This window comes from uncultured Roseovarius sp., assembly GCF_913057115.1.
In the GTDB taxonomy this organism is placed as follows: domain Bacteria; phylum Pseudomonadota; class Alphaproteobacteria; order Rhodobacterales; family Rhodobacteraceae; genus Roseovarius.
The window spans coordinates 55,544-110,328 of sequence record NZ_CAJXNN010000005.1 but is presented as its reverse complement, the minus strand read 5'-3'; the positions used below and the strand labels follow the sequence as shown (position 1 = coordinate 110,328).

At 61.4% G+C, this 54,785-nt stretch carries 55 protein-coding genes and 1 tRNA gene (2 of these 56 running past the window's edge); 37 read left to right on the top strand and 19 right to left on the bottom strand.

The genetic code is table 11. The features are described from left to right. The 3 genes in view from QZ498_RS03955 to QZ498_RS03945 are tightly spaced (at most 45 nt apart) and all read right to left on the bottom strand, a layout consistent with a single transcriptional unit that may run on beyond the window. Positions 1-841, bottom strand: the 5' portion of a protein-coding gene (locus QZ498_RS03955; RefSeq protein ID WP_294620458.1) for an iron ABC transporter permease. It extends 185 nt beyond the left edge of the window; only the first 841 of its 1,026 coding nucleotides appear in the window; its start codon is at positions 839-841; its stop codon lies beyond the left edge, outside the window. Between the two features lie 45 nt (positions 842-886). Beyond that, positions 887-1,783 (bottom strand): hemin ABC transporter substrate-binding protein, encoded by an 897-nt coding sequence (locus QZ498_RS03950; protein ID WP_294620433.1) that lies wholly within the window; start codon positions 1,781-1,783, stop codon positions 887-889. Further along, positions 1,780-2,832, bottom strand: coding sequence for a ChuX/HutX family heme-like substrate-binding protein (locus tag QZ498_RS03945; protein WP_294620432.1), 1,053 nt, complete (start codon positions 2,830-2,832; stop codon positions 1,780-1,782). The genes QZ498_RS03950 and QZ498_RS03945 overlap by 4 nt, the downstream gene beginning before the upstream one ends. Positions 2,833-3,008: 176 nt before the next feature. Between QZ498_RS03945 and QZ498_RS03940 the strand changes: the two genes are divergently transcribed. Continuing rightward, entirely contained in the window at positions 3,009-5,069 is a 2,061-nt protein-coding gene (locus QZ498_RS03940; protein WP_367117622.1) for a TonB-dependent receptor, read from the top strand. A gap of 449 nt (positions 5,070-5,518) precedes the next feature. Here the strand turns inward: QZ498_RS03940 and QZ498_RS03935 are convergent, their stop codons facing one another. From QZ498_RS03935 to QZ498_RS17055, 3 genes are read right to left on the bottom strand one after another with little or no spacing between them, the layout of a single operon-like run. Further along, on the bottom strand, positions 5,519-6,013 hold the full coding sequence (locus QZ498_RS03935) for a hypothetical protein (RefSeq protein WP_294620431.1): 495 nt from the start codon (positions 6,011-6,013) through the stop codon (positions 5,519-5,521). Continuing rightward, positions 6,006-6,569 (bottom strand): hypothetical protein, encoded by a 564-nt coding sequence (locus QZ498_RS03930; protein WP_294620430.1) that lies wholly within the window; start codon positions 6,567-6,569, stop codon positions 6,006-6,008. Before QZ498_RS03930 ends, QZ498_RS03935 begins: the two co-directional genes overlap by 8 nt. Continuing rightward, positions 6,550-6,786, bottom strand: coding sequence for a phage minor head protein (locus tag QZ498_RS17055; RefSeq protein ID WP_367117621.1), 237 nt, complete (start codon positions 6,784-6,786; stop codon positions 6,550-6,552). Before QZ498_RS17055 ends, QZ498_RS03930 begins: the two co-directional genes overlap by 20 nt. A 390-nt stretch (positions 6,787-7,176) precedes the next feature. Between QZ498_RS17055 and dusA the strand changes: the two genes are divergently transcribed. After that, the gene (dusA, locus tag QZ498_RS03925) at positions 7,177-8,181 is read left to right on the top strand and encodes a tRNA dihydrouridine(20/20a) synthase DusA (RefSeq protein WP_294620429.1); all 1,005 of its coding nucleotides are present in this window, start codon (positions 7,177-7,179) and stop codon (positions 8,179-8,181) included. 43 nt (positions 8,182-8,224) lie between these two features. Here dusA and QZ498_RS03920 read toward each other — a convergent pair whose 3' ends face one another. The 4 genes from QZ498_RS03920 to ribB form a co-directional block, all read right to left on the bottom strand. Next, positions 8,225-8,443, bottom strand: a complete 219-nt coding sequence (locus tag QZ498_RS03920; protein WP_367117620.1) for a hypothetical protein — start codon at positions 8,441-8,443, stop codon at positions 8,225-8,227. Positions 8,444-8,615: 172 nt separating this feature from the next. After that, positions 8,616-9,098 (bottom strand): transcription antitermination factor NusB, encoded by a 483-nt coding sequence (gene nusB / locus QZ498_RS03915; protein ID WP_294620427.1) that lies wholly within the window; start codon positions 9,096-9,098, stop codon positions 8,616-8,618. Then, entirely contained in the window at positions 9,095-9,640 is a 546-nt protein-coding gene (locus QZ498_RS03910) for a 6,7-dimethyl-8-ribityllumazine synthase (RefSeq protein WP_294620426.1), read from the bottom strand. The genes nusB and QZ498_RS03910 overlap by 4 nt, the downstream gene beginning before the upstream one ends. A gap of 4 nt (positions 9,641-9,644) precedes the next feature. Continuing rightward, entirely contained in the window at positions 9,645-10,796 is a 1,152-nt protein-coding gene (gene ribB / locus QZ498_RS03905; RefSeq protein ID WP_294620425.1) for a 3,4-dihydroxy-2-butanone-4-phosphate synthase, read from the bottom strand. Positions 10,797-10,957: 161 nt separating this feature from the next. On the opposite strand from ribB, the gene QZ498_RS03900 reads away from it, so the two are divergent. Both QZ498_RS03900 and QZ498_RS03895 read left to right on the top strand, forming a co-directional pair. Beyond that, positions 10,958-11,290 carry a hypothetical protein gene (locus QZ498_RS03900; protein ID WP_294620424.1) on the top strand — a complete coding sequence of 111 codons (333 nt, stop codon included), beginning with the start codon at positions 10,958-10,960 and terminating at the stop codon, positions 11,288-11,290. A 370-nt stretch (positions 11,291-11,660) separates the two neighbouring features. Beyond that, positions 11,661-12,113: an MmcB family DNA repair protein gene (locus QZ498_RS03895; protein ID WP_294620423.1), complete on the top strand. Its 453-nt coding sequence runs from the start codon at positions 11,661-11,663 to the stop codon at positions 12,111-12,113. On the opposite strand, the gene QZ498_RS03890 is transcribed toward QZ498_RS03895, so the two are convergent. Further along, on the bottom strand, positions 12,100-12,288 hold the full coding sequence (locus QZ498_RS03890; RefSeq protein ID WP_294620422.1) for a DUF6324 family protein: 189 nt from the start codon (positions 12,286-12,288) through the stop codon (positions 12,100-12,102). The two genes, QZ498_RS03895 and QZ498_RS03890, sit on opposite strands and share 14 nt — an antisense overlap. 172 nt (positions 12,289-12,460) lie before the next feature. Here QZ498_RS03890 and QZ498_RS03885 point away from each other — a divergent pair. Beyond that, a tRNA-His gene (locus QZ498_RS03885) sits at positions 12,461-12,537 on the top strand. Between the two features lie 16 nt (positions 12,538-12,553). Here QZ498_RS03885 and QZ498_RS03880 read toward each other — a convergent pair. After that, positions 12,554-12,853, bottom strand: a complete 300-nt coding sequence (locus tag QZ498_RS03880; protein WP_294620421.1) for a DUF6476 family protein — start codon at positions 12,851-12,853, stop codon at positions 12,554-12,556. Here QZ498_RS03880 and QZ498_RS03875 point away from each other — a divergent pair. The 14 genes from QZ498_RS03875 (at position 12,852) to QZ498_RS03810 (ending at position 26,450) form a co-directional block, all read left to right on the top strand. Beyond that, positions 12,852-13,877: an RluA family pseudouridine synthase gene (locus QZ498_RS03875; protein ID WP_294620420.1), complete on the top strand. Its 1,026-nt coding sequence runs from the start codon at positions 12,852-12,854 to the stop codon at positions 13,875-13,877. The two genes, QZ498_RS03880 and QZ498_RS03875, sit on opposite strands and share 2 nt — an antisense overlap. 156 nt (positions 13,878-14,033) lie before the next feature. Then, positions 14,034-14,930, top strand: a complete 897-nt coding sequence (rpoH, locus tag QZ498_RS03870; RefSeq protein WP_294620419.1) for an RNA polymerase sigma factor RpoH — start codon at positions 14,034-14,036, stop codon at positions 14,928-14,930. A 78-nt stretch (positions 14,931-15,008) separates the two neighbouring features. Next, positions 15,009-16,073 (top strand): alpha/beta fold hydrolase, encoded by a 1,065-nt coding sequence (locus QZ498_RS03865; RefSeq protein WP_294620418.1) that lies wholly within the window; start codon positions 15,009-15,011, stop codon positions 16,071-16,073. 72 nt (positions 16,074-16,145) lie between these two features. Further along, a complete protein-coding gene (locus QZ498_RS03860) occupies positions 16,146-16,457 on the top strand; it encodes an ETC complex I subunit (protein ID WP_294620417.1) in 312 nt (103 codons plus the stop codon). Positions 16,458-16,839: 382 nt separating this feature from the next. Next, a complete protein-coding gene (gene ppk2 / locus QZ498_RS03855) occupies positions 16,840-17,730 on the top strand; it encodes a polyphosphate kinase 2 (RefSeq protein WP_294620456.1) in 891 nt (296 codons plus the stop codon). Between the two features lie 70 nt (positions 17,731-17,800). Then, positions 17,801-18,433 carry a DUF1007 family protein gene (locus QZ498_RS03850; RefSeq protein WP_294620415.1) on the top strand — a complete coding sequence of 211 codons (633 nt, stop codon included), beginning with the start codon at positions 17,801-17,803 and terminating at the stop codon, positions 18,431-18,433. After that, the gene (locus tag QZ498_RS03845; RefSeq protein ID WP_294620413.1) at positions 18,415-19,320 is read left to right on the top strand and encodes a hypothetical protein; all 906 of its coding nucleotides are present in this window, start codon (positions 18,415-18,417) and stop codon (positions 19,318-19,320) included. The genes QZ498_RS03850 and QZ498_RS03845 overlap by 19 nt, the downstream gene beginning before the upstream one ends. 46 nt (positions 19,321-19,366) lie before the next feature. Beyond that, positions 19,367-20,719: an MATE family efflux transporter gene (locus QZ498_RS03840; RefSeq protein WP_294620411.1), complete on the top strand. Its 1,353-nt coding sequence runs from the start codon at positions 19,367-19,369 to the stop codon at positions 20,717-20,719. Positions 20,720-20,822: 103 nt separating this feature from the next. Then, positions 20,823-21,923, top strand: a complete 1,101-nt coding sequence (gene folE2 / locus QZ498_RS03835) for a GTP cyclohydrolase FolE2 (RefSeq protein ID WP_294620409.1) — start codon at positions 20,823-20,825, stop codon at positions 21,921-21,923. Between the two features lie 242 nt (positions 21,924-22,165). Next, positions 22,166-22,624: a hypothetical protein gene (locus QZ498_RS03830; RefSeq protein WP_294620407.1), complete on the top strand. Its 459-nt coding sequence runs from the start codon at positions 22,166-22,168 to the stop codon at positions 22,622-22,624. Positions 22,625-22,764: 140 nt separating this feature from the next. Continuing rightward, entirely contained in the window at positions 22,765-22,992 is a 228-nt protein-coding gene (locus QZ498_RS03825; RefSeq protein ID WP_294620405.1) for a hypothetical protein, read from the top strand. Between the two features lie 131 nt (positions 22,993-23,123). Continuing rightward, positions 23,124-23,348: a DUF1127 domain-containing protein gene (locus tag QZ498_RS03820; RefSeq protein WP_294620403.1), complete on the top strand. Its 225-nt coding sequence runs from the start codon at positions 23,124-23,126 to the stop codon at positions 23,346-23,348. A 79-nt stretch (positions 23,349-23,427) separates the two neighbouring features. Then, entirely contained in the window at positions 23,428-24,876 is a 1,449-nt protein-coding gene (locus tag QZ498_RS03815) for a TrkH family potassium uptake protein (protein ID WP_294620401.1), read from the top strand. Further along, on the top strand, positions 24,876-26,450 hold the full coding sequence (locus QZ498_RS03810; protein WP_294620400.1) for a thiamine pyrophosphate-binding protein: 1,575 nt from the start codon (positions 24,876-24,878) through the stop codon (positions 26,448-26,450). Before QZ498_RS03815 ends, QZ498_RS03810 begins: the two co-directional genes overlap by 1 nt. Here QZ498_RS03810 and QZ498_RS03805 read toward each other — a convergent pair. Further along, positions 26,447-26,716: a hypothetical protein gene (locus QZ498_RS03805; RefSeq protein ID WP_294620398.1), complete on the bottom strand. Its 270-nt coding sequence runs from the start codon at positions 26,714-26,716 to the stop codon at positions 26,447-26,449. The genes QZ498_RS03810 and QZ498_RS03805 overlap by 4 nt on opposite strands. Before the next feature lie 304 nt (positions 26,717-27,020). Then, the gene (locus QZ498_RS03800) at positions 27,021-28,748 is read right to left on the bottom strand and encodes a serine protease (protein WP_294620396.1); all 1,728 of its coding nucleotides are present in this window, start codon (positions 28,746-28,748) and stop codon (positions 27,021-27,023) included. Positions 28,749-28,956: 208 nt separating this feature from the next. On the opposite strand from QZ498_RS03800, the gene QZ498_RS03795 reads away from it, so the two are divergent. The 9 genes from QZ498_RS03795 (at position 28,957) to QZ498_RS03755 (ending at position 40,419) form a co-directional block, all read left to right on the top strand. Then, positions 28,957-29,886, top strand: coding sequence for a glycine--tRNA ligase subunit alpha (locus QZ498_RS03795; RefSeq protein ID WP_294620394.1), 930 nt, complete (start codon positions 28,957-28,959; stop codon positions 29,884-29,886). After that, complete coding sequence (locus tag QZ498_RS03790) at positions 29,886-30,410, top strand: DUF6446 family protein (RefSeq protein WP_294620392.1); 525 nt, start codon at positions 29,886-29,888, stop codon at positions 30,408-30,410. The genes QZ498_RS03795 and QZ498_RS03790 overlap by 1 nt, the downstream gene beginning before the upstream one ends. Positions 30,411-30,413: 3 nt before the next feature. Further along, positions 30,414-32,669 carry a glycine--tRNA ligase subunit beta gene (gene glyS / locus QZ498_RS03785; RefSeq protein ID WP_294620390.1) on the top strand — a complete coding sequence of 752 codons (2,256 nt, stop codon included), beginning with the start codon at positions 30,414-30,416 and terminating at the stop codon, positions 32,667-32,669. Between the two features lie 156 nt (positions 32,670-32,825). Beyond that, positions 32,826-35,396, top strand: coding sequence for a putative PEP-binding protein (locus QZ498_RS03780; protein ID WP_294620388.1), 2,571 nt, complete (start codon positions 32,826-32,828; stop codon positions 35,394-35,396). Positions 35,397-35,568: 172 nt separating this feature from the next. Beyond that, entirely contained in the window at positions 35,569-36,177 is a 609-nt protein-coding gene (locus QZ498_RS03775; RefSeq protein ID WP_294620386.1) for a cell wall hydrolase, read from the top strand. A 114-nt stretch (positions 36,178-36,291) separates the two neighbouring features. Further along, the gene (gene rpmG, locus QZ498_RS03770; RefSeq protein WP_039682682.1) at positions 36,292-36,459 is read left to right on the top strand and encodes a 50S ribosomal protein L33; all 168 of its coding nucleotides are present in this window, start codon (positions 36,292-36,294) and stop codon (positions 36,457-36,459) included. 11 nt (positions 36,460-36,470) lie between these two features. Further along, the gene (locus QZ498_RS03765) at positions 36,471-37,067 is read left to right on the top strand and encodes a GNAT family N-acetyltransferase (protein ID WP_294620381.1); all 597 of its coding nucleotides are present in this window, start codon (positions 36,471-36,473) and stop codon (positions 37,065-37,067) included. 407 nt (positions 37,068-37,474) lie between these two features. Continuing rightward, on the top strand, positions 37,475-38,647 hold the full coding sequence (locus tag QZ498_RS03760; RefSeq protein ID WP_294620380.1) for a pyridoxal phosphate-dependent aminotransferase: 1,173 nt from the start codon (positions 37,475-37,477) through the stop codon (positions 38,645-38,647). 233 nt (positions 38,648-38,880) lie between these two features. Continuing rightward, positions 38,881-40,419, top strand: a complete 1,539-nt coding sequence (locus QZ498_RS03755) for a trimethylamine methyltransferase family protein (protein WP_294620378.1) — start codon at positions 38,881-38,883, stop codon at positions 40,417-40,419. An 85-nt stretch (positions 40,420-40,504) separates the two neighbouring features. Here QZ498_RS03755 and QZ498_RS03750 read toward each other — a convergent pair whose 3' ends face one another. After that, the gene (locus QZ498_RS03750) at positions 40,505-42,133 is read right to left on the bottom strand and encodes an acyl-CoA dehydrogenase family protein (protein WP_294620376.1); all 1,629 of its coding nucleotides are present in this window, start codon (positions 42,131-42,133) and stop codon (positions 40,505-40,507) included. A gap of 139 nt (positions 42,134-42,272) precedes the next feature. Between QZ498_RS03750 and QZ498_RS03745 the strand changes: the two genes are divergently transcribed. Then, positions 42,273-42,572, top strand: a complete 300-nt coding sequence (locus QZ498_RS03745) for a septum formation initiator family protein (RefSeq protein ID WP_294620374.1) — start codon at positions 42,273-42,275, stop codon at positions 42,570-42,572. 28 nt (positions 42,573-42,600) lie between these two features. Here QZ498_RS03745 and QZ498_RS03740 read toward each other — a convergent pair whose 3' ends face one another. Continuing rightward, positions 42,601-43,278 carry an alpha/beta hydrolase gene (locus QZ498_RS03740; RefSeq protein WP_294620372.1) on the bottom strand — a complete coding sequence of 226 codons (678 nt, stop codon included), beginning with the start codon at positions 43,276-43,278 and terminating at the stop codon, positions 42,601-42,603. Between the two features lie 222 nt (positions 43,279-43,500). On the opposite strand from QZ498_RS03740, the gene cysS reads away from it, so the two are divergent. The 4 genes from cysS to QZ498_RS03720 all read left to right on the top strand — a co-directional run bounded on the left by cysS (position 43,501) and on the right by QZ498_RS03720 (position 48,119). Then, the gene (gene cysS, locus QZ498_RS03735; RefSeq protein ID WP_294620370.1) at positions 43,501-44,892 is read left to right on the top strand and encodes a cysteine--tRNA ligase; all 1,392 of its coding nucleotides are present in this window, start codon (positions 43,501-43,503) and stop codon (positions 44,890-44,892) included. A 100-nt stretch (positions 44,893-44,992) separates the two neighbouring features. Then, entirely contained in the window at positions 44,993-46,612 is a 1,620-nt protein-coding gene (cimA, locus tag QZ498_RS03730) for a citramalate synthase (RefSeq protein ID WP_294620368.1), read from the top strand. Next, entirely contained in the window at positions 46,609-47,334 is a 726-nt protein-coding gene (locus QZ498_RS03725; RefSeq protein ID WP_294620366.1) for a trans-aconitate 2-methyltransferase, read from the top strand. The genes cimA and QZ498_RS03725 overlap by 4 nt, the downstream gene beginning before the upstream one ends. Positions 47,335-47,339: 5 nt before the next feature. Continuing rightward, complete coding sequence (locus QZ498_RS03720) at positions 47,340-48,119, top strand: squalene/phytoene synthase family protein (RefSeq protein ID WP_294620364.1); 780 nt, start codon at positions 47,340-47,342, stop codon at positions 48,117-48,119. Positions 48,120-48,243: 124 nt separating this feature from the next. On the opposite strand, the gene QZ498_RS03715 is transcribed toward QZ498_RS03720, so the two are convergent. The 3 genes from QZ498_RS03715 to cobA are packed head-to-tail and all read right to left on the bottom strand — an operon-like array spanning position 48,244 to position 51,630. Continuing rightward, the gene (locus tag QZ498_RS03715) at positions 48,244-49,461 is read right to left on the bottom strand and encodes an MFS transporter (protein ID WP_294620362.1); all 1,218 of its coding nucleotides are present in this window, start codon (positions 49,459-49,461) and stop codon (positions 48,244-48,246) included. A gap of 42 nt (positions 49,462-49,503) precedes the next feature. Next, a complete protein-coding gene (locus QZ498_RS03710; RefSeq protein WP_294620361.1) occupies positions 49,504-50,775 on the bottom strand; it encodes a cobyrinate a,c-diamide synthase in 1,272 nt (423 codons plus the stop codon). 3 nt (positions 50,776-50,778) lie between these two features. After that, entirely contained in the window at positions 50,779-51,630 is an 852-nt protein-coding gene (gene cobA, locus QZ498_RS03705) for a uroporphyrinogen-III C-methyltransferase (RefSeq protein ID WP_294620360.1), read from the bottom strand. Positions 51,631-51,781: 151 nt separating this feature from the next. On the opposite strand from cobA, the gene QZ498_RS03700 reads away from it, so the two are divergent. The 4 genes in view from QZ498_RS03700 to QZ498_RS03685 are tightly spaced (each overlapping or abutting the next) and all read left to right on the top strand, a layout consistent with a single transcriptional unit that may run on beyond the window. Beyond that, a complete protein-coding gene (locus QZ498_RS03700; protein ID WP_294620359.1) occupies positions 51,782-52,828 on the top strand; it encodes a cobalt-precorrin-5B (C(1))-methyltransferase in 1,047 nt (348 codons plus the stop codon). After that, complete coding sequence (locus QZ498_RS03695) at positions 52,825-53,553, top strand: cobalt-precorrin-6A reductase (RefSeq protein ID WP_294620357.1); 729 nt, start codon at positions 52,825-52,827, stop codon at positions 53,551-53,553. The genes QZ498_RS03700 and QZ498_RS03695 overlap by 4 nt, the downstream gene beginning before the upstream one ends. Continuing rightward, positions 53,550-54,179, top strand: a complete 630-nt coding sequence (locus QZ498_RS03690) for a DNA-3-methyladenine glycosylase 2 family protein (RefSeq protein WP_294620355.1) — start codon at positions 53,550-53,552, stop codon at positions 54,177-54,179. The genes QZ498_RS03695 and QZ498_RS03690 overlap by 4 nt, the downstream gene beginning before the upstream one ends. After that, on the top strand, positions 54,176-54,785 hold the 5' portion of the coding sequence (locus tag QZ498_RS03685) for an alpha/beta fold hydrolase (protein WP_294620354.1). Its footprint extends 56 nt past the window's final position; 610 of the gene's 666 nt are visible here — the first part of the coding sequence; the start codon lies at positions 54,176-54,178; its stop codon lies off the right edge, out of view. The genes QZ498_RS03690 and QZ498_RS03685 overlap by 4 nt, the downstream gene beginning before the upstream one ends.

The following is a 54,785-nucleotide window of genomic DNA, read 5'->3' as shown; positions in this document are numbered from 1 at the left end:
GGCCGGAGGCCAGTCGCAACAGGTGCGGCACGACAATGCCAATGAAGCCGATTCCTCCGGAAACGGCCACCGCCGCTCCGGTGGCACCCGCGACGGCCAAAATCGCGATGGACTTCATGCGCTGCACGTCGATGCCGATATGGGCCGCCGTCGCTTCGCCAAGCGCCAGCCCGTTCAGGCCACGGCCCAGCATCAGGGCTGTACCTATGGAGAGCAGGATCAGCGGCCCGGCGGACAACACCTTGGCCCAGCTTGCCCCGGCGAGCGACCCCAGCCCCCAGAAGGTCAGGTCTCGCAATTGCCGGTCGTCGGCAATGTAGACGAGGATGCCCGAAAGGGCACCCGCAAGCGCCCCGAGCGCGATCCCCGCCAAGAGCATGGTGGCCACCGATGTGCGTCCGTGGCGGGTGGAAACGCGGTAAAGCAGGATCGTCGATCCCCAGCCCCCCAGAAACGCCGCGAAAGGCGTGAGTTGATTGCCTGTCAGGTCGATCACCCAGGCAGGCAGCAGTGCGCCCAGCACGATGGCGAGGATCGCCCCCAGCCCGGCCCCCGCGCCGACGCCGACGATGCCGGGGTCGGCCAGCGGGTTGCGGAACAGCCCCTGCATCGCCGCACCCGATACCGCCAGCGCCGCGCCGACAAGCACGCCCATCGCCAGCCGGGGCAGGCGGATATCCAATAGCACGACGCGCTCCATCTGGCTCAAGGCTTCGCCCTGCGCCAGCTTGGCCAGCACCGCCGAGAGGGTCACGTTTGTCGCGCCGACCTCAAGGCTCGCGATGCAGGCCAGCGCCAGTGCACCCGCCAGCCCCCAGTGCAGGGCGCGGGCGCGGGACAGCCGGTCGTTCGGGGTACTCTCGATATCTGTCGCGGCGGCCAAGGCTCAGCTTCCCTGCCCGTAAAGGGCATCGTTCAGTTCGCGGATGGCCTGCGCCGTGCGCGGGCCGAAGCCAAGCATCAGCAAGCCGTCCATGCGCACCACGGAGCGGCTCTGCGCGGCAGGCGTCAGCTTGATCGCGGGCATGGCGAACAGTTCGTCATCGGCAACGCCATGGTCACCGCCCCGATCCATCATCAGGATCACATCAGGGGCGGCCATGCCAACGGCCTCATCGGTGACTTGCTTGTAGCCCTCGTAGTCAGTGATCGCGTTCACGCCCCCCGCCATTCGGATCAATGCGTCGGCGGCCGTACCCGCACCCGAGGCGTTGATCTTGCCCCCTTGCGTGGACAGCACGAAAAGCACGCGTTTCTTCTTGGCCTCTGGCCGCTTGGCATCGGTCAGCGCCGCCGCCATGGCGGCTTCGACCTCGGTTGCCAGCCCGTCGGCCTGCTTTGGCACGCCAAGCGCTGTGCCAATGATTTCGATCTTGCGAAGGATGCCTTCGGTGCTGAGCGCGTCGGGCACTTCGACAAAACCGACATCCGCCGCGCGGATCACCTCAAGCGCCTCGGGCGGGCCTGCCCCTTCCTCGGACAGGATCAACGACGGGCCGACCGATAGCACGCCTTCGGGCGAGAGCGAGCGCATATAGCCCACATCCGGCAAGTGGGTCACGTCCGGTGGATAGCTGGAGGTGGTGTCGCGGGCCCTGAGCCGGTGCTGCTGTCCAAGGGCGGCGACGATTTCCGTCACGGAGCCGCCGATCGACAGGACATCGGCATGCGGATTCGGCACCTCTGCGCTTTGCTGCGCGCTGACGGTCAGGGCAACGAAGGCCCCGAACATCGCCGCCCATATGCCCGCATAGGTTCCGGTTTTGCTGATCCGAGAATTCATGCCGGAACCTCCGCAAGCGAGGGCAGTGCTTTGACGACCCGGCCCCATTCAGGGCGCGAATCCCGGCCTTCCTTGCCAAGGCCGAAGACTTGGAAGATCAACCCGCCCTCGGCGTCGAAAGCCTCCACCGACACGGCGGGGCCGCGCTGCGTGGGCTTCTCCACGGCCCAAATCTCGGCGACCTTGTCGAGCCGCAGATGCAGGTTGAACCCGGGGTCCATCACGTTCTGCCATGGCCCCATGGGGCGCAACTGGTGAACAGGGCCGGTATGGATTTGAATACAGCCGCGGTTCCCGACGAAGATCATCACCTCGATCCCGGCATCGCGCACCGCGTGCAGCATCGCATCGGCGGCTTTTGGGGCAAGCTGGCGCACCCATGGGGCGCCGGCGATTCGATAGGCACCAAGCCGGTTCATCTTGAGCTTCGAGCACAGCCGCAGGAACTGGTGCGTATCGGTCAGCTTGGCCCATTCCTCGCGCAGGATGTCCAGTTTGTCAGGCCGCGATTTCGGGGCTTCCACGGGTTTGCGCGGGTCAACGGCCTGAGTGTCCGCCTGATCCGCAACCGCCAGATCGGCGACAGTTTCGGCCCATGTCGCGTGGTTCGATGCCTCGCGCAGGTGAATTTTATGCACCGCGTCGCCCGCCGCATCGAAAATCTGCAACGAACGACGCGGGCCCTGCTCGGACTCGGTCTCGACTGCGAAGGCATGCACCCAATGCGAGGGGAAGATGCGCAGGTCGATATTCTCGGTCAGGGTCATCGCGGCATGTTCGCCGGGATGATAGTTGCCGTATTCCCCGACCTTTTCATGCACGCAAGCATCGACGCGGGTCAGCGCCATGACCTCGCCCAGCTTCTCAGCCGCGGGAATGATCCGGTCCGGATGGGCGGCGATCCGCGTGGTGCCGCCCCCAACACCGGCAGCAACCAGTTGCGCCTCGGATATGCCGAGGGCATCCGACGCATCGCGCGCACGCGTTTTGGGGTTTTCGGCCTGAAAGGCACGGATGTCGAAAGGGCTGACAGCGGGGTGCTGTGTCATGGGCGTCCTCGGAGTTTGGCATGTGGTCCGATGGCTGCGCCCGGCGAGAAGCGGTGCGTGGCTGTCTCAAATTACTTGACTGTTTTAGTCTGATACGTTTATCGCTGCAACCCGTCGCGATTGGGTAAATCGCAATTTCACCAAAAACAGCCGCGCCAGCCTTCGCAAGCTACGGCATGACACTCAAGAAGGATGGCGCCATGCTCACTTCCCTGTTGCGCGGCACGACCGCGCTTGCCTGCCTGTCGCTGGCTTTGCCAACGGCTGCGCAGGACACTGACCCCGGCTTTCTTGGAACGCTGGTTCTAACCCCCGGCAAACGCGACCTCAGCTTTGGCACGGCTCTGTCCCGTACGGTTGTGGAGGAGGACGAGATACAGGATCGCCAAGCCAGTACCGTCGCACAACTGGTCGACTCCGTGCCCGGTGTCACGCTGGTCAACGGCACGACACCGCAAGGCTCGGGCATCAACATTCGCGGGTTCGGCGCGAACACCACCTTCGGTTCGGACCAGAAGATTGCCGTGCAGATCGACGGTGCCTCGGTCGGTTCGGAAGAGATCTACCGCATCGGAACGCAGCTTTTCACCGATCCAATGCTCTACAAGGAGGTCGAGGTTCTGCGCGGCACGATTGGCAGTTTTGCCTATGGCTCCGGCATCGTGGGCGGGGTGGTCAAGCTGGAAACCAAGGATGCCTCGGATTTCACGGGCGGTGTGCCAGGCTTCGGCGGGTCGCAGACGCTGGAGTTCAGTTCCAACGGCGACGGGTTTGTCAGTTCAACGAACCTGGCATGGATGCCCGCTGACGGGGCCGAGTTCCTGTTGAACTATACATGGCGCGATCAGGGGACACTCGATGCCGGTGACGGCACAAGGATCGGCAACAGTTCCTTTGAAACACCCTCCTATCTTGCCAAGGGCAAGTTCACCTTCGGCGAGGATGATGCGCATTCGCTGATGTTCAGCCATTCGCGCACCGTGGCCGACGATAACGATGTGCCTTATGACCAGTTCATCACCACGGCGGACATCTTTGGCCGGGTCGACCGGGAGACAGACACCCGGCAGACGGTTCTGGAATACCGCTTCAATCCGGGCAGCGACATGGTCGATCTGCGTGCCAACCTGTCCTACGCCGATCAGGATATCGAGTCGAACTACGTGCCCGGGTCTTCGCCGTTGGAGGGCACACCGGGGTTCGGCGGCATCCGCGCGCTGGCCGATGCGGACCACCGCTACGAGACAACGAAATTGACGCTCAAGAACCGTGCGCTGTTCCAGACCGGGGCCCTGTCGCATGACATGCTCGCCGGGATGGAGCTTCAGCGCCGCAAACGTGCCGACCAACCAAGCGCACCGGGGGGAACGAATGACCGCCTTGCCATGTTCGTGGTGGATGAAATGCGCATCGGGCAAGTCACCGTGACCCCTGCGCTGCGCTACGAATCATCGCGGATCGAAAGCGCCGTACCGCTTGCCGGGGTGCCCCGGAGCTATGAGAAGGACGCATTGATGGGCGGGCTGGCATTGGCCTATGATTTCGGCAACGGGGTGTCGGTGTTCGGAAGCGCGGCCTATACCGAAGGCCTGCCAATCATCGACGATCTGGGGACGACCGCAACGGCGCAACGCCGCATCGCGCAGTCGGAGAAGTCGCATACCGTCGAGATCGGCGCGGAGTATACCGGCGAAGGCGTTTTCGTGGCGGGCGACAGCTTCTCCATTCGTGGCAATGCCTACCTCACCGAGCTTTACGATATAACCAGCTATACGGTGGCCGGGTCGATGACCACAGAGCTGGACAGTGTCGAGACCCGAGGCATCGAACTTGAGGCCTCATATGGCTTGGCAAGCGGGTTCTACGTGGATTTCGCAGGGCACCTCGGAGAAGGGACCGAATTCAACCCCGACGGCAGCAATACGACGTGGCGCAACACCGCGTCGGACCGTGCGCAGCTGACGTTGGGCAAGAAATGGGATGATACGCTCGACCTGAGTTGGGAAGTCGTCCACGCCACCGACCGCCGTGACGCGCTCGGCGCCGATTTGTCCGACAGCACCGTGCATAACCTCCGTGCGACGTGGCGGCCACAGGCGCAGGGTTGGCTGGATGAGGCCGAAGTGAGGTTCGGCGTCGAAAACCTGCTGGATGCCGATTACGTCGGACACCTGTCATCGCCAAGTCGAAAAGCGCCGGGACGGACCTTCAAGGTCTCGCTCACTAAATCGTTCTGAGAAAAAGTGCCGGGGCGCCAAGCCCCGGCCATTGTGGCCGTGCAGGGTCAAACCCGGAGCTATGGATCGCTAGCGGGCTGTTGCAGTTCAGGTCACCCAACGCTCCGCGGTTCGCAGAAACGGACCGTCGCGGCAAAGCCTGGTGCCGCGACCCGGGTCCTGCATCACGCAAAAACCGCCGGAGGCCTGTCTCTTTGCGTGGCAATGTTCCGCCAAGTGCTGAAAATAGGTCAGGGCCTGGCCCAAGATACTCGTCCCGCCGGGCCTGCCGCGCTTTGTAGTCGTAGCGATAGCCGTAGTGCTGCTCGCGCCGCTTCAGGTCGGTGCGCCAGGAGACCGCATCGACCTCCTGGGCGAGCTTACGCGCAACCTCCGGGATGTGATTTTCCAGATAGGTCAACCCGTCCGGCCATGCATCCTGACGAAATGAGAGTTGGGCTGACCGCAAACTAAAGATCCCCTGTACCAACGACTATCCACCGCGTCCGACAGGTTTGATTGGAATATTCAGGTCGTCTTTGCAGCTCCATCATGACAATATGAGAACCTACGACATTGATACCCTTGTTTCCCAAAGGCGTGCCCGCTTCGGAAATCAGTTCTTCGTAAAGTGCAGGATCTTCAGCTTTGAGAACCAAACCTGTGTCTTCGCGCCATGCGAACCAGAAATCATCTTCAGGATCGGCTTCTAGCGCGAGTCCATGAACTGTTGTTTCTGTGGCGTAGAACGGCCATGCGTCTCCGGGTAGCAGCGATTGACCGTTGTCAAACTTGGGAACGATATCTGGCCTGAAATATGGTCTGTTCAGATCAATCAGAGCTTGTTTGCCGATGTTCAAACCATTGGGAAGTTGCACGCAGTGCGTCGGAACTCCCCAGAAGAACCCTAGTGCAAGAACTGCAGAGAGCGTTGCGATTGCCAAAAGGGGGCGGAAGCTATCCATAGGCGCTTCGCGCAGGATCCAAGTAGATTTGCCCGCTCAGCGTCCCTGACCAATCGTCAGTTATCGAATACGGCTCACCGGTTTGAACCCCAAGCCGTTGGGGGCCACGCGGTGGAAGGCCGGTACGGCCCCTGAGATAATTATCGAGGGGCCTGTGGATGCTCTCAAAGATTGTCTCGCCTGGATCAATGATCTCAACACCTATATCGGCAGGGTCAGCAAATTCGTCTCTCAAGTAGAAATCAAACGAGCCTTCCATGCTCAGGACACCATGCTGTTCTTCTACGTTCCCTGAAAATTCGCCGCCGATCACCGTATCACCGATACTGAAAACGACACCGGTCATGCCATAGGTGTTGTAAAACGTGTCAGTGAAACTGCCATCGCACTTCTCGCGACCTTCTCTGGCAACTGGGTCCTTCAGCGTGCTCTCCACCTGAGCCATGTACTCCTCAAGGATTGCGGAAAGATGGCCGGTCTCGCGTACGGTGACGCCTCTACCGTTTCCACGGTAGTCGTGGTTCACAAAATGCCTGCTACTCCAAGCGGCACCCATGGTCTTCCCCGGGGTGGCCACCTTCTGGTGGATCTTCCCATGAGAAAATCTGGCCGTCGCGCTCAGCATAAGATGAGCGCACTTTTGCATCGCGTCGTGTCCGCCAGAGGTAATGCGTGGTTGGCTGAGTGTTTTTCGTCTCAAACCGGATCGGTGTTCCCTTGCGCAAATATTGCACAAAGGCTTCCCGATACTCTTGCGGAGGGATCAGAGTCATTTCACGCACGAGGCTGCTTGTTCAGGACACCTTTGTGCCGATGAGCGCTTTAGAAAACGTTAACCATGAGTTGGGTGGCGTCGCTCGTCGATGTAGCCAACCCTGAGAGGCTCCGAGGGGCCCTCAGAGTTCCTCTGTCGCGGCAAGGAAATCTGACAACATGGCATGGCGTAGTTTGAATCCGGCGCGCTTGCATTCTTCGCGGCGAATCTCCTCACAGGCTTTCTTGGAATCCTCGGTTCGGTCGTGACCTTTCTTCAAGCCAGCCCCACCCAAACACCGCCGTATTCCTGTCTATGTACGGGGTGGGGTGGCGGGACAGTCGCCCTGTGCATATGGTGTGCAAAGCGGGTCCGTTCTGGTATGGGGCGGCTCCAAGGAGAACGCTGAATGCCCCTGAACGCCGCCACCCAAGCCGCGCGCCTGTCCGTTGCCCCTATGATGGATTGGACAGATCGGCATTGCCGCTATCTGCATCGGCTGATGTCGCGGCATGCGCTGCTTTACACCGAAATGGTAACTGCCCCCGCGCTGGTGCGTGGCGGCGCGATGCATCTTCTGGAGTATCATCCCGCCGAACACCCCGTCGCCCTGCAACTGGGCGGTTCGGACCCTGACGAACTGGCACAGGCTGCGCGTTTGGGGTTCGAGGCGGGCTATGACGAGATCAACCTCAACTGCGGCTGCCCCTCGGACCGGGTGCAATCCGGCACCTTCGGGGCCGTACTGATGAAGGACCCGGGGCTTGTGGCGGAGTGTTGCGCGGCCATGATCGAGGCGCAGCCACGCGAGGTGACGGTCAAATGCCGGATCGGCGTGGATGACCAAAACCCCGAGGAGGTCTTGCCCGAATTCTTGTCGCGCGTGGCCGCCGCCGGGGTGGGGCGGATCACCATTCACGCCCGAAAGGCATGGCTTCAGGGCCTCAGCCCCAAGGAAAACCGCGATATCCCGCCGCTGGATTATGACCTTGCCCTGCGCATGAAAGGCCTGTTTCCGGCGCTTCACCTGAGCCTCAATGGCGGGCTGGCAACGCTGGACCAATGCGCCGAATGGCTGGAGGCTGGGTTCGACGGGGTCATGGTTGGCCGCGCCGCCTATCACCAGCCTTGGGATGTGCTGGGCCAAGCCGACCGCGTGATCTTTGGCGAAACGCCCCCGCGCGACAGCCCCGAGTCGGTGGTGCACGCCATGCTGCCCTATATCGAGACCCACCTTGCCCAAGGCGGCAAGCTGCACCAAATCACCCGCCACATGCTGGGCCTCTTCGCAGGCCGCCCCGGCGCACGCGGCTGGCGGCGGGTGCTGTCCGAAGGGGCGACACGTGATGGCGCGGGGACGGATTTGGTTTTGCAGGCGTTAGGTCAGGTGACACAGCAAAGCCTGCGGGCGTAAGGGCGGCTTGGCGGGACGAAGCGTCGTTGACCACACCCCGGATTTACTTTGGAATGATTGTCACCACGCACTTGTCATTGGTGTCCACGCCGGCTTTGGCACATTGCGCCGCGGTCAGGTTGAAGAAGTAGACGTCCGAACCCTTGCCCCATGGACGTATGTTGCGCTCGAAAGGGCCGACGTCATTGAGCATGACATGCGCAGCAAAGGAGCCTGTAAAGTCCGAAACATATTCTGGATTTACGACGATATAGCGAGGCAAATCCTCCTGCTTTCGCAGAACGCGTGTCGAGAACCTTATGTCTGAGCGCGTCGACTTCATGATCCTAGACTAGCGAGCCGTTGGCGGCTTTTGAATGTCTTTCTTGGGCTCAAACCCGCCACCCAGCTCATTCAGTTGACCCAGATTTCTTACGGGGCGACACCCTAACCGCTCAGAACGCCTCGGGCCTCGCCTCGCGCGCCATGTGGTCCAGCACGGCGTTGACGAACTTGGGCTCGCGGCCCTCGGGGTAGAAGCTTTTGGCGATGTCCACGAATTCCATGATCACCACTTTGGGCGGCGTGTCCGATTGCGTCAGTTCCGCACCGGCGGCCCGGAACAGCGCCCGCAGGGTCGGATCAATCCGGTCGATCGGCCATTTGGCGACCAAGGCCCGGTCTGTCATCTGGTCGATGCTGGATTGCCAGTTCACCGCGTCGCGCATCAGCCGCTCAAACAGCGGCATATCGCCTTCGGCCATGTCACCTTCATCATAATGCGCGCCAAAACGGTGATCCTCGAACTCGTGAATCACCTTTTCGACCGTCTGGCCGGAATGCTCCATCTGGAACAGCGCCTGCACCGCATAAAGCCGCGAGGTCGAGCGCATCTTGCGTTTCATGTTACCAGACAGGGGTTGGGGCGCGTCGCTCATGCCGTTGGGGTATCCTTCAAATCACCGGCCAGCCGGTATTCGTCACGGGCGGGTTTGAACCCCACGCCGGACCGCTGGCCGCCCCACTTACGGGCGAGCGCAATGAGATGCAAGGCTGCCGCGGCCGCCCCGCCGCCCTTGTTCATCCGGGCGCTGTCGGCACGGGCCAAGGCCTGTTCGCGGTTCTCGACGGTGAGGATGCCATTGCCGATGCACAGGCCCTGCAACCCTAACAGGGTAATCCCCCGCGAACTGTCATTGCAGACGGTCTCGTAATGGGTGGTCTCGCCCCGGATGACACAGCCCAAGCCGACGTAACCGTCATAATTGCTCAACCGTTCGGCCATGCCGATGGCGGTGGGAATCTCCAATGCTCCCGGCACTTCGATCACCTCGGATGTGCCGCCTGCGGCCTCGATCTCGGCCTGTGCGCCTTCGATCAGCATATCGGCGATATCGCGATAAAACGGCGCCACCACAATGAGCAGCTTCACGGGGCGGTCGAACTCGGGGCGGGGCAGGCTGTATTCACTATCGGCCATGGGCTCATCCTTCGGAAATGGGGCGGGTACCGGTGATCGAAATGCCATAGGCATCAAGGCCAAGATAACGCGTATCGGGGCTGTCGGTCAGCAAGATCAACTCGTGCAACCCCATGGTCGACATGATCTGCGCGCCAAGCCCGGTGTGCTTGACGGTGCGCGGCCCGTCATCTTCTTCCATCTCGCTGGCAAGGCTGGGCCGGGGTTGGCGAAACAGGAAGACCGCGCCGCGGCCTTCGGCGGCGATGATCTCCATCGCGCGGGCCAGTTTGCCGGTGGGCTGGCCCGCATCGCCGGTCAGGCCCACGCCCAGAACATCCTCCAGCACATTAAGGGCATGGGTGCGCGCCAGAACCGGCGCGCCGTCGGTGATGTCACCCTTGGTCAGAACCACATGCTCTGTGCCGCTGATTTGATCGGCAAAGAGGCGCATTTCCCAATCGCCGCCGTGGCTGGAATGGATGGCCTCGCGGCGCACCTCGTTCACAAGATTGTCATGCTTGTGGCGATAGGCGATGAGGTCGGAAATCGTGCCGATCTTCATGTTGTGTGTCTTGGCGAACTCCACCAGATCCGGAAGGCGGGCCATGCTGCCGTCTTCCTTCATGATCTCGCAGATCACACCGGCGGGCTTGCACCCGGCCAGCCGGGCAATATCAACCGCCGCCTCGGTATGGCCTGCACGGACCAGAACCCCGCCATTGCGCGCGCGCAGCGGGAAGACATGCCCCGGCGTGGCAATCTCGGCCGCCGTGTTCTGTTCGTTGATCGCCACTTCGATGGTGCGCGCCCGGTCGCCTGCGGAAATGCCGGTGGTCACGCCTTCGCGCGCCTCAATGGACACGGTAAAGGCCGTCTCCATCCGGGACGAGTTGTTGACCGCCATCATCGGCAGGCCCAGTTGCCCGATCCGCTCGGCGGTCATGGGCAGGCAAATCAACCCCCGGCCATGGGTGGCCATGAAATTGATTGCCTCGGGCGTGGCAAATTCCGCCGCGATCACCAGATCACCTTCGTTCTCGCGGTCCTCGTGATCCACCAGAATGAACATCTCGCCGGCCCTCGCGGCGGCGATGATATCATCGGTGGGCGAAATCGCGGCGCGCAGCCCCTCTTCCACGGGGCCGGGCTTTTCGAATGGCTGGCTGTCGGACATCGGGCGTTCCCTTCATCGTTCAGGCGGCGGGATAGCGCAGCCCGCCTGCCTTGACCAGAGGCGATATCGGGCTCAGTCGTCGGCCAATCCTCGCCCATACCCTTGAGGGGCGTTCCAAATGTGTTACACTTTGAAGTCTACAAAGCAGAAGGGAGTCCCCCATGCCCAAACTGATCCGCCTTTACATCGTGAACGTCGCTATCGGCTTCGGAATCGCCGCGGTATTTGTTGGGCTGCTGCTTTGGTTCGACATCGCGAATCTCTGGCATCTGATTTCCACCTCTGACAAAGGCTGGCTTGCCTTGCTGATCCTGTGGGTTTCCAATGGTATCATTTTCGCCGGTGTTCAGTTTGGAATCGCGGTCATGCGTCTCAAAGATGACGACGATGATGACCATCATGGTGGCTTGGGGCAACATGCCTTCCGGCCCGATCACGCCACTGTTCCGGTTCGGGCAGATGAGGGCGCGCGCGACTTCTGGTCGAAATCCTGAGGGGCTGATCCGGTCATTTTTCGGACATTTCGTACGACTCGTACGCTCGCATCCCGTGAGCAGCCGATTTTCGTACGAAACTCGCGTACAAAACGTACGACTCGTACGTTTTTTCAGAGAGTGTGACGGGCCCGCGCGCGACCGTTTGGTTATCTCATTCCCGAGGACCTGTTTGTACAGGTGGGCGCCAGGTAATCAGACCACGGCCTGAACAGAGCCAGCTCCCTCGGAATTGCTTAAGGCCACCGGAATGCAACCGTTCACGGGAAGGGCAGCACCCGCCACACCCCGCACCTAGGCCTTTTGTGCCGATCCGGCAAGGGGTTCGCCGAGGCTTGCATTGGTTCACCTTTTGTTCATAATCCGCATTATGGAACCCAAGCCCCTTGATAGCCTTCAACCCGGTCAGCGTCTGGCACGTGGCGTTTGCCGCCACCTCATTAGCCATGACTTTGTTTCAGTTGAAGAATTTACGCCTGAACGCGGCAAGCGCGTGGACGTCATGGCGCTTGGCCCCAAGGGCGAGATCTGGGTGATCGAATGCAAGTCCGGGTTGGCTGATTTCCGCGCGGACGCGAAATGGGAAGGTTACCTTGAATGGTGTGACCGCTATTTCTGGGCCGTGGATGAGGCGTTCCCACTCGATTATTTGCCTGAAGATACCGGTTTGATCCTCGCCGATGCCTATGATGCCGAAATCCTGCGTATGGGGGCGGCAACGAAGCTTCCCGCGGCGCGCCGCGCCGCGCTTACCCGCCGCTTCGCCCGCCACGCAGCATTGCGGTTGCAAGGCCTTCGCGATCCGCAGGTTACCCTTTCTTGACCTCGGCTGCCTTGGCCGCCGCCATCAGTTCCTCGGCAATCTCGCGGGCCTCTTCGGGTTCGAAATCCATAGGAATTTCAAGGCCTTCGGCGGCCACAAACAGGCGAACCATGCCCTGATCCGTCGGGCCGATCTGCAAATTCGCTTCGATGTCGCGTTCGTCGTTGATGCCCATTATGGCCTCCTGAAAACCGGAAAAAGCAGGTAACGCGTTCCCAGATGAAATACAAGCCGCGATGGTGATGGTATCAATCGGTAAAAGCCGCTCTCATGGCAACGCAAAGCGCCATTTTTGCGTGCGAAGAGGCTTGCATTCGCGGCCCCGCCTAGTTAAACGGCGCTCCAGTGCCGCCTTAGCTCAGTAGGTTAGAGCGCTAGATTGTGGATCTAGAGGTCCCCCGTTCGAGCCGGGGAGGCGGTACCATCTTTCACCGACGGCCTTATTCAATCGCGATTTCTTGCTTCAATTGGCCCGTGACTCGGTCATAGACGAGGATGCGATCATCATCGGTGACCACCGCAAACCATTGATCTGCTTGGGTAAAAGCCGTAGCCGTCGCGCCATTGGGCAGGGTGATTTTCTCGGGCAGGGCGGGTGGCTCGGATGTGAAGCGCGTGACAAGCAGAAAGATCACGACTACAACGCCGACGATCATCACGCCGGTTAGCACCGTGACCAGCAATTTCAGAAAACGTAACAGGCCTTCGTCGATCGGCTGAGGCTCGGGGCTGTCGCTCATGTCATCCACTCAACTGTCTTTCCGGATCGCCGCTGACCCACCTGCGCGCCTTGATAAGGCCTTGACGCGCGATGCGCCAGAGGCGGCCAGCCTTTCACGCACCAGATTGGGCCGTTTGCTGTCCGAAGGCGCGGTTCGTGTGAATGGTGCCATGGTCGAAGACCCCAAGGGAAAGGTCTGCGAGGGCGACCTGATTGAAATATCTTTGCCACAAGCCCAAGACAGCCACATCTTGCCGCAAGACATCCCTCTGGATGTGGTGTTCGAGGACGATGACCTGATCGTTATCGACAAGCCCGCCGGGATGGTCGTACACCCTGCGCCGGGCACGCCGGACGGCACGCTGGTCAATGCGCTTTTGGCGCATTGCGTGGATAGTCTTTCAGGTGTGGGCGGCGAGAAGCGACCGGGCATCGTTCATAGAATCGATAAGGATACCAGTGGCTTGCTCGTGGTGGCCAAGACAGACCGGGCCCACCATGGTTTGGCCGCTCAGTTCGAAAAGCACACCGTCGAACGGCATTACCGGGCGCTGGTTCATGGCGTGCCGGATGCGGGCGACCCGCGCTTGAGAGGGGTGAAGGGTGTCAGCTTCGAAAGCGGCAACATCATGCGGATCACCACGCAGCTCGCACGGCACAAGACCGACCGCCAGAAACAGGCTGTCGTGTTTCAAGGCGGGCGTCACGCGGTGACCCGCGCACGGATCGTCGAATCCTTCGGCCATCCGCCCTCGGTATCGTTGATCGAATGTTGGCTGGAAACGGGGCGAACGCATCAGATCCGCGTGCACATGGCGCATGCCGGCCACGGATTGGTCGGTGATCCGGTCTATGGCGGGCGGCGCAAGCTACCTGCGCGCGCTTTGCCAGAGCAGGCCACCGAGGCGCTGCGTGGTTTCTCGCGGCAGGCGCTGCACGCGGCGACATTGGGGTTTGATCACCCCGTCACAGGCGATGCCATGCGGTTTGAATCGCCTTTGCCAGTGGATATGGCGGAACTGATTGCGCTATTGCGCGTTTAACGCCCAAGCACAGCTACGTGAGCGCGCTGTCACAATTGTCGCAAAACAACGGATTCATCTTCATATTCCGTTAAGATCAGGGGTGCATCACCCTTGAAACCATGCAAAACGGGCCCATGTTAATGTAAAGCCCTTAAACATTGGAGGGACAGAGGCTTGAGTAACTACGCAAATCTACCGGCACCGTCACCCGAAGGCGGTCTGAACCGTTATTTGCAGGAAATTCGCAAATTTCCTCTTCTGGAGCCAGAGGAGGAATACATGCTTGCCAAGCGTTGGGCCGAGGAGCAAGACACCGAGGCGGCGCATAAAATGGTCACCAGTCACCTACGCCTCGCGGCGAAAATCGCCATGGGCTATCGCGGCTATGGCCTGCCGCAAGCCGAGGTGATTTCAGAAGCGAACGTTGGTCTCATGCAGGCGGTCAAGCGTTTTGACCCTGAAAAGGGTTTCCGCCTTGCGACCTACGCCATGTGGTGGATCCGCGCCAGTATTCAGGAATATATCCTGCGCAGCTGGTCGATGGTGAAGCTGGGCACGACGAGCGCGCAGAAGAAGCTGTTTTTCAACCTTCGCAAGGCCAAGGCCCGCATCGGCGCACTGGAAGATGGCGATTTGCGCCCCGAGAACGTCAAGCAAATCGCGCATGATTTGGGCGTCACTGAAGACGAAGTTATTTCCATGAACCGCCGCATGTCGGGGGGCGACGCGTCGCTCAATGCTCAAGTGGGCACCGAGGGCGAGGGGAGCATGGAGTGGCAGGATTGGTTGGAGGACGAATCTGCTGACCAAGCCGCGGACTATGAAAAACGCGATGAACTTGATGCGCGCCGCGAACTTCTGGCCGAGGCAATGGATGTCCTCAATGACCGCGAGAAGGATATCCTCACGCAGCGCCGATTGGGCGACAAGCCTGTGACGCTTGAGGATCTCAGTGGTCAATATGACGTCAGCCGAGAACGCATCCGTCAAATCGAGGTCCGCGCCTTCGAGAAGCTGCAAAAGCGTATGCGCAGCCTGGCACAAGAAAAAGGCATGCTGGCGCCTGCCTGATCTTGGCCCCGGCCTGAATTAGAAGTAGCTTCCCCCCAAGAGTCGTTGGGGGGAATTTTTTCGTTTGTGGGGACCGCTTTGTTTGATGTTGTAGCCTTCCGCCTTGATCGCCTGATCCTGTTCGTAGGGATCGGGGTTTTGACGGCCTGTGCGCCGCACAAAACGGCCATGCGCGCCGCGCCCGATCCGGCGGCGAAAATCGAAGAGATCTTCGTGGCCACGCCCCGATCACTCTCATCGACGGGCCAAGCCTTTGGCGAACAGCGCCCGCGTGGCATGAATTTTTTCCGCGCTGACATCTCGATCCCGCCCAACCACGTGACCGGCAAAGTCGAGTGGCCTGACGAAACCCCGGATGCCTCCACCGATTTCGTGGTCGCCGGCACCGAAGTTATGCGGGGTCAAGACGCGATGCTGCGGGAAGTACGCCGCGCACATCCGGGTAAAGAAAAGCTTGTCTTCGTGCATGGGTACAACAACACGCTTTCTGATGGCATGTACCGGTTGGCCCAGATCCGGACTGATTTCGAGATCACGATGCCGACCATCCTGTTTTCATGGCTTTCGGCGGGTGACCCGCGCGGCTATGCCTACGATCGTGACAGCGTATTGTTTTCTCGGGATGATTTCTTGGAGATGCTGGATGGCCTGACGGCGTCCCCGGGGGATCGCGTTTTCCTATTGGCGCATTCCATGGGGTCTCACTTGGTAATGGAAGCCTTGCGACAAGCGGCACTGAGTGGCGATGAGGATATCTTGTCTCGGATCAGTGGCGTGGTTCTTATGTCACCTGATATCGACCCCGATCTCTTTCGGAGCCAAGCCGAGGCGATTGGCGCATTGCCGCAGCCTTTTTTGATTTTCACCACGCGGCAAGACCGGGCGCTGTCGATTGCGGGTTTCATTACAGGACGTAAGCCGCGGCTTGGACTGATCGACGGGCCAGACAAGGTGAGGGGGCTGAACGTCAAAGTGGTGGATTTCACGGCTTTGGCCGATGGTGAGGGGTTTAATCACTTCGTGCCGGTCACGTCCCCAGCCGCGATTGCGATGCTGCGGGGAATGATCAACCAAGCGGGCGAGCGGGGATCTGCCTTTGGGGATTACATGGTGCTTGAAAACCACCAAATCCCGGCTCAATAATGAGAAGGGAAATGCTGCCTTGCCCCTGCTGCCCAGATTTGGAATAACACATGCGCCAGCAAGGAGACCCTGATGCCCGCACGTATCTACAAGCCCGCGCGTAACGCCATGCAATCCGGTACGGCCAAAACCAAGCATTGGGTGTTGGAATTCGTTCCCGAAACCGCGCGTGAAGTTGACCCGTTGATGGGTTGGACTTCGTCCAACGATACCCAGGCACAGGTGAAGCTTCGTTTTTCGAGCAAGGAAGCGGCGCTGCAATATGCGCAAGAACATGGTATTGATGCGGTTGTACAGGACCCCCATAAGCGCAAGCCCAATATCCGCGCCGGCGGCTACGGTGAGAATTTTGCGGTCAATCGGCGGGGCACTTGGACCCACTAAGGTCTCCGGGCGCGTTCAGACCAACGACATGCAATGGTAGGGCTCGTGTCTTGGCCGTGGTGGATGCCTATTTTTCAGACATGCGTTTGCGCCACCGATCCGGTCGAGTGAATTCGCTATGAAAACTGGTTAAAGCCATCTCTGCATCGCGTCCCCGTGACACTATGGAAAGCGATTTGCCCCGGCGCGAGGGGGCGCAACGATTTGGCCACACCATTTTGGAAAGCCTCGGCCGCTTGATCCGGATCAAGGTAAGGTTGTTTCAAAAGCGTTACCCGATCACGCGATGACAGTGAAGGAGACGCGAAACATGACAACAGGTTCCAGTGCAGCGAAATCGGAAGCCACAAAAGCCGCGGCGTCGGCGCGGTCAGCGGCTGCCATGGCCGAGCGCGACTCCGAGCCCGAGGTGAAAGCCTCCGACAAGGTGGCGGACTTGCGCAAGGCGTTTGAAAACGGCGAATACCCTTATCAGGACAAGTTGAAGAAAAAACCCTACGAAGAAGAAAAAGCCAAGCTTCAGGCCGAGCTTTTGAAGGTTCAGCACTGGGCGCAGGAGACCGGCGAGAAATTCGTTTTGATATTCGAAGGCCGCGATGCCGCGGGCAAGGGCGGCACCATCAAGCGCTTCACCGAACACCTGAACCCACGTCAGGCGCGTGTTGTTGCCTTGAACAAACCGACTTGGGAAGAAAAAGGGCAGTGGTTCTTTCAGCGCTATATCGAACATCTGCCGACGGTCGGCGAAATGGTGTTCTATGACCGGTCTTGGTACAACCGGGCGGGTGTTGAACGGGTCATGGGTTTCTGTGAGCCTTGGGAATACCTTGAGTTCATGCGCCAGACCCCTGATTTGGAGCAAATGCTGGTTCGGTCAGGCATCCGGCTTTACAAATATTGGTTCTCAGTGACCCAAAATGAACAAAAGCGCCGCTTTGAAAGCCGGGCAACCGATCCGCTGAAGCAATGGAAGCTAAGCCCGATCGACAAGGAAAGCCTTGGCAAATGGGATGATTACACCGAAGCCAAGGAAGCCATGTTCTTCTACACCGATACGGCCGACGCGCCTTGGACCGTGATCAAATCGAACGACAAGAAGCGCGCACGCCTGAATTGCATGAAGCACTTCCTGAGCACGCTGGATTACCCGGGCAAGGATCCCGAGATCGCCCAGATGCCCGATCCGTTGATCGTGTCCACCGCCCAGCACGTCCTTCACCAAACTGACCATATCCTTGGGAAGTCTTTGCACCCGGACGTTCGCAAGGGTTGACGCGCAACGAACCGCTCAGATGCATCGGGCCGTCTTGCTGACAAGGCAATGCGGCCCTAAACATCTTCGCATGCTCCGCACACTCGTTCTTGCAGTCGCGATATCAATTGCCCCCATGGCGCAGGCGCACCCGCATGTCTTCGTGGACGTGGCCTTGCGCATGCTGAGCGACGACAAGGGGCGATTGACTGGTGTTGAAGTGACGTGGACCTATGATGATTTTTTCTCGCTTTTGGTACTGGAAGACCGCGGTTTGGACCCGGATGGCGATATGAACCTTACTGAAATGGAGCGTGGGGCGCTTATGGGGTTCGACCTTGAACATTGGGAGCCGGGTTTCGAAGGTGCGATGTTCATATATGACATGGCCGGGAAAATTGAGTTGGGGGCACCAGAAGCGACCTTTGCCGACATGGATGGTGGGCGGATCGTGACCCGCCATATTCGGCCGATCGACCCTATGCCATTCTCTGAGCTGACCCTCCGGCCATATGACCCCTCCTATTATGCGGCGCTTGACCTTGTTGAGGTCACGGGCCTGCCAAGCGCTTGTAAAAGCGAGATCATCCAGCCCGATACAAAGGCCGCCGATGCCAAGGTCGACGCATTGGGCGGAGCCGGAATGGAAGCCATCTTCGACGAGGTGCAGGTCGGCATTTACTATGCGGATGAATTGAGGGTGTCATGCGTAGCCTCGTCCTGATGGCCGGTTTGTGTATTCTGGGGCTGGTGGTCTGGCTTTGGGGCTTTGGCGGCGCCGATGATGTCGCGCGCTGGGCCACCGAAGGTCAGCGAGAGGTGCAGCAGGCCATGGCCGGGTACCTGCGCAAATTGCGGGCTGGCGAGGCAGGGGCGCTGGCCGGACTCTTGGGGCTGTGTTTTGCCTATGGGTTCTTTCACGCGGCCGGGCCGGGGCACGGGAAAATACTGATCGGTGGCTATGGCTTGGGCGCGCGTGTGCCGGTTATTCGCTTATCAGTACTGGCGCTGGCCTCAAGCCTTGCACAGGCGGCAACGGCCGTGATCCTTGTATATGCAGGCGTTTTGCTTCTTGGGGCGACGCGAGACGCCATGCAAGGTGCCGCGGACAAGATCATGGCGCCGGCAAGCTATGGCGCGATCGCCCTTGTCGGGCTGTGGTTGCTGTGGCGCGGCCTGCGCCGCTTTAAGCGCGCCACTCACAGCCGCCACGACAACGCGCATGACGAAGACGGCAATTGCGCAAGTTGCGGCCACCGGCATGGACCCAGCCTTGACGAGGCGAGGTCGGTAACTTCGTTCCGGGATGGTCTGGCAATCGTTGGGGCGGTCGCCATCCGGCCCTGCACAGGGGCCTTGTTCCTGCTCATTCTCACGTGGCGCATGGGGATCGACATGGCCGGTATCATGGGGGCATTCGTCATGGGGCTGGGCACGGCGAGTGTAACGGTTGCCGTGGCTATCGCCGCAGTCACCCTGCGCGAGGGTCTCTTTGCGCGTTTGATCGCCGGGCGGGGCGGTGCCGCTGCCCGCGCCTTGCCGCTCGTGGAAGTGGCGGCGGGCGCACTCGTGGCCATTGTCGCCGGGCAACTGATGCTGACCGCGATCTAGCGTCATTTCGATTGCCCTGCCGCCTTCGCCACCCTAAGGCAGGGCCATGCACTATGCCCTGACATATCGACAACATGCGCGCGCGGTTCTCGGCCTGGGCTTGCCGCTGGTGGGCAGCCATCTTGCGCAGTTTGCCATCACGCTGACCGATGCGGCGATGCTTGGGTGGTACAATGTCGAGTCGCTTGCCGCTGGTGTGCTGGGCGGCGAGATGTTTTTCGTCTTTTTCATCATGGGCTCGGGGTTTGCCTGGGCGGTCATGCCCATGGTGGCCTCGGCCCAAGGGGCGGGCGAGGACACACAGGTGCGCCGCGTGACGCGCATGGGGCTTTGGGCTTCGATCCTCTTTGGCTGTCTGGCTTTGCCAGTTTTGCTTTTTACCGAAGACATATTGCGGGCCTTGGGTCAAACCGATGAGGTGTCTCGTCTTGCCGGCGATTATAATCGCATCAATGGATGGGCCATCTGGCCGGCGCTTCTGGTCATGGTGTTGAAATCCTACCTTGCGGCGCTTGAGCGGACGCGCGTTGTCCTTTGGATCACGCTCTTGGCGGCGGGGGTGAATGCCCTGGTCAACTACGTCTTGATCTTTGGAAACTTCGGAGCGCCCGAGATGGGGATCCGCGGCGCCGCGGTCGCTTCGGTGGTGGTGCATCTGGTCTCGCTTCTGGCACTGGTCTTCTACGTGATTCGAGCCACGCCGGAGCACGCCCTGTTCCAAAGGCTCTGGCGCCCGGACGCCGAGGCTTTCGGCAGGGTGTTTCGCCTTGGCTGGCCCATTGGCATCACCAACCTTGCCGAAGTTGGTCTTTTCGCGGCCTCTTCGGTGATGATGGGCTGGCTTGGCACCTTGCCACTGGCCGCGCATGGTATTGCGCTGCAGGCGGCCTCGGTCGCCTTCATGATGCATCTTGGCCTCAGCAACGCGGCCACGGTACGCGCGGGGCACGCCCATGGGCGGGGGGACCTGCCCGGTTTGCGCGCAGGGGCATCCGTCGTCATCGGCATGTCTACACTTGCGGCCTTGGCCACGGTGATACTGTTCCTCGTGCTGCCCGAGCCCATCATCAGTGCTTTCATGCGCCCTGATGAGCCGGACCGTGAGGCGGTTCTTGCGCTTGGCACGGGGCTGTTGGCAGCGGCGGCCCTGTTCCAACTGGTTGACGCCGGACAAGTCATCGCCTTGGGGCTCTTGCGTGGGGTGCAGGATACCCGTGTGCCCATGGTGATTGCCGCGATCACCTATTGGGGTATCGGTATCCCGGCGAGTTACCTTTTGGGGTTCACGATGGGCCTTGGAGGGGTAGGCGTCTGGCTGGGCCTTGCCCTGGGCTTGGCTTTGGCGGCCATATTCATGATGGCGCGATTTTGGGGATGGTCGGCGCGCTTGCCGAAATAAGTGATCTGTGGCGTCGGTTTCAGCGTAAACAATACCGACAATAGCATTTTCGAGGCTGACGGCTTATGTATAAGCTCGGCAGCACGGACGAGGGGAGCATGCCATGAACATTCGACCGACCGATCTTGAAAGATCGCCCGAGCGGGACGAGGCTGAAGCGGCACTTGCCGTCCTTCGGGCTTGGGCCGAGTCGGCCAGTCCGGAAGAGGTGGCTGATCTGGACCCTGCGGTGGCGCGGCTGCTGCCAGGCCAAAGCCCAAGCAATTATCCCGCGCTGTCGCGTGACTACCCGCATGATTTCCAAGTCGACGCCGCCTACAAGGCGTCGATGCCCGACCTTCAAAACGGACCCAGCTCGCTGATCCGCGGGGCTCGTCGGCATTTGCAACATGTCGGTATCTCGAACTTTCGCTTGCCGATCAGCTTTCACACCCGCGACAACGGCGACCTGACGCTAGAGACCTCGGTCACGGGGACGGTCAGCCTTGATGCCGACAAGAAAGGCATCAACATGTCCCGCATCATGCGCAGCTTCTACAAGCATGCGGAGAAGACCTTCAGCTTCGAGGTGATCGAAGCCGCGCTTGATGATTATATCAATGACCTTGATAGTATCGACGCGCGTATCCAGATGCGCTTTTCCTATCCCGTAAAGGTGAAATCCCTACGCTCGGGTCTGGCGGGCTTCCAGTACTACGATATCGCCCTGGAATTGGTCGAACGCGACGGTGTGCGCCGCAAGTATATGCACCTCGACTACGTCTATTCCTCGACCTGCCCTTGTTCCTTGGAACTCAGCGAACACGCCCGGCAAGCCCGCGGGCAATTGGCCACCCCGCATTCGCAGCGCTCGGTCGCGCGCATTTCCGCCGAAGTGGTGGAAGGTGATGTCCTTTGGTTCGAAGACCTGATCGAAATGGCGCGTACTGCTGTACCAACCGAGACGCAGGTCATGGTGAAGCGCGAGGATGAACAGGCTTTTGCGGAATTGAACGCGGCCAATCCGATTTTCGTGGAGGATGCGGCACGTCTGTTCTGCGCTCAACTGCAAGCGGACGACCGCATCGGCGACTTCCGCGTTGTGGCGAGCCATCAGGAAAGCCTGCACAGCCACGACGCCGTCAGTGTTCTGTCCGAAGGGGATACTTTTTCCTCTGACAGCATTGATCCGAAACTGTTCTCCACCTTGTTTCACGTAGGATAATGCAAGCGTTGATTATATCGCCTATGTTTTAGGCATTCGTTGTGCGTTCGCATGTGGCGTGGGCACTGTATGCTCAAAACCCGCGTGTTTTGGCGCATTCGCTGTGGTCTCTGCGTCTCCTTCGTTATGACTTTGTCACATGGCCGCGCTAAAGCGGCCATGCATTGCGAAAGGAGCATCAAATGCAACATGTCACTACGCCCCTCGAAATCACCGCTGCCGCGTGGCGCGTGGCAGGTTACATGATGGAAACCAACCTGCGTGTGGCAACCGTATTCGGTCAGGCTGCGATCGAGTCCAATCCATTCGCAACATCTATGCGCCTTAAAGCAAAACCGTCGACCCCAAAGGCTGCACCCAAGGTCAAGGTCAAGTCGAGAACATCCAAGCCTTCGGCAGCGCAAGCCAAGAAGGCCCCGGCCAAGGTGGATGCTGCAAAACCTGCGCCCGTTACGAAAAAGGCAGTCAAGCCCGCCGCCAAAGCGAAACCGACCTCCGCACCGAAAGCGGCACCTGCCTTGAAATCAGCCCCTCAAGCCAAGGCGGCAAAACCCGCCGCGCCAAAACCCAAAACAGCCGCCGCCCCGGCAGGCAAGCCGACAGAATTGGCCGAAAAGCCCAAGCGGCCACGCGCACCATCCAATCCGCCGGCCATGCCCGAGCCCGTCGGGACCTCGGCAGCTAAGAAGAAAACCTCTTGAAATCAGAGACCTGTGTGCCGGGATGCACCTAGTGCAACCCGGCTTTGCCGAATGGCTGGTGGTCATGTCAGGTGCGCTGACCTATTGTTGGTGTCAGGGAGGAAACCAAACCGTAGCAACCTAAGGCAACGAGGTTTCCAATGACGACTTTGACCACTGATATTCGCGCCGCCAACCGCGGGTTTCGCGCCCGTATTTCGGCGTTCCTTGCTTCGCTGGCCCGGGCTTTCGAGGCACATGCCTACAACGCCTCTCGCCGCGACCAGATTGAATCCCTTCAAGCGAAATCCGACGCGGAATTGGCCGAGATCGGCGTGAAACGCGAAGATATCGTCCACTACGTCTATCGCGACCTGTTCTACGCGTGATGTCTGCCGGGAGTGGGCGGCCTGAGTGCAACACATCGGATCGCCCGCATCCTTTTCACTGCTTTAGGCGGCGGATTGTGCTATCGTGTTTGCATGGGAGGAGCCCACACCCGACAAGGAAAGGGGTTCCTGTGACAGACCGCATCGACATCGAATTCGTACCCGACACGTGGCGCAAGAAACTTGATCTGTACTTGCTTGAACACGCCCATGGAATGAACGGCTACATGCTCAGCCGGATGCATTTCGAGCGGCTTATGCGCCTGCATGCCATGACAGACCCTGAACTCGCACTTCTTGGGCTTACGCGAGAAGACATCATTCCATATGTAATGGGAGAGACGATTGCCGCCTGATTGACCCCGGTGACCTTCTGCATCGCAAGTGCTGACTGTAGCTTGACACCCGGTGAAGCTCGGGCCAACTCTGCCCTCCATGATCGATCTGCGCCCCGTGGGATATGTGATCGGCCTCATGGTGCTGGCCCTCGGGTCGACCATGGTGTTGCCGATGCTGGTGGACATCGCCGAAGCGCGAGGTCATTGGCCGGTTTTTGCTGAAAGCGCAGTGATAACCATGCTTGTCGGAGGGCTTGTGGCATTGGCCTGCCGCAATGGCGTGCGAGAAGGCCTGACCATTCAACAAACCTTCCTGCTGACCACCGGTGTCTGGGTCGCACTGCCGATTTTTGGTGCGATACCCTTCCTTCTGGGTGCCACCGAAGCGCGTGTAGTCGACGCCGTGTTCGAAGCCATGTCGGGGCTGACCACCACTGGGTCAACTGTCCTTTCCGGTTTGGAGGAGTTGCCAAAGGGCCTTCTTTTGTGGCGCGGTATTCTGCAATGGTTGGGCGGTATCGGGATCATTGTCGTGGCCATGGTTTTCCTGCCAGAGCTTCGCGTCGGCGGGATGCAGATTTTCCGCACGGCGGGGTTTGATACCATGGGGAAAATCCTGCCCCGCGCGACCGAGATCGCTTCGCGCATCTCGGTCATTTACCTCAGCCTCACCTTGATTTGCGTGCTGTGCTACCTAGCCTCGGGGATGAACGCCTTTGACGCGACGGTACACGCCATGACCACCGTGGCCACAGGCGGCTTTGCCAACTACGACGCTTCGTTCGGTGCCTTCGGCCCGATGACCGAATATGTCGCCGTGTGCGTCATGATGCTGGCGGCGCTGCCCTTCGTGCGCTTCGTGCAACTGACGGCGGGAACGGCCAAGCCACTTTTGACCGACCCGCAAGTCAGGGGTATCTTCGTCACCGCGGGCGTCCTCGTTCTGGGCCTCAGCCTTTGGCAAATGCTGCAGATGGGAGTGGCCAGCGAACAGGCGTTTCGCAAGGTGCTTTTCAACACTGTGTCGATCCTGACCGGCACGGGATACGCCAGCACCGATTACATGGCTTGGGGTGGCTTGCCCATTGCGGTGCTTTTTTTCACCGGGCTGATTGGCGGCTGCGCCGGATCGACCGCCTGTTCGATCAAGATCTTCCGATATCAACTTCTCTTCGCGTCGATCCGGGCGCAATTGCGGCGCATCTATACGCCGCATGGCGTCTTTACTCCGCGTTATCAGGGCCGCCCAATCGACGACGACGTGTTGAACTCGGTGATGTCTTTCTTCGTCTTCTTCATCGTGACCCTTGGATTGATCAGCGTTTTCCTCGGGTTTACCGGACTTGATTTCGTCACCTCTATTTCGGGCGCGGCGGCGGCGCTTGCGAATATCGGCCCCGGCTTGGGAGAAATCATCGGCCCGGCCGGTAATTTTGCGCCTCTCAACGACACGGCTAAATGGGTTTTGACCGCCGCGATGCTGATCGGAAGGCTGGAACTCCTTGCTGTATATGCAATCTTCACCATCAGTTTCTGGAGAGCTTGATGACCCAAAAGACCCTTGGCGCCCAAATTTCGCACATGCTCAAGTCGCGCGGCGTGGACGTGATTTTCGGCATTCCCGGTGTTCACAACCAAGAGCTGTATCGTGGAATCGAAGAAGCAGGCATTACACATGTCTTGGCCCGCCACGAACAGGGGGCGGGTTTCATGGCGGATGGCTACGCCCGCGCCACTGGAAAGCCCGGCGTGGCCTATGTCATCACGGGGCCTGGGCTGTGCAATATCATGACACCGATGGGGCAGGCCTATTCTGATAGTGTACCGATGCTGGTGATCTCGTCATGTCTCGACGAAACAGCGGCGCAACGCGGCCAGTTGCACCAGATGCTGGATCAACGCGCGGCGGCTGACACGGTTTGCGAATGGTCGGAGGAAGCCCGAAACCCTGAAGCGGCTTATGCCTTGATTGATCGGGCATTGATCGAACTGTCCACGGGCCGCGCCCGGCCTCGGCATATCCAAATCCCGATCTCGGTCTTGGAGACCCCAGCACCGCCGCCGGGTCCACGCCCTGTCATCGCGTCGGAAGCCGCGGCGAAACCGATGTCCGGGATCATTGAGACGATCCTTGCTGCCAAGACACCGCTGTTCATCCTTGGCGGCGGTGCGCGAAAATGTGGTTATCCCGCGCGGGACGCTCTGCGGGCGCTTGGCGCCGCTTGTTTTGAAACGCAAGCTGGACGCGGCGTGATCGGTCCTTATGCATTGAACTACGGTAGCTACCTAGCGCGGCCTGACTCGCGGACGGTTATTGAACAGGCGGATGTGGTTGTTCTGGTAGGTACCGAACTTAGCCATCCGGATGTGCTACGTGACGATGCAGGTATTCGTGGGCGTCTCATTCAAGTAGACATCGACCCGTCGGGTTTCCTGCCGGAATGTGGGTGGCCCGTTCTGTCGTCCGCTGAAAACTTCTTTGATCGGCTATTGCCCGCGCTGGATGGACACGAGGCGGCGACCGAATGGGACCCCGCCAAAGTCCGAACGGCGAAGGCCCGGTGGCGTGCTGAGGTGGATGCTGAAATCCCTAATGTCCTGACTATTGCCGAGGCTCTGCGGAAGAGTCTTCCGGATTTGACGGCAATCTATTCCGACATGACGCAATTCGCTTACGCGTCGTTGGAAAGCTGGCCCATGGAGAGACCGGGATTCTGGCATCACCCGGCAGGTTTTGGTACCTTGGGGTACAGCCTTCCTGCATCCATAGGCGGTGCAATTGCGCGGCCAGATTTGCCAACCTGTTGCGTGATCGGTGATTATGGGCTCCAGTATACGATCGCCGAACTTGGAACGGCGGTGGAGCTGGGCCTGCCATTGCCCATTTTGCTATGGGACAATGGCAAGCTGGGCGCGATTGAAAACAGCATGATCGGTGCGCAGATTGCGCCCAATTCCGTCATCGCGCATAATCCTGATTTTTTGGCCCTCGCGCGCGCTTATGGGGCGCAAGCGTTTCGCCCGGCATCGCTTGCGGACTTGACGCGGCAAGTCAACGAGGCTTTCAAAGCAGACCGCCCGACGCTCATCCACATGACGCCAGCATTGGCCCAGTCCTAGTAGACCCCGCTCAGCGATTTGACCACGATCTGACGCGGACAGCCTTTGCGATCCGTGTTGACGATGATGTACCAGACGCTCTCACCGGGAAGTCCTGCCCGTGAATACTCGCAGCCCAAGGGATGCGTCCACCATTGCCCTTGATGGTTGGCAGGTGGCACCGCGCCGGTATTCTGGAGCTTGGGCGCGATACGGTGTTGCGCATCGGCCGTACCGGCAAGCATGGCAACGGCGAGGCCGAGGGCGAGATGTGGAAACTTCAACATGGTAAACTCCATTTTTGGGCCGATCTATCGGCTGCGCCCCCACGCATTCGGGCATCTGGACAAGCTGTGCACTGGTCGGCACGGATGCTGTGCCATCACGAGAGCAATGGCGCTGTTTCCGATCATGGCCGAAACCAGTTGTCCGAGGATTGGGAAACAATCACGCCTGTCGGCGTCTTGCCCTGTTCGCCATTCTGGCGCATGGGGCCAGAGTGCGTAATGGATATTACCGAATTGTTAATGGCCCCGCACAATGTAGGGCCATTAAAGTTTGCATTTTAGAAAACTGTTCAGCTTTTGAGCGCTATTCCCAGCAACTCACCAAGACGGTCATGCTGGCCGCGCGATTGGTCAAGGCTTCGGGCGCCATTTGGTCTTGATCGTTCGTTGCCGAAGGGGACACGCCCGCCTCTTGCAAGACCTTCTTTACCGCCTGCGCATCTGCGGCGAAGCTGACACCCTCAGGCAACCTGCGCTCTTTCATGCGGTTGGGCAGCAACATGCCCAAAACCGCACCACCGGCATCCACGACGGGGCCACCGGCATCGCCTTCAAGTGCGGCCAGTGCAAGACGCTTGAGCGTGTCCTCGCCATTCAACCCCTGCAATTCCGCGATTTGACCGAAGGTCAGTGTGGGTGCGCCAAGGACCCCACCATAGGAATAGCCAGCCACGGCCACATCCGCTTGCAGACGCGGCATGGTATTCTGGAAAGCGGCCACACTCATTGGGGCCAGCGACTCCACCGGGCGCAGAACCGCGATACCAAGCTCTTCGTTTATGGTGGTGAGCTGGGCGTCATATTCCTCGTCGATGGTGATTTTGCCGCAGTTCTGCGTCACCTCGGCCGTTGTCACCACCGTGCCGGCATCATCGACGTAGAAACCCGAGCGCGACAGTTTAGGCTTACGTACCTCGAGCCCCGCCACAAGGTCGATGCTCGGCTCCGATGCAACACCCGCGGTCGGATCAAGCACACCTTCCAACCGGGTAAAGCTTTCCTGCATCTCGCCAAGCATCCGTGTGCGGCGCTCTTCATCGCCTGCCGGCCAGATCAGAGTAAAGCCTTTTACATGTCCGTCTTTCAGCCACGCCTGCGTGTGCGAGATGCTCAGGGCACCTTCCCCGATCAAGGTAAACGCGCGACGATCCAGCGTTCGCGGGCCACGTTCGGGCACGATCTCGAGCGTTTGCATGATATCGTAAAGCCCGGCCAACGTGGCTTCATCACCTTCCTGACTGATAAGAAGAACCTTGGCGTCAATATCGGCTGAAGCACTGTAATGCGCAAACGGCGGCTCGTATTTTTCAAAGCTGACGACGCCCGTTGGCAGGATCATCTCGATACCAGCGTCTTCATCGCGGACGACCTGCAAGTCCAAACCTTCCAAGATTTCGTTGTACTGGCGCAACAATTCGGCACGTTGCATTGTGGTCAAGATGCCTGTTTCCTCGAAATTGTTGGCTTCCTGCCAACGGGCCATGGCCCCACGCGTTCCCCGACCAAAGGCCGCATCAATGGCTCCGCCGTAAAATCCGGCCCATTTGAGGGCTTCCTGTAACTCGGCGCGCTGCTCGCGGGTCAAGTCACGCTCGCTGGCGCGGGCTTCGCGCGGGGTTTCGTCAGGTTCGGCAATCCGCGGTTCCGGGGCAGGCTCGGCCTCGGCTATCTCCTGTTGGGACTCGCTTGCATCGGCCTCAGGGTCGGTGGCCTGCACCTCGGGCGCGGCTTCGGCGAGGGTGTTGGCCCCAACTGGCCAGAATTGCTGTCGGTAATCACTGCTTTCGGCGATATAGCTGTCCCGCGGGATAACTCCTTCGGCGCGCAGTACCCGCAAGACTTGCTGTGCATCCTGCGGCGTGTAAGGCCCCAATGCGATGGCATACCACCCGCTGCCAATCGAAAACCCGTTCACGTCCTGCAATTCAGAGGCATAGCCTCGGATGCTCTGTTGTGCTTGGGCCAAGCTTGGCTGCGCTTCGATCTGCACCCAAGCCAGCCCGTCGTCCTGCGCCTGCGCGGCAGGCGCCATCGTCAAAACTGCCAGTATCAGTGCCGATAAAATGCGCGCCATAGTACCCAATTGCTCGTACCCTTGTGATAAAAGTTCGTGTTTCTGAATCTTTTAGCAAATCTGCGGATGTATGCACCCAAAATATCGCGTGCCATGCAATTGATTCTTCTCTGCCGGGGCCGTAGGTAAGGGCGGCGATTTCAGGCGCTCAGCCCCGGAGAGGAAGATGGTGGAAGAAACCGGCAAACCCCGCAGTTTTCAGGAAATTATCCTGCGGCTGCAATCTTACTGGTCCGAACAGGGCTGTGCCGTCATGCAGCCTTATGACATGGAGGTGGGTGCGGGCACGTTCCACCCTGCCACGACGCTCCGCTCACTCGGCTCCAATCCTTGGGCCGCGGCCTATGTGCAGCCCTCGCGCCGCCCGACCGATGGGCGCTATGGCGAGAACCCCAACCGGTTGCAGCACTACTACCAGTACCAAGTGTTGATCAAACCCAGCCCGCCCAACCTGCAAGAGCTGTATCTCGGCAGCCTCAAGGCCATCGGTATCGACATTGCGCTGCATGACATCCGCTTTGTCGAAGACGACTGGGAAAGCCCCACGCTTGGCGCTTGGGGCCTTGGTTGGGAGGTCTGGTGCGACGGTATGGAAGTCAGCCAGTTCACCTATTTCCAACAGGTGGGCGGCCATGATTGCCACCCGGTTTCGGGTGAATTGACCTATGGTCTGGAACGCTTGGCAATGTATGTTCTGGGCATTGACCACGTGATGGACATGCCCTTCAACGACCCCGACGCGCCGATTGCCCTGACTTATGGCGACGTCTTCCGCCAAACCGAACAGGAATACAGCCGCTGGAACTTCGACGTGGCCAACACGGAAGTGCTTTTCAAGCAGTTCGAGGAGGCCGAGGCGGAGTGTGAGGCAATCTTGAGCCAAGAACATGAAGACCCCAAGACCGGCAAGCGGATCGTCATGGCGCACCCGGCCTATGATCAATGCATAAAGGCCAGCCACCTCTTTAACCTGCTGGATGCGCGGGGGGTGATCTCGGTCACTGAACGGCAGGCCTATATCGGGCGGGTGCGGGCCTTGGCCAAGAAATGTGCCGACGCCTTCGTGCAGACCGAAGCCGGAGGGCACGCAGCGTGATGGGTAAAATCCTTGGAGGGTCGATCGTCGTCGTGGCAATCTTGGCGGGCGTGCTCCTCTATTACCAACAGATTTACGCCTATTACGAACCGGTGAAAGCCACTGGTACCGATGACGTGCAGATGACGTCGCTTGTTTCGGGCGCGCCGGAACCGGTGCTTTACGACAATTTCGAAGCTATTGATGCCGATAGCTCCCCAATCCGATACCGCGCCTGTTTCACCACCACCATGAGCCACGCCATGCTCAGCGAAACCTATGAACCCTATGAGGGGGCCGAGCCTTTGGTCGCGCCGGGCTGGTTTGATTGCTTTGATGCTGTCGAATTGGGCGCTGCCTTGGAAGACGGTCGCGCCTTGGCCTTCTTGGGCGAGAAAAACATCCAATACGGCATCGACCGGATCGTCGCCATCACCGAAGACGGGCGTGGCTATGTCTGGCACCAGATAAATGACTGCGGCGAGGTCGTCTTTGATGGCGAAACCGCCCCTGAGAATTGCCCCGAACCACCCGAAGGGTACTGACCAATGCCTGATCTTCTGATCGAACTCTTCTCCGAGGAAATACCCGCCCGCATGCAGCGCCGCGCGGCCGACGACCTCAAGGCCAAGATGACCAACGGGCTGGTCGAGGCGGGGCTGACCTACGCCCATGCGCAGGCCTTTTCGACCCCGCGTCGCCTGACACTGGCGCTTGAGGGACTGTTGGGGGAAAGCCCCACCGTCACCGAAGAGCGTAAAGGCCCCCGTGTAGATGCGCCGGAAAAGGCCATTGAAGGCTTTCTTCGTGGGGCAGGGGTGTCCCGCGAAGACCTTGAAATCAGGGATGAAAAGAAGGGTCAGGTCTATTTTGCCAAGATCACCAAACCGGGCCGTCCGGCGGCGGAAATCGTGGCAGAGGTCCTGGAAGACACCGTGCGCAACTTCCCGTGGCCCAAATCCATGCGCTGGGGCGCGGGAAGCCTGCGGTGGGTGCGGCCCTTGCATTCGATCCTGTGCATCCTCACCGATGACGCGGGTGAGGCCACGGTGGTGGACTTCGATATCGATGGCATCAAAGCCGGTAACACGACCCAAGGGCACCGGTTCATGGGCAAGGGGCGCTTTGCGGTCTCCGGATTTGAGGACTATCAGGCCAAGCTGAAGCGTGATTTCGTGATCCTCGACCCGCAGGAACGGGCCGATCACATCTGGCAGGACGCGACCAATCAGGCTTTCGCCGCCGGGCTGGAAGTTGTTGAAGATAAAGGGCTTTTGGCCGAAGTCTCGGGCCTTGTGGAATGGCCCGTCGTCCTGATGGGCGAGATTGGCGAGGAGTTTTTGGAACTGCCCGCCGAGGTTTTGCAGACCTCGATGAAAGAGCATCAGAAGTTTTTTTCGGTCAAGAATCCCAAGACGGGCCGGATTGAGCGTTTCGTGACGGTCGCCAATATCGAAACCGCAGACCATGGCGCGACCATTCTGGCGGGCAATCAAAAGGTTCTGTCAGCGCGGCTCTCGGACGCAAAATTCTTTTGGCAGAACGACTTACGCGAAGCCAAGGCCGGGATGCAGGCTTGGATCGACCAGCTTGATAACGTCACCTTTGAGCGGCAGTTGGGCACGCAGGCGGCGCGGATTTCGCGGATCGCGGCCCTTGCGTGTGAGATTGCGCCGAAAGTGGGGGCCGATGCCGATCTGGCCGAGCAGGCCGCGCGGGTGGCCAAGGCCGACCTGAGTTCCGAGATGGTCTATGAATTCCCGGAATTACAAGGGCTTATGGGCCGTTACTATGCCGAGGCTGCGGGCCTTCCGGCGGAGGTGGCAGCCGCCTGTGAGGAGCATTATTCGCCCCTTGGGCCATCTGATGCGGTGCCTGAAGCGCCTGTTTCTTTGACTGTGGCACTGGCCGACAAGATCGACACGCTAACCGGATTTTGGGCTATAAATCAAAGACCTACAGGATCAAAGGACCCCTTTGCCCTGCGCCGGGCGGCGCTTGGGGTGATCCGGATCGTGCTGGACAATGGCCTGCGGGTGCATCTGGACCGCTTTATCGACAGCCAATTGTTGCGACACAAGATCAGCCTGAACCGCAGAAAGGCGAGCGAAGGCGAGATCGACACTTTGGAAGAAGTGCTTGATCAGATTGGAGAATTTGGTGTTTTCGGCGCAGCCTTCCGGGCGGTGATCGACAAGATCAAGGACCGGGACGGCGCGCCGGATACAAGCGATGGAAGCCTGCTGCGCACGGTGGGCGATCTGGTGCCGGATCTGAGCACCGATTTGCTGGCCTTCTTTCATGACCGGCTGAAAGTTTACCTGCGAGATCAAGGGCTTAAGCATGATGTGATCGACGCTTGCCTGATGCTGGATGGCGGTGATGACCTTTGGTTGATTGCAACCCGGGCGAAGGCCTTGAGTGAGATTTTGGCCACTGAAGATGGCGAAAACCTTGTTCAGGGGTTCAAGCGGGCCAATAACATCCTGACGCAGGCCGAGGAAAAAGATGGTGTCGAATACTCCTTCGGGCCGGATGTGAAATACGCGGAAGTCCCTGAAGAAAAAGACCTTTTTGCTGCACTCGACGCCGCCGAAGCCGATATCGCCAAGGCCAACAAGGCCGAAGATTTTACCGCTGCGATGGAAGCCATGGCGAAATTGCGCGCCCCGATCGACGCGTTCTTCGAGGCGGTGCAGGTGAACACCGACAAGGATATCGTGCGCCGGAACCGCTTGAATTTGCTGGGAAAAATCCGGGATATCTGTCTTCAGGCGGCGGATTTGACCAAATTGGAAGGCTAACGCCGCGATTTTCGTACGACTCGTACGCTTACCCCCCGGTTTTCGTACGAAAATGCGGGGAAGCTGATCAGGGGTCGTACGAGTCGTACGAAACCCGATGTCGGATGTTGCGAAAACTGCGGTGCTCTTCCCCTTGCCTTGCGCCGCTTCCGGCTTATGCTGCAACTGAACAACACAGGTGCCGCAGTGCAGCATAGCGAAGACCATATCACCCTTATCACCCCCGACGCGCCCTTGACCACCGAAACCCATGGCGGGCGGGCGAAATGTTTGCAACGCTTGGTGCGGTTGGACCTGCCGGTGCCGCGTACCGTGGCGCTGTCATTCGAGGCGGTGCATCGCATTGCGGCGGGCGAGGCCCCGGATATGCAAGAGCTGGTGCGCGGTTTCGGGGATGAGCCGCTACTATGTGTGCGCCCGTCATCGGAAGACCCCGATTGGGGCGGGCCGGGGGCGGTTCTGAACATCGGGATGAATGACGCCAGTTATGTCGTCCTGAGCGACAGGATCGGCAAGGCGGCAGCGGCCGAACTTTACATGCGCTTCGTGCAATCCTTCGCCATTCACGTGGCAAGGCTTGATCCGGACATGTTCGATGATGTCTCGGAGGACCCATCCGAGGGGCTGGGCCAAGCCCTGCGCGCCTATGAGGAGGAAATGGAGGAGCCTTTCCCGCAAGACACGTCGGTGCAGCTTTTACATGTTCTGCGGTCGATGGCGCGGGCGTGGGAAGGCACAACGGCGCGCCTTTTGCGACAAGCCAAGGGGGCGCCGGTGGATGCGGGCCTTGGGTTGGTGGTGCAGGAAATGGCCTATGGGCTGGGCAAGGGCGAATGCGGCTCGGGTGTCATGCAACTGGTCAACAGCACCACGGGCGCGCGGCAGATCACCGGGCGCTACCTGAGCCAGAGCCAGGGGCGCGAGGCCCTGAGCAAAGGGGCGGATTCGCTTTATCTGGAGCGTGACCCGCGTGGTCCATCATTGGAAGAATTGGCGCCCGAGGCCTTTGCCAAGCTCAAGGAGTACCTCAACATCATGCGCGTCAAGCTGCGCGCCGAGATGCAGGCGGAGTTCACCATCGAAAGCGGCGACGTTTACCTGCTGGATGGCGTTCGCGTGTCACGCAATGCCCGCTCGGCGGTGGCGATTTCGGTGGCCTTGGCCGAGGATGGGATCATTTCCCGCGAAGAGGCCTTGATGCGGGTGGAGCCGCGTGGCCTTAACGAATTGCTGCACCGGCAGATTGACCCCGAAGCGCAACGCGATGTCCTGGCGCGCGGAATCGCGGCCAGCCCCGGCGCCGCCAGCGGCCGGATCGTTTTTTCCGCCAATGAGGCACAGGCCGCCGAGGCGCGCGGTGAGGCCTGCATCCTTGTGCGGCGCGAAACCAGCCCCGAGGATATTCGCGGCATGCATGCCGCTGCCGCCATCCTGACCGAACGCGGGGGCATGACGAGCCATGCCGCGGTGATTGGCCGGGGTATCGGCCTGCCTTGTGTGGTCGGGGCCTCGGAGATCAGGTTTCAGGTCAAGCGCCGACAATTGGCATTTCCCGACGGGCGGACCCTGAAAGAGGGGGACATCATTACCATTGATGGCAGCAATGGCGAGGTTCTGGCCGGGCAGGCGCCGATGCTGGAGGCCGCCCGCGACGAGAGTTTCCAAACGCTGATGACATGGGCCGATGACATCCGGGACATCGCGGTGCGGGCCAATGCCGATACCCCCGCAGATGCCGAAGTGGCCCGCAATTTCAGGGCGCAGGGGATCGGGCTTTGCCGGACCGAACACATGTTCTTCGAACTGGACCGGCTGACGCCGATGCGCGAAATGATCTTTGCCAATTCAAGTGAGGATCGTGCGGCGGCACTGGAGCTTTTGTTGCCGATGCAGCGGGCGGACTTCATTGATCTGTTCCGTATCATGCAGGGGCAGCCGGTGTGCATTCGCCTGTTTGACCCGCCGTTGCACGAGTTTCTGCCGACCGACCGGACCGGTATGCGCGAATTGGCCGAGGCCTTGGATTTGCCTTTGTCGGATGTGACCCGGCGGGTGGAGGCCTTGGGCGAATATAACCCCATGCTGGGCATGCGCGGGGTGCGTTTGGGGATCACGGTGCCCGAGATTTACGACATGCAGGCGCGGGCAATTTTCGAGGCCACCATCGCGGCCAGCCATGAAGGCGAGCCGGTGGTGCCGGAGATCATGATCCCGCTGGTGTCGGCCTGTCGTGAGGTGGAGCTTGTGAAGGGCCGGATTGATGCGGTGGCCGCCGCCGTGCGGGCCGAGACGGGGCAGGACTTTACCTATCGTCTGGGGGTAATGGTCGAGACCCCGCGCGCCGCGTTGCGCGCCGGTGAGATCGCGCCGCAGGTGGCGTTTTTGTCCTTCGGGACGAACGACCTGACCCAGATGACCTATGGCCTGAGCCGCGATGACGCGGGGCGTTTCATGTCGGAGTACGTGCAGCAGGGTGTCTATCCCGAAGACCCTTTCCATACGCTCGATGTTGAAGGTGTCGGGGAATTGTTGCGGATCGGGGCCGAACGCGGCCGATCTGCGCGAAATGATATTGTGCTCTCCATTTGTGGGGAGCATGGTGGGAATCCCGAATCAATCGCTTTTTGTCGAGAAGCCGGGTTTGACTATGTGAGTTGCTCGCCCTTCCGGGTTCCGGTGGCGCGACTTGCTGCCGCACAGTTGGCCGTGAAAGACAGGATCGGGTAGGCGCGGCGCCGGTTTCGACAACATCCTGTATGCCGACCGGCAGTCGCGCTTGTCGTTTATTGCGCGGCGGCCTTCCGTCCCGTGGGCAAGCTAGACTCAAACGCCTTTCATGATATATCCCCGCCGGAATGCCAAGGGGCCTTTCGCCCTGTCAAACCGCATGGAGGACGGCATGTTGAGATTCGCGATGTTGATTTTGGTGGCCCTGACAGGCCCCGCCGTGGCCGAGACTCCGGTGAAAAAACTGATGGAAGAGGAGACGCGCGCGTTGTCTTCCATCTCGCAAAACCGGTTGTTGAGCTACATGCAACGCCCCGAGGTGGGCCTGACCTACAGCCGTGAATGGCTCGATGCGCAGCCCAAGGTGTCGGGCGGCGCGCAATGGTCGTGCTTGGCGGAGGCGCTGTATTTCGAAGCGCGCGGCGAGACCGTCAAGGGGCAGTTCGCCGTCGCCGAGGTTATCATGAACCGTGTCGACAGCGCCGAATTTCCCGACAGTGTCTGTGGCGTGGTCAATCAGGGCACGGGCCGCAAGTACCAGTGTCAGTTCACCTACACCTGTGACGGACACAAGGAAGTGGTTGCCGAGCCGCGCGCCTATGCGCGTGTCGGCAAGGTGGCGAAGATGATGATCAACGGCGCCGACCGTCCCTTGACCGACGGCGCTACGCATTACCACACCCGTGCGGTCAACCCGCGTTGGGCACGTGTGTTCCCACGGACCACAACGATTGGCGTGCATCATTTCTACCGGATGCCGACCCGCCTGTCGCAGAACTGAGCCCGCTGCGAGATTCCGGTTGACAGGAACGCGCGCAGCTTTAAAAGGCAGGCTTCATGACGAATTTCACGGGGTAGGGGGCCAAGGCCGCCGTCCCGGCGCAGGAGAAGACCAATGGCGAAGCCGACGACCATCAAGATCCGTCTGAACTCGACCGCGGGCACGGGCCATTTCTACGTGACCAAGAAAAACGCACGCACCATGACCGAGAAGATGGTCGTACGCAAGTATGACCCGGTCGCGCGCAAGCACGTCGAGTACAAGGAAGGCAAGATCAAGTAAGATCGCCTGACATGAACCAGACCGAAAGCCGCGCCATCCGAGCGCGGCTTTTTCTTTGGGCAGGCTTTGGGTGGCATGGCATCCTGCCCGGAGTTTTCCAAATGCCTGTTTTGAACATTGCCCCAGCCACGCCCGGCGACGGGCCTGAGGTTTCCGACTTGTTGCTGCGATCCTATTCGGCGCTTCTGGCGCCGGAGTATGACGCGGCGGTCCTTGCCGCGGCCCTGCCCAAGATCACCCAAGCGCGGCGCAGCCTGCTGTCTTGCCCGACCTATTTCGTCGCTCGGCAACGGGGGCGCGTGGTGGGCGCGGGCGGCTGGACCCATGTCACGCCTTTCGGGCGGCCCGGTGTGGCCGGGGTGGGCCATATCCGGCATGTTGCCTGCGATCCTCGACACCTGCGCCAAGGGGTGGCCCGAGCGATCATGCAGCATAGCATGGACACAGCCCGCAGTGCCGGGGTGCGCCTGTTGTGCTGCCTCAGCACCCGGAACGCCGTGCCGTTCTATCGCGCCATGGGCTTTGGGGCCGGGGCCGAGGTGGCCTTGCAGCTGACGCCCGAGGTTGTGTTCCCGGCGGTGGAGATGCGATTGGGGCTGGGGGGTTAAGGGCAAGTGGCGCTTTGCGCCGCTTTGCGGGCGTGGCTGGTATGCGGGACGAAACGGACAGAGCCCCTGCGCGGAATCAAGGGCCGCAGGCCCGCCGCGCATCGCCGGGCCGCCCCCCGGCACGGCGATTGGGTTGGTCATGGCGCATAGATTAGACGTTACGCGCCAGTTCTGAGATAAAGCGCTTTAGCTCAGCCGTTTGATCGCCGCACCGCGGCCCGTCAAAGCACGGCTCATCATTTCAATGACCAGCAAGGGCTCGAACCCGCCGTTCTGTACACAACATACCAAGACCCGCTTGCGAGAATGCCCCACGGCTTCTCAACCTGCCAAGGCCCACCCTGTTTGACATCCCCCTGCCGCCCGGTCCATCTGGGCGCGGAAACACCCAAAATGGAGGGCAGGACATGCGTTTGGCGCAGCGGATTACCGGGATCACGGGCGGCGGATCGGATGGATGGGATGTTTATTACAAGGCCAATGCCATGGATGCGGCGGGCCATGACATCACCCATCTGACCATTGGGGAGCATGATATCGGCACGGACCGCAGCATTCTGGACGCCATGCATGAGGCAACCCTTGCCGGTGTCACCGGCTATTCCGCCTTCAACGGGATCAAGCCGCTGCGCGAGCGGGTCGCCAAGCGGGTGACCGAGCGCACTGGCGTGCCCACGACGCCCGACAACGTGCTGGTCGTGCCGGGCGGGCAGGCGGGGCTGTTTACCGCCCATCATGCCGCCTGTGACGAGGGCGATACCGCACTCTTCATTGACCCTTATTATGCCACCTATCCCGGCACGATCCGGGGGGTGGGCGCGCGGCCCCATGCCATCCCTGCGCGTCCTGAGCGGGCCTTTCAGCCCGACCCGGAGGAGGTGGCGCAGGCCGCCCCCGGTGCGCGGAGCCTGCTGATCAACTCGCCCAACAACCCCACCGGCGTGAACTACACCCGCGAGACCTTGGAAGGGCTGGCAGATCTGTGTCGCGCGCATGATCTGTGGATGATCTCGGACGAGGTCTATGACACGCAGGTCTGGGAGGGGGATCATATCACCCCGCGCAGCCTTGAGGGCATGGCCGACCGCACGCTGGTGATCGGCTCGCTGTCGAAAAGCCATGCCATGACCGGAAGCCGCATCGGCTGGGTCGTGGGGCCGGAAGAGGCGATTGCCCATATGGCGAACCTTGCCACCCATACCACCTATGGCGTGGCGGGTTTCATTCAGGAGGCCGCCTGTTTCGCGCTGGACCAAGGGCCGGAGTTCGAGGCGAAGATCGCCGAACCCTTCGAACGCCGCCGCGATCTGGTTTTGGGGCTGTTGAAGGGGCAGGAGGTGGTGCGGCCCATTCCGGCCGCCGGGGCGATGTATGTCATGCTGGATATCCGCGCCACGGGCTTGTCGGGGGAGGCGTTTGCCCTGCGCTTGCTGGAGGACCACCATGTGGCGGTGATGCCGGGCGAAAGTTTCGGGCAGGCGGCGGCGGGCCATGTGCGCGTGGCCCTGACGGTGGAAGACAGCCGCCTTGAGGCGGCGTTGGGCCATCTGGTGGATTTGGCGCAGGGTTTGACGGGGTAATCGACCCTTCGAGGTCTGATTGCGACATGCGTCGCGATTGGGACAGACTGTCGCAGGAGAATCGGGTTTGATCGGGTCACTCAGGGAGGAGGGCCCGGCCATGATGCCGAGCTGCAAACATGTTCTGATCATCAGGACCATTGGGGCCGCGCGGGGACGCGCGGCACGGGGGCGGCCAGCCTTGGGGTGAGTTTTCAACCCCTAGCCAAGCCCCCAACCAAAGGATTCCATGAATGAACCAGATGACCTCGCGCCGCTCGGGCGGGCGCGCCGCCCGGCGTGCCAGCCGCGCCGCCCCGCTTGACGACACCCTGCGCCCGGTGCGCCCCGGCATGGAGGGCGGCACGCTCAATGTGTTGAGCCCGCCGCAGATCGAGAAAATCCACAATGCCGCCCTAGAGGCCCTCGAAGAGATCGGTCTGGCCGATGCCCCGCAAAGCGGCATCGACTATATGACCGCCGCTGGCGCGATATTGGGCGAGGATGGGCGCCTGCGTTTCCCGCGCGCCTTGGTCGAAGACACGCTGGCGCGGACCAATCGCGGCATCACCCTGCATGGCCGGGACCCGGCGCATGATCTGCAGCTTTCGGGCACCCGTGTGCATTACGGCACGGCGGGGGCGGCGGTGCATATGGTGGATGTGGAGGGCCAGCATTACCGCGAAAGCACCCTGCAGGATTTGTATGATGCGGCGCGGATCACCGATACGCTGGACAATATCCATTTCCTGCAACGCCCCATGGTGGCCCGCGATATCGAAGACGCCTGCGAGATGGAGCTCAATACCGTCTATGCCTGTTGCGCGGGCACCAGCAAACATGTGGGCACCTCCTTCACCGATCCCGCCCATGCGCGCGAAGCGATAAAGCTGTTGCACATGATTGCGGGCGGGGAGGAGGCCTGGCGTGCGCGGCCTTTTGTCAGCAATTCCAATTGCTTCGTGGTCCCGCCGATGAAATTCGCCACCGAATCCTGTCAGGTGATGGAGGCCTGTATCGAAGGCGGCATGCCGGTGCTATTGCTCTCGGCAGGCATGGCGGGGGCCACGGCGCCCTCCACCGTGGCCGGGGCCATCGTGCAGGCCGTGGCGGAATGTCTGGCCGGGCTGGTCTATGTCAACGCCATAGCGCCGGGGCATCCGGCGATCTTCGGCACATGGCCTTTCGGGTTGGACCTGCGCACCGGGGCGATGACCGGCGGCTCGGGCGAACAGGCGCTGCTCTCGGCGGGCTGCGCCCAGATGCACCGGTTCTACGACCTGCCCGGCGGCGCGGTGGGCGGCATCGCCGACAGCAAACTGCCCGACATGCAGGCCGGGTGGGAGCAGATGTGCTCGAACGTCATGGCGGGGCTGTCGGGCCTCAACATGGTTTACGAGGCGGCGGGCATGCATGCTTCGCTTCTGGGGTTCTGCCACGAAAGCCTGATCTTGGGCGATGACCTGATCGGGCAAGCGCTACGCTGTGTGCGCGGCATCGAGGTGGATGATGACACGCTGGCCCTCGATCAGATGCGCGAGGTCTGCTTGGGCGGGCCTGGTCATTACCTTGGCACCGCCGCCACGCTCAGCCGGATGCAGGCCGATCACGTCTATCCGGCGCTGGGCGACCGTACCAGCCCCAAGGAATGGGACGAACGCGGCAAACCCGATCTGGTCGACAAGGCCCGCGCCCGCAAGGAGGCGATCCTTGCCAACCCCTCGGCGGCGCGTTTCGATCCAATGCTGGATGCCGAAATCAGAAAGACCTTCAAGATCCACCTGCCGATATGATCCGGCAGGCCCTTCATCTTTCCAAAAATACTCTGGGGGAGGCGCCCGCAGGGCGTCGGGGGCGAAGCCCCCAATCTCCTCCGGGTCACCCCGCGCTGCCGATCCGGTCCAGAAGGCCCGCACAATCCACGCCCTTGATCGCCCCTGCCGTGCGCCCCCGTTCCCCGGCAAGCCGCGTGGCGACATAGCCTTCGGCCACATGCGCCGGGGCATGGCGGATCAGCACCGAGGCGGTCAGCAGCGTGGCAAGGCTTTCGGCATACCATCGCGCCGCGCCTTCCTCGGGCAGCTTCGGGAACCGCTCCATATGCGCCTTGAGCGCCGCGTCATAGCGGCGGTATTGTCCCGAGGCCGCGCCCAGTTCCGTGCTCAGCCGTTCCCCGGCCAAAGGCTCGCGCCGCAGGGTGCGCAGGATATCAAGGCAGATCACATTGCCCGAGCCTTCCCAGATCGAATTGAGCGGCGCCTCGCGATAAAGCAGGGGCAGGGGCGTGTCCTCGACATAGCCCATGCCGCCCACGGCCTCCATCGCCTCGTAAACCACACCGGGGCAGAGCTTGTTGCCAAGGTATTTCGCCAAAGCCACGGCAAGCCGGGCATAGGCGCGGTCGCCTTCACTGCGCCCGTCAAAGGCGCGCGCCACATGCAGGCCAAGCGCCAGCGTGCCTTCCCAATCCAGCGCGAGATCGGCCAGCACGCTTTGCATCAAGGGCTGGTCGATCAGTTGTTTTTGGAAGGTCGTGCGGTGGCTGGCCCAGTGGTGTGCATGGCCAAGCGCGGCGCGCATCAGGCCCGCCGGGGCCATGGAAGTATCGAGCCGGGTGTGATGCACCATTTCGATGATCGTGCGGATGCCCGCGCCCTCATCGCCCAAACGATGCGCCAAGGCCCCGGCGAATTCGATCTCGGCGGAGGCATTGGCGCAATTGCCCAGCTTGTCCTTGAGGCGTTGGATCTGCACCGCATTGCGCGCGCCTTCCAGCCAGCGGGGGACAAGGAAACAGGTCAGGCCCGCCTCGGTCTGGGCCAGTGTCAGAAGGCCATCCGACATGGGCGCAGAGCAAAACCATTTATGCCCGGTCAGGCGGTAGCTGTCGCCATCCCTTTCGGCCAGCGTGGTATTGGCCCGCAGGTCCGAGCCGCCCTGTTTTTCGGTCATCGCCATGCCCATCGTCGCGCCGGGCTTGCGCGCCAAGGGTTTGACCGCGCCGTCATAGGCCCGCGCGGTCAGTTTCGGCACCCACTCGGAAAACAACCCCTCATCGGCGCGCAGGGCCGGAACGGCGGCATAGGTCATGGTCATCGGGCAGCACACGCCCGGTTCCACCTGGCTCATCAGGTAGACCATGGCGGCATGGGTGGCATGGCCGCCCTTGGCCCCCTCCCACGGGATCGCGGCATAACCGGCCTTGATCCCTTCGCCCAAAAGCTGGTGATAGGCGGGGTGAAAGCGCACCTCGTCCAGACGCCGCCCAGCCGCATCGAAAAGCAGCGCCTCGGGGGGATGCCTGTTGGCGTTACGCCCTGCCGCGCGCATTTCGGAACTGCCGATTTGCGCGCCGAAGCGGGCGAGTTTTTCGCCGTCCGCGCCTGCCGCGCGGGCGTGATCGCGCAGGGGGGAATCGCCCTGCCATAGGTCCAGATCGCCCGGATCGGGCGGCTGGTTGGCGACCTCATGGGTGGACAGGTCGGTGCGGGGTGGCAGATGTGGCATGGGCGACTCTCCTCTAACGCGAAATGTAGCCTGCCAAGCGATTGAATGGAAAGGGGGATTCACATTGCGAATCACTTGTGGCATTGTAGGGCCTGATCGCCCGTCAGAGGCGACGCATGAGGCAGAGACAGGCAAACCGATGACATCCCGCAAGCGGCCCGCTTTGGGCGTTCTGATTTATTCCGTCGTGGCCTTTGGGCTATGTGCCTATTTCACCTTTGCCGCCGTGCAGGGGGATTATGGCCTCTTCCGCCGCGCCGAGATCGACGCCCAGAACCGCGAGTTGGCCGAGCAACTGGCCGGGCTGGAGGCCAAGGTCGCGCGGATGGAGAACCTGACGCATCGTTTGTCGGACAGTTACCTTGATCTGGACCTGTTGGACCAACAGGCACGTGACGTGCTGGGCCTGTTGCGTGCCGATGAGATCGTGATCCGATAGGGCGTAGTATTCTCTGAACTGATTTGGATTACGGGCATTTCAGGGCCTCAACCAAGGTTGCGTAATGTCCCAACCCCTCATGCATGTGCACCTCGGCCTTGGGTAGCGCTTTGGCCAAAGCTGTCGTCATGGCCGGGGGTGCCCATGTGTCGACCGTGCCGTGGTGCAGGATCACCGGGCAGGTGACGCGCGCCAGATCATCCGCCCATGGCTGTACATAATGCGGCACCTCGCGCAGATAGGCGGGCCGGTTCACCCCATAGCCTTGGCGCAGGATGCGGCGGAAGATGCACGCGCCTTGGTTGCTGCTCAGAAGGGCGCGGTCCGAGGCGTCGCAGGCGGCGATCAATTGCCGGGCCAGCAGGTCGGGGGCCAGCCGCACCATCCCCGCTTGCACCATTGTAAGCGCGTGAAAAACGCTGCGGTGCCGGGCGGCCCTGAAGACCGTTTGTCCGGCCATATCGGGCAGGAAATCTCCCAGGTCCAAGGGGGCAGCGGGGGAGATCAGCGTCAGGCGGGCGATCTTGTCGGGGTGCTGTGCGGCCAAGCGCAGGGCCAGTGCCGCGCCAAGCGAGAACCCCACAAGGTGCGGCGGGCCTTGGGGGAGGTCGATCCCATCGTTGCGATCCAGCACCGGCATGGTCACGCCCGCAAGCTCCAATTCCGCCGCGCCGCCGGGCAAGCCGTGAAGGTAAATCTGTTTCATGCCCCGTGATGCGCCCTGCGCCGCGCGCGCGCCAGTGGGCATTGCGCCGCAAGCCCCTTGCGTGGGGCGGCTTGTGCGCGTATCGTCGCCACATGACCAAAACCTGCATCATCATTTGCTGCATTCCCCACTGAGACATCTCAGGCGGGCCGGTCTTCTATTCCATCCATGACATGAAGTTGCTAAAGCCCGCCGCAGGGAAGCTGCGCGCGCGAGGGCCTTATGACGACGATCAAACTGCACAACACCAAGACCCGGCAAAAAGAGGTCTTTGAGCCGCTCGACCCCGATAACGTGCGCATGTATGTTTGTGGGCCTACGGTCTATGACCGGGCTCACTTAGGCAATGCGCGACCGGTGATCGTGTTTGACGTGCTGTTTCGCCTGCTGCGGCATGTCTATGGGCCGGAGCATGTGACCTATGTGCGCAATTTCACCGACGTGGATGACAAGATCAACGCGCGGGCGATTGAGAACGTGGGCGAGGGCGGTGATGTGAACGCCGAGATCGCCCGGATCACCGAGATGACGACGCAGTGGTTTTTGGACGATATGGGCGCTTTGGGGGCCTTGGAGCCAACCCAGATGCCGCGCGCCACGCAGTATATCGGGCAGATGGTGGCGATGATCGAAAAGCTGATTGCCGATGGTCATGCTTATGAGGCAGAGGGGCATGTTCTGTTCTCGGTGGAAAGCTATGCGACCTATGGGGCGCTGTCGGGCCGCTCGGTCGATGACATGATCGCCGGGAGCCGCGTCGAGGTGGCCCCCTACAAGCGCAACCCGATGGATTTCGTGTTGTGGAAACCGTCGAGTGACGACCTGCCGGGATGGGACAGCCCATGGGGCCGGGGGCGGCCCGGTTGGCATATTGAGTGTTCTGCCATGAGTTACGAGTTGTTGGGCGAGAGTTTCGACATTCACGGCGGCGGCAACGACCTGATGTTCCCGCACCACGAAAACGAGATCGCCCAAAGCTGCTGCGCTCATCCCGAGGGCGGGTTCGCGCAGGTCTGGATGCATAACGAGATGTTGCAGGTGGAGGGCAAGAAGATGTCCAAATCCTTGGGCAACTTCTTTACCGTGCATGATTTGCTGGAACAGGGGTATCCGGGTGAGGTGATCCGGTTCGTGTTTTTGAGCACGCATTATCGCAAGCCGATGGATTGGACCGAGGCGAAGGCGCGGGAGGCGGAGAAGACGCTGCGGAAGTGGTACGCACAAGCCGCGCAAGGGGTTGGGACAGGCGAGCCTTATAAGCCCGTCATCAACCTGTTGGCCGATGATCTCAATAGCGCCGGGGCAATTGCAGAGTGCCATCAACTTTCCCTCGCCGACGATGTCTCGATGCTGCGCCACACCCTGCAGTTTCTTGGTTTGATGGGCGACGATGTTCCGGCTTGGGCTTCTGCGCCTAAGGCGGACCTTTCAGAATTCGAAGTTCAGTTGTTCGAGGCCCGCAAAACAGCCATGAAAACCAAGGACTTTTCGGAGGTGGATCGGCTCAAATCCGCCTTCGTCGAGGCCGGGGTCGAGGTGCGGATGAGCAAGGAGCGGGTGGAACTGGTCCCCGGACCGGGATTCGACCCTGCCAAGCTGGAGGGGGTGGTGTAATGTTGTGGGCCCTTTGCGCCAAGCCGCGCTGTCGGAGTGAGGGGCCAGCCCCTCACACTCCCCGGGATATTTTTGAACAGAAGAAGACAGGGGGGCTGTGATGGGTAAGGAGAGGCTCTACCTTTACGACACCACCCTTCGCGATGGGCAGCAGACCCAAGGCGTGCAGTTTTCCACCGCCGAAAAGCAGCAGATCGCCAAGACGCTGGATGCCTTGGGCGTGGATTATATCGAGGGCGGTTGGCCCGGGGCGAACCCGACAGACAGCGCCTTTTTCGAGGCCGCCCCGGAGACGCGTGCCAAGATGACCGCCTTTGGCATGACCAAGCGCGCGGGGCGCTCGGCGGAGAATGACGATGTTTTGGCGGCCGTGCTCAATGCCGGGACGGGGTCGGTCTGTATCGTCGGCAAAAGCCATGATTTTCATGTCGAAACCGCGCTGGGCATTAGCTTGGAGGAAAACACCGCCAATATCGCGCAATCCATCAGCCATATCGTGGGGCAGGGGCGTGAGGCGTTGTTTGATGCCGAGCATTTCTTTGACGGCTACAAATCCAACCCCGACTATGCGGTGGCTTGTTGTTTGGCCGCACTGGAGGCGGGCGCGCGCTGGATCGTGCTGTGCGATACCAATGGCGGGACGCTGCCGCAGGAAATCCGCGCGATCACCAGTGCTGTGATCAAGGCGGGGATTCCGGGTGATCGGCTGGGCATTCACACCCATAACGACACCGAAAACGCCGTTGCGGGCAGCCTTGCGGCGGTGGAAGCGGGGGCGCGGCAGGTGCAGGGTACGCTGAATGGGCTTGGCGAACGCTGTGGCAATGCCAATCTGACGACGCTCATTCCGACGCTGATGTTGAAAGAGCCCTTTGTCAGCCAGTTTGAAACCGGGGTCACGCGCGAGGCGCTGAAAACCCTGACGCAGGCCAGCCGGTTGCTGGATGAAATCCTCAACCGGGTGCCGATGAAACAGGCGGCCTATGTGGGGGCTTCGGCCTTTGCGCATAAGGCGGGGCTGCATGCTTCGGCCATCCTCAAGGACCCGACCACCTATGAGCATATCGACCCCGAGGTGGTGGGCAATGCGCGCGTCATCCCGATGTCGAACCAAGCGGGGCAATCCAATCTGCGCCGCCGGTTGGCTGAGGCCGGGATCGAGGTGGCCAAGGACAATCCGGCGTTGCCGCGCATCCTGGAGGAGATCAAGGCGCGGGAGGATCGCGGCTATACCTATGACAGCGCGCAGGCGAGTTTCGAACTGCTGGCGCGGCGGGAGCTGGGGCAGTTGCCGCAGTTCTTCGAGGTGAAGCGCTACAAGGTGACCGTGGAGCGACGCAAGAACAAGTATGACCGGATGGTGAGCCTGTCGGAGGCCGTGGTGGTGGTGAAGGTCGATGGCGAAAAGAAGCTGTCGGTCAGCGAGTCGATGGATGAGGCGGGCAATGACCGTGGCCCGGTGAACGCGCTGGCCAAGGCGCTGGCCAAGGACTTGGGCCGCTATCAGGCGGCGATTGACGATATGCGGCTGGTGGACTTCAAGGTGCGGATCACCCAGGGCGGGACCGAGGCGGTGACGCGGGTGATCATCGACAGTGAGGACGGGCAGGGGCGGCGGTGGTCGACCGTGGGCGTCAGCGCCAACATAGTCGACGCCAGTTTCGAGGCTTTGCTGGACGCGATCACCTGGAAGCTCGCGCGCGACGGGGGGCAGATATGACCGAGGAAGAGGCCTTCCTCACGCTGCACGCCGATATCCCGCGGCAGGGGCCGGGTTTGCCTGAGGACGTGCACTGGGCCTTGGATGTGCTGGAGGTGGGGCGCGAGGCGCGCATATTGGATGCGGGTTGCGGGCCGGGGGCCGATCTGGAAACGCTGGCCGAGGCGCGGCCCATGGCGCGGATTGAAGGGATCGAGCAGATCCCGCATCTGGCCGATGAGGCGCGCGAGCGGTTGCGGCATTTCACCAATGTCGAGGTGGTGACCGGCGACATGGCCGCTTTGTCGGGGTTTTACGATTTCATCTGGTCGGCGGGGGCGATTTACTTTCTCGGCGTGACCGAGGGGTTGCAGCTCTGGCGGCAATCTCTGGCGCTGGGCGGGGCGATTGCCTTTAGTGAGCCGGTATTGGAGGCGGATGCGCCGCAAGCGGCCAAGGATTTCTGGGCCGAGTATCCGCAGATCACCGATTATGGCGGGTTGCAGGCCCGGGTCGAGGCGGCCGGGTTCGAGGTGGTGGATCACCGTCCGTTGAGCACCGCCGCATGGGCGGCCTATTACATGCCGCTGGCGGCACGGGTGGCGCGCTTGCGCGCCGGGGCCGATGCGGCGTTGGAGCCGGTTTTGGCCGAGGCGGAGCGTGAGATTACGCTCTGGCGGGCGGCGCCCGACCATGTGCGCTATGAATTGATGCTGGTCCGGCCCGGCACGGGGCCTAGCTGAGCCGCATGGAGTTTGATGCCGATCTGACCGCCTGTGCGGCGCTTGTGGAAGCGGGCGATGCTGAACGCTTTGCCGCCGTGATGGCCGCGCCCGTGGCCGCACGGGCCAAGCTTTTCCCGCTTTATGCCTTCAATATCGAGGTCTCGCGCGCCCCTTGGGTGACGCAGGAACCGATGATCGCCGAGATGCGCCTGCAATGGTGGCGCGATGCCTTGGAGGAAATCCGCGAGCGCGGGATCGTTCGGCGGCATGAGGTGGTGACACCCTTGGCGCATATCCTGAGCCCGGAAGATACCGAGCGGCTGGATGATCTGATCTTGGCGCGGCGTTGGGATATCGGGCGCGAACCCTTCGAGGATATGGCGGCATTTCGCGCGCATATTCGCGATACATCGGGTGGATTGCTGGTGGTGGCGGGGCAGGTTCTGGACCGTGCCGCGCCTGCGGAGGTTTTGGAGCAGGCAGGCTATGCCCTGGGGCTGGCCAATTGGTTGCGAGCGGTTCCGGCGCTGGAGGCGGCGGGGCGGATTCCGCTTGTGGAAGGCACGCAGGAGGCGCTGCGATCACTTGCGCAAGAGGGGCTGGAGGCCTTGGCCGAGGCGCGGCGCGGGCGCGGGGATATACCCAAAGCGGCGCGCCCGGCGTGTTTGCCGGTGGCGCAGGCCGAGGCGGTTTTGCGCAGGGCTATGGCGGTGCCGGGGCGGGTGGCTGAGGGGGCGCTTGATCCGGCACCGATTGCGCGGCGTTGGGCACTAAGCCGCGCGGCAGTTTTGGGTCGTTGGTAAGCGGACGCGCCTTGCGGCGCGGCAGGATGAGCGCGCTATCGCGCGCCGGTTAGGGGGCTTTGCCCCCCGTTGAAAATGGGATTTTCAACGTCCCCCAGGATATTTCGAGCCAGAAGAAAAGGCGTCAGGCGTCATCGGGCCGGAGCATGAGCCAGAGGAGTGCGCCGCCTGCGAGGGCGAGGAAGGGGACCATGGCGAGGTTGACCGACATCCAGCCATCCTGCGCGTTGCCGCCCGAGCAGTTCATCAACCCGCCCGAGGCCAGGGAGGCGAGGGTGACACCGCCGAAGACCAGCAGGTCGTTGAGGCCCTGCATGCGGCCGCGTTCGTGTGGTTCATGCGCGCCCGCGAGCATGGTTGTGGCGCCGATGAAGCCGAAGTTCCAGCCGAGGCCCAGAAGGATGAGGGCGATGAAGAAGTTTTCAATGGCGACCCCTTGCAGGGCCACGGCCCCTGCGGCGGCGAGGATCACGAGGCCGGTGCCGACGATCTTTTCCACGCCGAAGCGGGCGATGAGGTGGCCGGTGAAGAACGAGGGCGCGAACATCGCGAGCACATGGCCGGTGACGATATCGGCGGCGTTGCCTTCGGTGAACCCACAGCCCACCACCGCCAGCGGTGTCGAGGTCATCACGAGGTTCATCAACGCGTAGGAGACCATGGCGCAGATCACCGCCACGGCGATGCGCGGGGTGGTCAGAAGTTCCCACCGGGAGCGGCCCTTGGGCGCGTCCTCGGATGGCACGGGCGGTTTGGGGATGTCGAGGAACAAAAAGAGCAGCGCGCCGATGAGGTTGAGCACCACCACGGCAAGGTAGGTGCCCATGAAGGGGATCACCATGGCCTGTGACGTGACCTTGACCAGTTGCGGGCCCAGCACCGCGCTGGCCAGCCCGCCCGCCATGACATAGGAAATCGCCTTGGGGCGAAAGGTATCCGAGGCGGTATCGGCGGCGGCGAAGCGGTAGAAGCCTTGCGCCGACATGTAGATGCCGGTGATCAGGCTGCCCAGTAGGAAGACCGGGAAGGAGGCGAGGTAAAGCCCGTAGGCCCCGATGGCCGCGCCCAAAGCCCCGGCACCGGCACCAACGAAGAACCCCGCCTTGCGGCCTGCGCGCTGCATGAACCACGACAGCGGATTGGCCGCCAGCATGGAGCCCAGAACGATCAGCGAAATCGGCAGCGTGGCAAAGCAGATGTTGGAGGCCAGCGTTTGACCGGCCAGCCCGCCCACCACGAAAATCATCGCCATTTGCGCGCCAAGAAAGGCCTGCGCAAGGGTCAGGACGGTGACATTGCGCTTGGCGCGGCTGTCGTCGGGGAGGGCGGCTGTGTCTGTCATGGGGGCAGGCTTACTCCTGCTGAACCGAATGGTCCAGATGGATCATGTCGCCCGGTCGATGATATGCGCGAAAGAGCCGTGCACATGGCCTTGGGTGAGGCCCGTGGGGCCAAGCTGTGTTCCCATGGCATCCTCGGCATAAAAGAGGCTGTCGCCCTCGGCGCGCAGGGTGGAGGCATAGTGGAACTCATGGCCCGTGTAGCTGCCGGGGAAGGGGCCGCGCAGGGCGCAGAGCGTGCGGTAGCCAAGGTGGAGTTTGCGCTGTGCAAAGCTGGTCTCCAGCCTGAGAAGCCCCGCCATTTCGTGGCCTGTGCCCTCGGCGTCGATCAACCCATCGCCCAGCACCATGTAGCCGCCACATTCGCCGTAGATAGGCGTGGTTTGCGCGGCCTTACGCAGCGACGGCAGGAAGTTTTGCGTTGCGGAAAGTTGTCCGGCGTGAAGCTCCGGGTAGCCGCCGGGCAGGAAGATGAAATCGGCCTGCGGCACCGGATCGTCACCCAGCGGTGAGAAGAAAGCCAGCTCCGCGCCCGCCGCGCGCCAATCGGTCAGCATATGCGGATAGGAAAAGCCAAAGGCGCGATCCTGGGCCACGGCGATGCGTTGCGCCGGGGGCGGCAGGGGCGTTGCGGTGCCTTTTGGCACGTCATGTTGCGCGGCAAGCTCTAGCAGAGCCTCAATATCTAAGTTTTCGGCCATGATATCGGCGGCGGTATCAAGGAATTGGTCAAGGTCGGGGCGTTCCTCGGCCTGTTCCAGACCCAAGTGCCGCGAGGGCTGCGACAGGGCGCTGTTGCGCGGCACCGCGCCGAACAACGGGGTCTCGGGCAGGGCACGGCGCAGCATTTCTTCATGCCGGGGGGAGCCGATGTTGTTGAGGATCACGCCTGCTACCTGAACCTGCGGGTCGAGCGTGGCAAAGCCATGGGCGATAGCGGCGACGGAGCCTGCCATGCGCGCACAATCGATGATCAGCACCACGGGCAGGCCAAGCAGACGCGCCAGGTCGGCGGAGGAGCCTTTGCCATCGGGTGGCGCGCCATCGAAAAGCCCCATGGCCCCTTCGATGAGCAGGGTTTCACCGGGGGAATGCGCCGCAAGGTGGCGGAGGCGGTCGGGCGTCATCGCCCAAGCATCAAGGTTTACACACTCCCGCCCGGAGGCGGCAGCATGAAACCGGGGGTCGATGTAATCAGGCCCGGATTTGGCGGACCGGATCGGCACGCCTTGCCGCGCGGTGGCGCGCAAAAATCCAAGCGTGACGGTGGTTTTCCCGCTGCCCGAGGCCGGGGCGGCAAAGATCAGCCCGCCCAAGGCCTAGGCGCTTTCCGCGGGGCGCCCCCGGCCGAGCGGATCAAGGTTGCGCGGTGCCTCGCCCGCGAGCATGCCTTGCCAATCCAGCACCTGCCGCATCAGGACCGAGCGGCCAACACAGAGGATCGCGGGCGGCTCCAGCCCGCTTTGGGCGATATCCTCGGTCATGGTTCCAAGGGTGGTTTCCAGTACCTGCTGTTCGCCGGTGGTGGCCGAACAGACCACGGCACAGGGCTCGGAGGCGGGGCGACCGGCCTCCATCAGCGCGCCGGAAATCCGCTCCACATGCTTCATGCCCATGTAGATCACGATGACCTGACTGCCCTTGGCAATCGAGGCCCAGTCCAGCGAGGAGGGCGTTTGCCCCGATTGGTCGTGGCCGGTGACGAAGGTCACCGATTGGTTCACGTCGCGATGGGTGACCGGGATACCGGCATAGGCCAGCCCGCCGATCCCGGCGCTGATGCCGGGGATGATGCGGACGGGTACGGAATGCTGTACCAGTGTCTGCGCCTCTTCCCCGCCACGGCCAAAGACGAAAGGGTCGCCGCCTTTAAGGCGCAAAACCCGTTTGCCCGCGCGGGCCAGATCGACCAGCCGAAGGGAAATATCGCGCTGTTTGGCCGAAGGCTTGCCGCCGCGTTTGCCAGCATAGATATGCTCGGCCTGCGGGGCCCAGTCCAAGATCGCCTCCTGCACCAGCGCGTCATAGATCACTACATCCGCCTGCCGCAGGGCATTGACCGCATGCAGGGTCAGAAGCCCCGGGTCACCGGGGCCCGCACCGCAGAGCCAGACCCAGCCGGGCTGCATCTGGGGCCAATGGCCCGTGGGAAGGGGAAGTGAGTCGTCCATGCCCCTCTTATGCCGCCTGCGCGGGCGCGGGGAAAGGCCCGGGGCGACACATTTGCCCGGCTTTTGCGGCATTTGCGCGCTGCCTTTGGGCGTGAGGTGGCGCAATTTGGCGATTGTCTTGAGACCTGTCGCGCCTATAGTCCGGCCCCACATGGCCCGCAAACCCGACACCCCCCTGCGCCGTGGCTGGACCACGGGTGCCTGCGCCACCGCTGCCACGCGCGCGGCGCTTCTGGGGCTGTGGGGGCAGGGCAAGCTCGACGAGGTGCAGATCACCTTGCCGAAGGGGGAAACGCCCGTGTTCGAGGTGGCCCATTGGGACGAAGGGCCGGGCTGGTGCGAGGCCGGGATCATCAAGGATGCGGGTGACGACCCGGATGTCACCCACGGCGCACTGGTGATTGCGCGGGTTTCGCCCTCGGACAGTGGCGTGCGGTTCAAGGCAGGCGTTGGTGTGGGGCAGGTGACCATGCCGGGGCTGCCCATTCCGCCGGGGGAACCGGCGATCAACCCGGTGCCACGCCAGATGATGAAGGGCGTGGTCCACGATCTGGCGCAGGAGCTTGGTCAGGTGCCTGATGTGGTGATTGAGATTTCGATTCCCAATGGCGCGGAACTGGCCCGGCAAACGTGGAACCCGCGCCTTGGTGTCAAAGGGGGCTTGTCGATCTTGGGGACCACCGGGATTGTGCGGCCCTTTTCCTGTGCGGCTTGGATCGCCTCGATTCACCGCGGGATCGACGTGGCCTGTGCCCAAGGCCTGCCGCATGTGGCGGGCTGTACGGGTGCGACCAGCGAAAAGACCGTGCAGGCGCTTTATGATCTGCCGGATCATGCCATGCTGGACATGGGGGATTTTGCGGGCGGGTTGCTCAAGTATCTGGCCAAGCACCCGGTGCCGCGCATTACAATCGGCGGGGGCATCGGCAAGATGACCAAACTGGCCCAGGGGGCGCGGGATTTGCATTCGGGCCGCAGTCAGGTGGATTTTGACGCACTTGCCAAAGCATTGGGTGAGGACGAGTTGAAATACATGAATACCGCCCTGCAAGCCTATGAAAAAATTGGGGAAGATATGGCGACATGGGTGGCCAATCACGCGCTTGAAAACGTCCGCGCCATGCTGCCTGACAGCGTCAAGGCCGATACGGTGGTCATTGACCGCGAGGGCAAGATCATCGCGAGGGCGGGCGTATGACGCTTTTGTTGCTGGCCGGAACGACAGAGGCGCAGCAGATCGCCAAGGCCCTGTCCGACAGGGGCTTTCCTGCCGTGGCCTCGCTTGCCGGGGCGACACGCGCGCCGCGCGCCACGGGGCTGAACACGCGCACCGGCGGCTTTGGCGGGGCCGATGGCTTTCGCGCCTACCTTCGGACGGAGGGCATATCGGCGGTTTTGGACGCCACGCACCCATTTGCGCATCGGATTTCCAATCGGACCGCAGATATCTGCGCCGAGCAGAATATTCCCTATTGTCAATTGCTCCGGCCAGAATGGATAGCCGAGGCGGGTGATGATTGGACCTTTTTGAACCGCGAGGACGAGGCCGCCAAGCACATTGCACCCGGTTCCACCGTGTTTCTGGCCACGGGGCGGCAAACGCTTGACCGCTTTGCCAATCTGTCGAACTGCCGCCTGATCTGTCGCCAGATCGACCCGCCGGATCGGCCTTTCCCCTTTCCCAATGGTGAGTTTCTGGTGGGGCGTCCGCCGTTCTCGATCTCCGAGGAAAGAGAACTATTCAAAAGACTGGGCGTTGATTGGGTGGTTGTGAAAAACGCTGGCGGAGAGGCACCCCGCTCAAAACTGATTGCGGCGCGCGAACTGGGGATCAAGGTCGCGGTGATCAACCGCCCGCCTCAGCCCCCGGCGCCCAAGGTGGCGACAGTGGCCGAGGCATTGGCTTGGATAGAGGCGTTATGACAGAAAGAATTATAACGACTGATCAGGATGTTACGGAAGGACTTTCACATATTACCTCAACATGCCCGCGCATGGCCTACGCGCAGAGCCTGACCGGACCGCTCCCCCTGCGTCGCCGCCCCGACGGCTTCTCGCAACTCCTCAGCGCAATCGTCAGCCAGCAGGTCAGCGTCGCCGCTGCCCGCGCGATTTGGGCCAAGATGCAGGCTGCCCGCCTGACCGGTCCGCGCAAGGTGCTTTGGGCCAGCGAGGAGGAGCTGCGCGCCGCCGGTCTCAGCCGCCAAAAGCTGCGCTATGCCAAGGCGCTGGCCGAGGCGCGCATTGACTACAAGGCCCTGCGCGATGCCCCCACCGAGGAGGTGGTGAAAACCTTGACCCAAGTGCCGGGGATCGGCGTCTGGACCGCCGAGATTTACGCCATGTTCAGCCTTGGCCGCGCCGATGTCTTCGCGCCCGGCGATCTGGCCCTGCAGGAGGCCGCGCGCCTGCTCTATGACTTGCCCGAGCGCCCCAAGGAACGTCACTTGCGCGACATGGCCGCAGCGTGGAGCCCCTGGAGAGCGGTTGCGGCCCGGCAGCTCTGGGCCTACTACCATGTGGCAAAGGACAGGGAAGGGATCAGATGACACGCGTACTCAACTCAGGGCGCAAAGGCCCGCATTCCGGCGAGACCCGCTCGGTGGTGGTGTTCCTTCACGGATACGGGGCCAATGGGGCCGACCTTCTGGGGCTGGCCGATGTGCTGGGCGAACACCTGCCCGATACGCTGTTCGTGGCCCCCGACGCGCCTGAGGAAATTCCGATGATGCCGGGTGGCTATCAATGGTTCCCGATCCCGTGGATCGACGGCTCAAGCGAGGAAGAATCCGAACGCGGGATGATGGCCGCGGTGGATGACCTCAATGCCTATCTCGATGCGCTGATGGTGGACGAGGATGTGCTGCCCGAACAGGTCGTTCTGTTCGGCTTTTCCCAAGGCACCATGATGGCCCTGCACGTGGCCCCGCGCCGCGAGGATGAGGTGGCCGGGATCGTGGCCTTTTCCGGGCGGCTGTTGCGGCCCGAATTGCTGAAAGACGAGGTGCAATGCCGCCCGCCGGTCTTGCTGGTGCATGGCGATGCCGATGACGTGGTGCCGCCGCAATCCCTGCCCGAAGCTGCCGAGGCCCTGCAAGCCGCAGGCTGGCAGGATGTTTACGCCCATGTGATGAAAGGCACCGCCCACGGCATCG

Excerpts from the sequence above, each read along its gene's own strand:
- QZ498_RS03875 (WP_294620420.1), top strand. The coding sequence starts at position 12,852 with ATGTCATCCACTCAACTGTCTTTCCGGATCGCCGCTGACCCACCTGCG.
- QZ498_RS17055 (WP_367117621.1), bottom strand. The coding sequence starts at position 6,786 with ATGACTCTGATCCCTCCGCAAGAGTATCGGGAAGCCTTTGTGCAATAT.
- QZ498_RS03900 (WP_294620424.1), top strand. The coding sequence starts at position 10,958 with ATGCCCAAACTGATCCGCCTTTACATCGTGAACGTCGCTATCGGCTTC.
- QZ498_RS03810 (WP_294620400.1), top strand. The coding sequence starts at position 24,876 with ATGACCCAAAAGACCCTTGGCGCCCAAATTTCGCACATGCTCAAGTCG.
- QZ498_RS03700 (WP_294620359.1), top strand. The coding sequence starts at position 51,782 with ATGGCCCGCAAACCCGACACCCCCCTGCGCCGTGGCTGGACCACGGGT.
- QZ498_RS03795 (WP_294620394.1), top strand. The coding sequence starts at position 28,957 with ATGGTGGAAGAAACCGGCAAACCCCGCAGTTTTCAGGAAATTATCCTG.
- QZ498_RS03945 (WP_294620432.1), bottom strand. The coding sequence starts at position 2,832 with ATGACACAGCACCCCGCTGTCAGCCCTTTCGACATCCGTGCCTTTCAG.
- QZ498_RS03930 (WP_294620430.1), bottom strand. The coding sequence starts at position 6,569 with ATGGGTGCCGCTTGGAGTAGCAGGCATTTTGTGAACCACGACTACCGT.
- QZ498_RS03890 (WP_294620422.1), bottom strand. The coding sequence starts at position 12,288 with ATGGGCATCAACGACGAACGCGACATCGAAGCGAATTTGCAGATCGGC.
- rpmG (WP_039682682.1), top strand. The coding sequence starts at position 36,292 with ATGGCGAAGCCGACGACCATCAAGATCCGTCTGAACTCGACCGCGGGC.
- QZ498_RS03935 (WP_294620431.1), bottom strand. The coding sequence starts at position 6,013 with ATGGATAGCTTCCGCCCCCTTTTGGCAATCGCAACGCTCTCTGCAGTT.
- QZ498_RS03805 (WP_294620398.1), bottom strand. The coding sequence starts at position 26,716 with ATGTTGAAGTTTCCACATCTCGCCCTCGGCCTCGCCGTTGCCATGCTT.
- QZ498_RS03740 (WP_294620372.1), bottom strand. The coding sequence starts at position 43,278 with ATGAAACAGATTTACCTTCACGGCTTGCCCGGCGGCGCGGCGGAATTG.
- cysS (WP_294620370.1), top strand. The coding sequence starts at position 43,501 with ATGACGACGATCAAACTGCACAACACCAAGACCCGGCAAAAAGAGGTC.
- QZ498_RS03860 (WP_294620417.1), top strand. The coding sequence starts at position 16,146 with ATGCCCGCACGTATCTACAAGCCCGCGCGTAACGCCATGCAATCCGGT.
- QZ498_RS03780 (WP_294620388.1), top strand. The coding sequence starts at position 32,826 with ATGCTGCAACTGAACAACACAGGTGCCGCAGTGCAGCATAGCGAAGAC.
- QZ498_RS03715 (WP_294620362.1), bottom strand. The coding sequence starts at position 49,461 with ATGACAGACACAGCCGCCCTCCCCGACGACAGCCGCGCCAAGCGCAAT.
- QZ498_RS03850 (WP_294620415.1), top strand. The coding sequence starts at position 17,801 with ATGCTCCGCACACTCGTTCTTGCAGTCGCGATATCAATTGCCCCCATG.
- QZ498_RS03790 (WP_294620392.1), top strand. The coding sequence starts at position 29,886 with ATGGGTAAAATCCTTGGAGGGTCGATCGTCGTCGTGGCAATCTTGGCG.
- QZ498_RS03840 (WP_294620411.1), top strand. The coding sequence starts at position 19,367 with ATGCACTATGCCCTGACATATCGACAACATGCGCGCGCGGTTCTCGGC.
- QZ498_RS03815 (WP_294620401.1), top strand. The coding sequence starts at position 23,428 with ATGATCGATCTGCGCCCCGTGGGATATGTGATCGGCCTCATGGTGCTG.
- QZ498_RS03880 (WP_294620421.1), bottom strand. The coding sequence starts at position 12,853 with ATGAGCGACAGCCCCGAGCCTCAGCCGATCGACGAAGGCCTGTTACGT.
- QZ498_RS03800 (WP_294620396.1), bottom strand. The coding sequence starts at position 28,748 with ATGGCGCCTGCCGCGCAGGCGCAGGACGACGGGCTGGCTTGGGTGCAG.
- QZ498_RS03950 (WP_294620433.1), bottom strand. The coding sequence starts at position 1,783 with ATGAATTCTCGGATCAGCAAAACCGGAACCTATGCGGGCATATGGGCG.
- QZ498_RS03745 (WP_294620374.1), top strand. The coding sequence starts at position 42,273 with ATGACATCCCGCAAGCGGCCCGCTTTGGGCGTTCTGATTTATTCCGTC.
- ppk2 (WP_294620456.1), top strand. The coding sequence starts at position 16,840 with ATGGCCGAGCGCGACTCCGAGCCCGAGGTGAAAGCCTCCGACAAGGTG.
- QZ498_RS03755 (WP_294620378.1), top strand. The coding sequence starts at position 38,881 with ATGAACCAGATGACCTCGCGCCGCTCGGGCGGGCGCGCCGCCCGGCGT.
- QZ498_RS03720 (WP_294620364.1), top strand. The coding sequence starts at position 47,340 with ATGGAGTTTGATGCCGATCTGACCGCCTGTGCGGCGCTTGTGGAAGCG.
- cimA (WP_294620368.1), top strand. The coding sequence starts at position 44,993 with ATGGGTAAGGAGAGGCTCTACCTTTACGACACCACCCTTCGCGATGGG.
- QZ498_RS03940 (WP_367117622.1), top strand. The coding sequence starts at position 3,009 with ATGACACTCAAGAAGGATGGCGCCATGCTCACTTCCCTGTTGCGCGGC.
- QZ498_RS03910 (WP_294620426.1), bottom strand. The coding sequence starts at position 9,640 with ATGGCCGATAGTGAATACAGCCTGCCCCGCCCCGAGTTCGACCGCCCC.
- QZ498_RS03750 (WP_294620376.1), bottom strand. The coding sequence starts at position 42,133 with ATGCCACATCTGCCACCCCGCACCGACCTGTCCACCCATGAGGTCGCC.
- cobA (WP_294620360.1), bottom strand. The coding sequence starts at position 51,630 with ATGGACGACTCACTTCCCCTTCCCACGGGCCATTGGCCCCAGATGCAG.
- QZ498_RS03845 (WP_294620413.1), top strand. The coding sequence starts at position 18,415 with ATGCGTAGCCTCGTCCTGATGGCCGGTTTGTGTATTCTGGGGCTGGTG.
- nusB (WP_294620427.1), bottom strand. The coding sequence starts at position 9,098 with ATGAGCGACGCGCCCCAACCCCTGTCTGGTAACATGAAACGCAAGATG.
- QZ498_RS03725 (WP_294620366.1), top strand. The coding sequence starts at position 46,609 with ATGACCGAGGAAGAGGCCTTCCTCACGCTGCACGCCGATATCCCGCGG.
- dusA (WP_294620429.1), top strand. The coding sequence starts at position 7,177 with ATGCCCCTGAACGCCGCCACCCAAGCCGCGCGCCTGTCCGTTGCCCCT.
- QZ498_RS03830 (WP_294620407.1), top strand. The coding sequence starts at position 22,166 with ATGATGGAAACCAACCTGCGTGTGGCAACCGTATTCGGTCAGGCTGCG.
- QZ498_RS03895 (WP_294620423.1), top strand. The coding sequence starts at position 11,661 with ATGGAACCCAAGCCCCTTGATAGCCTTCAACCCGGTCAGCGTCTGGCA.
- QZ498_RS03695 (WP_294620357.1), top strand. The coding sequence starts at position 52,825 with ATGACGCTTTTGTTGCTGGCCGGAACGACAGAGGCGCAGCAGATCGCC.
- QZ498_RS03690 (WP_294620355.1), top strand. The coding sequence starts at position 53,550 with ATGACAGAAAGAATTATAACGACTGATCAGGATGTTACGGAAGGACTT.
- ribB (WP_294620425.1), bottom strand. The coding sequence starts at position 10,796 with ATGTCCGACAGCCAGCCATTCGAAAAGCCCGGCCCCGTGGAAGAGGGG.
- glyS (WP_294620390.1), top strand. The coding sequence starts at position 30,414 with ATGCCTGATCTTCTGATCGAACTCTTCTCCGAGGAAATACCCGCCCGC.
- folE2 (WP_294620409.1), top strand. The coding sequence starts at position 20,823 with ATGAACATTCGACCGACCGATCTTGAAAGATCGCCCGAGCGGGACGAG.
- QZ498_RS03765 (WP_294620381.1), top strand. The coding sequence starts at position 36,471 with ATGAACCAGACCGAAAGCCGCGCCATCCGAGCGCGGCTTTTTCTTTGG.
- QZ498_RS03775 (WP_294620386.1), top strand. The coding sequence starts at position 35,569 with ATGTTGAGATTCGCGATGTTGATTTTGGTGGCCCTGACAGGCCCCGCC.
- QZ498_RS03825 (WP_294620405.1), top strand. The coding sequence starts at position 22,765 with ATGACGACTTTGACCACTGATATTCGCGCCGCCAACCGCGGGTTTCGC.
- QZ498_RS03760 (WP_294620380.1), top strand. The coding sequence starts at position 37,475 with ATGCGTTTGGCGCAGCGGATTACCGGGATCACGGGCGGCGGATCGGAT.